Source organism: Escherichia sp. E14V7 (assembly GCF_004212225.1).
Lineage (GTDB): Bacteria > Pseudomonadota > Gammaproteobacteria > Enterobacterales > Enterobacteriaceae > Escherichia.
Map to the genome: position 1 here is coordinate 461,372 of NZ_RHJJ01000001.1, position 57,671 is coordinate 519,042.

At 49.1% G+C, this 57,671-nt stretch carries 47 protein-coding genes and 1 tRNA gene (2 of these 48 running past the window's edge); 22 read left to right on the forward strand and 26 right to left on the reverse strand.

The genetic code is table 11. From position 1 onward, the window contains the following. The 6 genes from xanQ to mocA all read right to left on the reverse strand — a co-directional run. Positions 1-1,190, reverse strand: partial view of a xanthine/proton symporter XanQ gene (xanQ, locus tag D9741_RS02280; protein WP_130217932.1) — the 5' portion only. 211 nt of this gene lie to the left of the window's left edge; 1,190 of the gene's 1,401 nt are visible here — the first part of the coding sequence; the start codon lies at positions 1,188-1,190; its stop codon lies off the left edge, out of view. A 166-nt stretch (positions 1,191-1,356) separates the two neighbouring features. Continuing rightward, complete coding sequence (locus tag D9741_RS02285; protein ID WP_130217930.1) at positions 1,357-4,227, reverse strand: molybdopterin-dependent oxidoreductase Mo/Fe-S-binding subunit; 2,871 nt, start codon at positions 4,225-4,227, stop codon at positions 1,357-1,359. Continuing rightward, the gene (ygfM, locus tag D9741_RS02290) at positions 4,224-5,003 is read right to left on the reverse strand and encodes a molybdopterin-dependent oxidoreductase FAD-binding subunit (protein ID WP_130217928.1); all 780 of its coding nucleotides are present in this window, start codon (positions 5,001-5,003) and stop codon (positions 4,224-4,226) included. The genes D9741_RS02285 and ygfM overlap by 4 nt, the downstream gene beginning before the upstream one ends. Positions 5,004-5,053: 50 nt before the next feature. Next, the gene (gene ssnA / locus D9741_RS02295; protein WP_130217926.1) at positions 5,054-6,382 is read right to left on the reverse strand and encodes a putative aminohydrolase SsnA; all 1,329 of its coding nucleotides are present in this window, start codon (positions 6,380-6,382) and stop codon (positions 5,054-5,056) included. Positions 6,383-6,384: 2 nt separating this feature from the next. After that, entirely contained in the window at positions 6,385-9,483 is a 3,099-nt protein-coding gene (gene ygfK, locus D9741_RS02300; protein WP_130217924.1) for a putative selenate reductase subunit YgfK, read from the reverse strand. Between the two features lie 322 nt (positions 9,484-9,805). Then, a complete protein-coding gene (gene mocA, locus D9741_RS02305; RefSeq protein ID WP_130217922.1) occupies positions 9,806-10,384 on the reverse strand; it encodes a molybdenum cofactor cytidylyltransferase in 579 nt (192 codons plus the stop codon). Positions 10,385-10,476: 92 nt separating this feature from the next. On the opposite strand from mocA, the gene yqeC reads away from it, so the two are divergent. Both yqeC and yqeB read left to right on the forward strand, forming a co-directional pair. Beyond that, on the forward strand, positions 10,477-11,247 hold the full coding sequence (gene yqeC, locus D9741_RS02310; RefSeq protein ID WP_130217920.1) for a selenium cofactor biosynthesis protein YqeC: 771 nt from the start codon (positions 10,477-10,479) through the stop codon (positions 11,245-11,247). 47 nt (positions 11,248-11,294) lie between these two features. Further along, on the forward strand, positions 11,295-12,920 hold the full coding sequence (yqeB, locus tag D9741_RS02315) for a selenium-dependent molybdenum cofactor biosynthesis protein YqeB (RefSeq protein ID WP_130217918.1): 1,626 nt from the start codon (positions 11,295-11,297) through the stop codon (positions 12,918-12,920). Positions 12,921-13,139: 219 nt separating this feature from the next. Here yqeB and arcC read toward each other — a convergent pair whose 3' ends face one another. Genes arcC through ygeW form a run of 5 tightly spaced genes read right to left on the reverse strand, consistent with a single transcriptional unit; the run spans position 13,140 to position 19,270 of the window. Then, the gene (arcC, locus tag D9741_RS02320) at positions 13,140-14,072 is read right to left on the reverse strand and encodes a carbamate kinase (RefSeq protein ID WP_130207792.1); all 933 of its coding nucleotides are present in this window, start codon (positions 14,070-14,072) and stop codon (positions 13,140-13,142) included. Positions 14,073-14,119: 47 nt separating this feature from the next. Further along, positions 14,120-15,505 carry a D-phenylhydantoinase gene (gene hyuA, locus D9741_RS02325; RefSeq protein WP_130217916.1) on the reverse strand — a complete coding sequence of 462 codons (1,386 nt, stop codon included), beginning with the start codon at positions 15,503-15,505 and terminating at the stop codon, positions 14,120-14,122. A gap of 53 nt (positions 15,506-15,558) precedes the next feature. Then, on the reverse strand, positions 15,559-16,770 hold the full coding sequence (locus D9741_RS02330; RefSeq protein ID WP_064529812.1) for a YgeY family selenium metabolism-linked hydrolase: 1,212 nt from the start codon (positions 16,768-16,770) through the stop codon (positions 15,559-15,561). Positions 16,771-16,827: 57 nt separating this feature from the next. After that, on the reverse strand, positions 16,828-18,024 hold the full coding sequence (gene dpaL / locus D9741_RS02335) for a diaminopropionate ammonia-lyase (RefSeq protein WP_130217914.1): 1,197 nt from the start codon (positions 18,022-18,024) through the stop codon (positions 16,828-16,830). A gap of 58 nt (positions 18,025-18,082) precedes the next feature. Continuing rightward, the gene (gene ygeW / locus D9741_RS02340; protein WP_001360948.1) at positions 18,083-19,270 is read right to left on the reverse strand and encodes a knotted carbamoyltransferase YgeW; all 1,188 of its coding nucleotides are present in this window, start codon (positions 19,268-19,270) and stop codon (positions 18,083-18,085) included. 478 nt (positions 19,271-19,748) lie between these two features. Between ygeW and D9741_RS02345 the strand changes: the two genes are divergently transcribed. Continuing rightward, the gene (locus D9741_RS02345) at positions 19,749-21,527 is read left to right on the forward strand and encodes a sigma-54-dependent Fis family transcriptional regulator (RefSeq protein WP_130217912.1); all 1,779 of its coding nucleotides are present in this window, start codon (positions 19,749-19,751) and stop codon (positions 21,525-21,527) included. Between the two features lie 40 nt (positions 21,528-21,567). Here D9741_RS02345 and xdhC read toward each other — a convergent pair whose 3' ends face one another. The 3 genes from xdhC to xdhA are packed head-to-tail and all read right to left on the reverse strand — an operon-like array spanning position 21,568 to position 25,230. Further along, the gene (gene xdhC / locus D9741_RS02350) at positions 21,568-22,047 is read right to left on the reverse strand and encodes a xanthine dehydrogenase iron sulfur-binding subunit XdhC (RefSeq protein ID WP_130217910.1); all 480 of its coding nucleotides are present in this window, start codon (positions 22,045-22,047) and stop codon (positions 21,568-21,570) included. Then, entirely contained in the window at positions 22,044-22,922 is an 879-nt protein-coding gene (gene xdhB, locus D9741_RS02355) for a xanthine dehydrogenase FAD-binding subunit XdhB (RefSeq protein WP_130207782.1), read from the reverse strand. Before xdhB ends, xdhC begins: the two co-directional genes overlap by 4 nt. 10 nt (positions 22,923-22,932) lie before the next feature. Beyond that, complete coding sequence (xdhA, locus tag D9741_RS02360) at positions 22,933-25,230, reverse strand: xanthine dehydrogenase molybdenum-binding subunit XdhA (protein ID WP_130217908.1); 2,298 nt, start codon at positions 25,228-25,230, stop codon at positions 22,933-22,935. Positions 25,231-25,597: 367 nt separating this feature from the next. On the opposite strand from xdhA, the gene actS reads away from it, so the two are divergent. Together actS and D9741_RS02370 are read left to right on the forward strand one after the other, a co-directional pair. Further along, complete coding sequence (gene actS, locus D9741_RS02365; protein ID WP_130217906.1) at positions 25,598-26,356, forward strand: amidase activator ActS; 759 nt, start codon at positions 25,598-25,600, stop codon at positions 26,354-26,356. 78 nt (positions 26,357-26,434) lie between these two features. After that, a tRNA-Gly gene (locus D9741_RS02370) sits at positions 26,435-26,508 on the forward strand. Positions 26,509-26,672: 164 nt separating this feature from the next. Here D9741_RS02370 and D9741_RS02375 read toward each other — a convergent pair. The 5 genes from D9741_RS02375 to D9741_RS02395 form a co-directional block, all read right to left on the reverse strand. Beyond that, positions 26,673-28,079: a winged helix-turn-helix domain-containing protein gene (locus D9741_RS02375; protein ID WP_130217904.1), complete on the reverse strand. Its 1,407-nt coding sequence runs from the start codon at positions 28,077-28,079 to the stop codon at positions 26,673-26,675. 590 nt (positions 28,080-28,669) lie between these two features. Next, on the reverse strand, positions 28,670-29,152 hold the full coding sequence (locus D9741_RS02380; RefSeq protein WP_130217902.1) for a hypothetical protein: 483 nt from the start codon (positions 29,150-29,152) through the stop codon (positions 28,670-28,672). Then, positions 29,139-29,954, reverse strand: a complete 816-nt coding sequence (locus D9741_RS02385) for a transcriptional regulator (RefSeq protein ID WP_130217900.1) — start codon at positions 29,952-29,954, stop codon at positions 29,139-29,141. The genes D9741_RS02380 and D9741_RS02385 overlap by 14 nt, the downstream gene beginning before the upstream one ends. A gap of 342 nt (positions 29,955-30,296) precedes the next feature. Further along, complete coding sequence (locus D9741_RS02390) at positions 30,297-30,929, reverse strand: helix-turn-helix transcriptional regulator (RefSeq protein ID WP_130207770.1); 633 nt, start codon at positions 30,927-30,929, stop codon at positions 30,297-30,299. 460 nt (positions 30,930-31,389) lie between these two features. Continuing rightward, on the reverse strand, positions 31,390-32,619 hold the full coding sequence (locus tag D9741_RS02395; RefSeq protein ID WP_130217898.1) for an amino acid permease: 1,230 nt from the start codon (positions 32,617-32,619) through the stop codon (positions 31,390-31,392). A 254-nt stretch (positions 32,620-32,873) separates the two neighbouring features. On the opposite strand from D9741_RS02395, the gene D9741_RS02400 reads away from it, so the two are divergent. The 5 genes from D9741_RS02400 (at position 32,874) to ygeA (ending at position 38,520) form a co-directional block, all read left to right on the forward strand. Next, on the forward strand, positions 32,874-34,061 hold the full coding sequence (locus tag D9741_RS02400) for an acetyl-CoA C-acetyltransferase (RefSeq protein WP_130207766.1): 1,188 nt from the start codon (positions 32,874-32,876) through the stop codon (positions 34,059-34,061). A 278-nt stretch (positions 34,062-34,339) separates the two neighbouring features. Next, on the forward strand, positions 34,340-35,176 hold the full coding sequence (kduI, locus tag D9741_RS02410; RefSeq protein ID WP_130207764.1) for a 5-dehydro-4-deoxy-D-glucuronate isomerase: 837 nt from the start codon (positions 34,340-34,342) through the stop codon (positions 35,174-35,176). A gap of 28 nt (positions 35,177-35,204) precedes the next feature. Beyond that, entirely contained in the window at positions 35,205-35,966 is a 762-nt protein-coding gene (gene kduD / locus D9741_RS02415) for a 2-dehydro-3-deoxy-D-gluconate 5-dehydrogenase KduD (protein ID WP_130207762.1), read from the forward strand. Between the two features lie 324 nt (positions 35,967-36,290). Beyond that, the gene (gene araE, locus D9741_RS02420) at positions 36,291-37,709 is read left to right on the forward strand and encodes an arabinose-proton symporter AraE (RefSeq protein WP_130207760.1); all 1,419 of its coding nucleotides are present in this window, start codon (positions 36,291-36,293) and stop codon (positions 37,707-37,709) included. A gap of 118 nt (positions 37,710-37,827) precedes the next feature. Beyond that, complete coding sequence (gene ygeA, locus D9741_RS02425) at positions 37,828-38,520, forward strand: amino acid racemase (RefSeq protein ID WP_130217896.1); 693 nt, start codon at positions 37,828-37,830, stop codon at positions 38,518-38,520. 4 nt (positions 38,521-38,524) lie between these two features. On the opposite strand, the gene lysR is transcribed toward ygeA, so the two are convergent. Next, positions 38,525-39,442: a DNA-binding transcriptional regulator LysR gene (gene lysR, locus D9741_RS02430; protein WP_130217894.1), complete on the reverse strand. Its 918-nt coding sequence runs from the start codon at positions 39,440-39,442 to the stop codon at positions 38,525-38,527. A gap of 121 nt (positions 39,443-39,563) precedes the next feature. On the opposite strand from lysR, the gene lysA reads away from it, so the two are divergent. Then, on the forward strand, positions 39,564-40,826 hold the full coding sequence (gene lysA / locus D9741_RS02435) for a diaminopimelate decarboxylase (protein WP_130217892.1): 1,263 nt from the start codon (positions 39,564-39,566) through the stop codon (positions 40,824-40,826). A 6-nt stretch (positions 40,827-40,832) separates the two neighbouring features. Here the strand turns inward: lysA and galR are convergent, their stop codons facing one another. Beyond that, positions 40,833-41,864 (reverse strand): HTH-type transcriptional regulator GalR, encoded by a 1,032-nt coding sequence (gene galR, locus D9741_RS02440; protein ID WP_130207752.1) that lies wholly within the window; start codon positions 41,862-41,864, stop codon positions 40,833-40,835. Between the two features lie 587 nt (positions 41,865-42,451). On the opposite strand from galR, the gene aas reads away from it, so the two are divergent. Both aas and lplT read left to right on the forward strand, forming a co-directional pair. Further along, positions 42,452-44,611, forward strand: a complete 2,160-nt coding sequence (aas, locus tag D9741_RS02450; RefSeq protein WP_130207748.1) for a bifunctional acyl-ACP--phospholipid O-acyltransferase/long-chain-fatty-acid--ACP ligase — start codon at positions 42,452-42,454, stop codon at positions 44,609-44,611. Further along, positions 44,604-45,797, forward strand: coding sequence for a lysophospholipid transporter LplT (lplT, locus tag D9741_RS02455; protein ID WP_130217890.1), 1,194 nt, complete (start codon positions 44,604-44,606; stop codon positions 45,795-45,797). The genes aas and lplT overlap by 8 nt, the downstream gene beginning before the upstream one ends. A gap of 38 nt (positions 45,798-45,835) precedes the next feature. On the opposite strand, the gene D9741_RS02460 is transcribed toward lplT, so the two are convergent. From D9741_RS02460 to mutH, 5 genes are all read right to left on the reverse strand, one after another. Next, complete coding sequence (locus D9741_RS02460) at positions 45,836-47,500, reverse strand: DUF4139 domain-containing protein (protein WP_130217888.1); 1,665 nt, start codon at positions 47,498-47,500, stop codon at positions 45,836-45,838. Positions 47,501-47,656: 156 nt separating this feature from the next. After that, on the reverse strand, positions 47,657-48,697 hold the full coding sequence (locus D9741_RS02465; protein ID WP_130217886.1) for an NADP(H)-dependent aldo-keto reductase: 1,041 nt from the start codon (positions 48,695-48,697) through the stop codon (positions 47,657-47,659). A 107-nt stretch (positions 48,698-48,804) separates the two neighbouring features. After that, positions 48,805-49,023, reverse strand: a complete 219-nt coding sequence (gene ygdR, locus D9741_RS02470; RefSeq protein ID WP_000758660.1) for a lipoprotein YgdR — start codon at positions 49,021-49,023, stop codon at positions 48,805-48,807. Between the two features lie 141 nt (positions 49,024-49,164). Beyond that, positions 49,165-49,878: a TerC family protein gene (locus D9741_RS02475; protein WP_064529833.1), complete on the reverse strand. Its 714-nt coding sequence runs from the start codon at positions 49,876-49,878 to the stop codon at positions 49,165-49,167. Between the two features lie 58 nt (positions 49,879-49,936). Next, positions 49,937-50,638: a DNA mismatch repair endonuclease MutH gene (gene mutH / locus D9741_RS02480; RefSeq protein WP_130217884.1), complete on the reverse strand. Its 702-nt coding sequence runs from the start codon at positions 50,636-50,638 to the stop codon at positions 49,937-49,939. A 185-nt stretch (positions 50,639-50,823) separates the two neighbouring features. Here mutH and D9741_RS23750 point away from each other — a divergent pair, with 185 nt between their 5' ends. From D9741_RS23750 to D9741_RS02525, 9 genes are all read left to right on the forward strand, one after another. Continuing rightward, positions 50,824-50,970, forward strand: a complete 147-nt coding sequence (locus tag D9741_RS23750) for a hypothetical protein (protein ID WP_276319965.1) — start codon at positions 50,824-50,826, stop codon at positions 50,968-50,970. A 352-nt stretch (positions 50,971-51,322) separates the two neighbouring features. Next, complete coding sequence (gene rppH / locus D9741_RS02490; RefSeq protein ID WP_130207736.1) at positions 51,323-51,853, forward strand: RNA pyrophosphohydrolase; 531 nt, start codon at positions 51,323-51,325, stop codon at positions 51,851-51,853. Positions 51,854-51,865: 12 nt separating this feature from the next. Further along, the gene (gene ptsP / locus D9741_RS02495; protein ID WP_130217880.1) at positions 51,866-54,112 is read left to right on the forward strand and encodes a phosphoenolpyruvate--protein phosphotransferase; all 2,247 of its coding nucleotides are present in this window, start codon (positions 51,866-51,868) and stop codon (positions 54,110-54,112) included. 150 nt (positions 54,113-54,262) lie between these two features. Next, complete coding sequence (gene lgt, locus D9741_RS02500) at positions 54,263-55,138, forward strand: prolipoprotein diacylglyceryl transferase (protein ID WP_032239304.1); 876 nt, start codon at positions 54,263-54,265, stop codon at positions 55,136-55,138. A gap of 6 nt (positions 55,139-55,144) precedes the next feature. After that, a complete protein-coding gene (gene thyA / locus D9741_RS02505) occupies positions 55,145-55,939 on the forward strand; it encodes a thymidylate synthase (RefSeq protein ID WP_000816232.1) in 795 nt (264 codons plus the stop codon). Positions 55,940-56,123: 184 nt separating this feature from the next. Then, positions 56,124-56,594, forward strand: a complete 471-nt coding sequence (locus D9741_RS02510; protein WP_130217877.1) for a prepilin peptidase-dependent protein — start codon at positions 56,124-56,126, stop codon at positions 56,592-56,594. Beyond that, a complete protein-coding gene (locus tag D9741_RS02515; RefSeq protein WP_130217875.1) occupies positions 56,585-57,148 on the forward strand; it encodes a prepilin peptidase-dependent protein in 564 nt (187 codons plus the stop codon). Before D9741_RS02510 ends, D9741_RS02515 begins: the two co-directional genes overlap by 10 nt. After that, positions 57,145-57,552: a DUF2509 family protein gene (locus D9741_RS02520; protein ID WP_130217873.1), complete on the forward strand. Its 408-nt coding sequence runs from the start codon at positions 57,145-57,147 to the stop codon at positions 57,550-57,552. Before D9741_RS02515 ends, D9741_RS02520 begins: the two co-directional genes overlap by 4 nt. Further along, positions 57,537-57,671, forward strand: partial view of a prepilin-type N-terminal cleavage/methylation domain-containing protein gene (locus D9741_RS02525; RefSeq protein ID WP_130207726.1) — the 5' portion only. It continues 189 nt past the right edge of the window; only the first 135 of its 324 coding nucleotides appear in the window; its start codon is at positions 57,537-57,539; its stop codon lies beyond the right edge, outside the window. The genes D9741_RS02520 and D9741_RS02525 overlap by 16 nt, the downstream gene beginning before the upstream one ends.

The window sequence follows — 57,671 nt, forward strand, 5'->3', positions numbered from 1 at the left end:
GTTTCACGGCGCTTTAATCCGTTGGTAATAATGATGCGGATACCCGCAATGGCAATCATGGAAAACATCAACGTCATTGCACCACCCAGAACTGCCGAGGGTATAGTGGTGAAGAAGCCACCGATCACCGGAAATAATCCGAGGATAACCAGCATTACCGCGATGGTTCGCCCGACATAACGTGAGGCGACACCGGTCATCTGAATAACACCGTTATTTTGTGCAAACGTGGTTAATGGTAGTGAGCCGACGGCGGAGGCGATAACCGAAACCAGACCATCTGCCAGCACGCCGCCTTTCAGGCGTGACTGATATTCTTCTCCCTGGATAGGGCGGCGGGAAACCATTGCTGTGGCGGTGATATCCCCTACTGCTTCCAGTACACTAAGCAGATAAATGGTGCCGACCACCAGGAACTGATGGAGGTTGAAATTAAATCCGTATTTGAAAGGGTGGGGAATAGTAATGAGGGGGAGATTGCGTAAACTGCTGAAGTCCACCATGCCAAGGCATAATGAAACCGCATAACCCACACACAAACCAATGGCGATTCCGCCCATACGTAGTAGCGGACTGCGACAACAGTTAAAGCCAATAACCACAATCAGCACCAGTAAACCAACGCCAAGGTGCTCGTAGTTGCCGAACGTGCCACTGCTCTTGGCGGCAAAACCACCGCCAAAATCAATAATGCCAACTTTAATCAGGCTTAAGCCGATCATCAGTACAACAATACCACTGACAGTGGGAGTAATTACTCTGCGTAAATAAGGAAGAATAAAAGAGGCTCCGACCACCAGAAAGGCGCCAACGAAGGAGACGCCGAGGAGTGACGACATGATTAACTCTTCATGAAAACCGTCGCTTTTCATGCTGCTACCCAGCGCAATCATGACTGTCACAAATGAAAAATTGACTGACTGAATAGAGAGTAAACCTGAACCTATAATTCCATAGCGATTTACCTGCAACCAGGTACCAATACCAGAAGCGATCATCGCCATAGAAACCAGGTAGGCAGTGGTTTCTGCGGAAAGTTGTAAGGCCGCCCCCACAATTAGAGCGGGTGTTACCATTGGGACGAAAATTGCCAATAGATGGGTAATGGCACCAACGATAGCCTGATGAAAAGGAGGGCGATCCTCCAGTTCAAATATAAGGTCAGAACCTGCATGGTTTATATCAGACATCCCTTCACTCCTTTATAAAGTAAATTTGATCATCTGAATCAGTAAAATAAATTCCCACGAATTTGGGGCGCAGGACGCCTTGAGAACGGCTTATCTCATTTTCGCAGTTACTAATTAGTTATCTTTAATACAAGGGAAACTGGCCGCCGAAGCGGCCATTTATTATTTATATTTTTTTCAGTGCGGTGAGTATTTTCTCCGGTGTGAAATGCCATTCGCGTAACCAAATGCCGCAAGCATCGTGAATTGCGGTAGCAATTGCCGGTGCTGCACCGTTCACGCCGATCTCCGAGATTGATTTCGCACCGAATGGGCCGACTTTATCGTCACTCGGCACCAGCACAGCGCGGAAATCACGCGGAATGTCGCCAATTTTCGGCGCGCCATAGCTGCGTAAATCACGCGTTAACGGGTGTCCTTTGGCGTCATAAATGATCTCTTCGCTCATGCTGTGGCCGATAGCTCGGAGGGTAGCGCCGTAGATCTGCCCCAACGCTAACTCCGGGTTGACCGGAGTACCGCAATCCAGCAAGGCGTAGAATTTATCCAGGCGGATTTCACCGGTACGTGTATTGACGGCCACTTCAGCGAAGTTTGCCCCATACGGGAAGGCGAAATCAGGCGTGATGTAACTGGCTGTTCCCACCAGTGAACCAAAGCCAGTACCGGTTTCGCCTTTATGGGCAATATCCCCGAAACTGACTTCACCTTTCTTGCCGCGCACAACGCCCGGCGTTGCCAGTTGAACATCTTCCAATGGCTCACCCAACATTTGCGCGCCGTGGAAAAGGATTTTCTCGCGTAAATTTTCCGCTGCCATACGTGCGGCGTTGCCTGAGAAGCAAGTGCCGGACGAGGCATACGCGCCTTTATCAAACAACGCATGATCGGTATCACCGGAGATAACATGCACGTCCTGCGGTGGACAATGCAGCACTTCGGCCGCCAGTTTAGTGACTACAGTATCCAGACCCGTACCGATGTCGGCACCACCAGAATGGACGATAAATGTACCGTCTGATTCCAGTTTGATCATGCAGTTAGCCTGATCGATATCAGGGATACCTGATTTCTGCATAATAATGGCGACGCCACGACCCACGCACCAGTCACCCTTCTGCGCTTTAGGTGAAGACCATTGGATCATCTCACGCCCCTGACGCAGGATCTCTTCCAGTGCGCAGCTGGCAGCAGAAGGAACGGAGGTCGGCGCTTTACCTTCGCCAATTGCGCCGAGAATCTTCAGCTCTTGCCCTTCGTGTACCCGGTTACGTTCGATAATTTCCAGCTGGTCGATCTGCAACTGTTCAGCCAGTTCTGCTAATGCCATAGTGATAGCGAAGTTACCTTTCGGTGCGCCATAACCCTGATAAGCACCATTTGGGCAGATGTTGCTGTAGTAGGTGGTGACCTGGAAATCGACGTTATCGCACGGATATAACGGCAGCGACAGCGCCGGTCCGTTACACGGTACGGTGAGTGAGTGGTTGCCGTAAGGACCTGTGTTGGCGCGGAAATCCATCTTCACTGCCGTCAGGCGACCATCTTTTTTGGCCCCCAGTTTTACGGTAACTTTCGCGACGTGACGAGAGGTGTTAGCAATAAACTCTTCTTCACGGGTGTAGCGGAACAGTACCGGACGCCCGGTCACGCAGGTTGCCCAGGCGCACACTTCTTCCAGCAGGATGTCCTGTTTAGACCCAAAACCGCCGCCTACGCGTTCTTTAATGACATGAACTTTATGCTGTTTCATGCCCACGAGACGCGCAACCTGGCGACGCAGGTGCCACGGTACTTGAGTGGACGCGTGGATAACCAGACGATCGCCGTCCATGCGGGTAAAGCAGATGTGTGTTTCAGTAGGGCACTGCTGCGCCTGAGTTGAGTTATAGGTCCGCTCAATGATCACATCGGCGTCGGCAAAGCCTTTGTCCATATCACCAATATGACCATGAATACTGGCGGCGATATTTTTGCGAGGGCGAGAACCGATAGGGAAGTTGATGATCATATGCTCGCCGCGCTGGGCTGCATGGCTGTTATCGTCTTCCAGAGTATCTGGCGCACCAGCAACATACACCACCGGTTCATCGTGTACGACAGGCGCATCTTCCGCCATTGCCTCGTCAATCGACATTACTGGCTTAAGCACCTCATATTCAACGTCGATGAGCTTCAGTGCTTCGAGCGCAATTTCTTCACTTTCAGCGACGACCGCAGCCACGCGATCGCCGACGTGGCGCATTTTCTTGCCGAACATACGGCGGTCAAGCGGTGACGGTTCCGGTGCGCTCTGACCACCAGGTGTGTAGTAGATATCCGGGCAATTCAGGTGAGTAATAACGTGAACAACGCCCGGTAAAGCCTCGGCTTTACTGACATCCAGATGGGTAATCAGTGCGTGAGCGTGTGGGCTACGTAACATTTTAATGACGCAGGCGTCAGCGGTTACGCGGTCTTCAACATAGCAGGGTTTCGCCTGCACCATTTTGGCAGCGTCGGTTTTCGGGTAATGTTTACCAATAACTTCAAGGTCATCGCGGAAAGTTGGGGCGATATCAATCGTAGCCTGTGGGTTATTTTTACGTGCAACCGCCAGTTCAATGACCTGGTAGTATTGCTGCCAGCCAGCATCGCGGCTGAACAGACCAGAAAGCGCGTCGTCGATCTCTTCGCGGGTTGGTGTGGCGATGCGATCGAGAAGATCGGTGATAATCAGAGCCGCAGCCGGATCGTTATAACCGGACTGCACCACGCCGACATCAACCATTGCCTGTTGAACCAGACTTAATTCATTCCATTTGCCTAAGGATTCAGTGGTGAGAATGTCTGCGTTTTCTAACTGTGCTGCTATCAACAGGGAGGCGTTAAGGATATTACCGTTAAAAAGAATCGCGTCAGAACCGGCAAAACCGAAGCCATCATCACTGTTGCGCACAGAGTGCATACCCATGCCAAACAACAGCTTTTGCACGTTCTCACCAGGATTGGCCTTTAGCTCCTGGGGCGCACCATTTAAAGTAAAGTGGATATTCATACGGCTTCCTCCCCAGCCTGTTGGCAGTCGGCATACAGGTCGGCTACCAGAACTCCCGTGATATAGCGTTTATAGGCTACGCTGCCCCGCAAATCTTCCTGCGGGAAAATGGCGTTGGCGACAGCCTGTTCAAGTGCATAGCCTTCCAGATTTTGTTTTTCGACATCGTGCAGACGCAGTGCTTTACTGGTGACGCCATCCAGCGCAATTCGCATACCGTCGTGGTCGGTTAACGCTACGGCTGCCGTCACTACCGTTAATCCAGCCTGGGAACGGCTAATTTTGCGAGTCGCACAGGTGCGGTACGGATCTTTAATGATGATTTCGGTTAGCAGGCGATCGCATGGGCAGGCCAGGTACTCTTCGATGGACAGTGTTTCACCATTGCCAAAAACCAGTTCAGCATCCAGAGCCAGCAGAACGGGAAGCAACACCGATTCTTCCTGCGGGGCGGCGATTTCGCCACCAATAGTCGACTGATTACGAACATGGCGAGAGTAAACAAAACCGAGTGCTTCGCGCAGTGCCGCAGGAATAAAGCGCGCATCACGCAGTGGCTGTAAGCGAGACATTGCACCAATACGCAGTGCGCCGTTATCCCAGTCAACCCAGTCCAGTTCCAGATCCTGTAAGGAAATGGCAATCTTTTTATCGGTGCGGGTTGGCGTGGCGTTGAGTTTGCTGCCGCCGGCAAACCAGACGGCTTCATCCTGGTAGCGGCGCTTCAGTTCCAGCGCCTGTTCGACAGAGTCGGGCCTGAAAAATTGTTCAATCATCTTCTTTCCTTATTTAACCCTCTTCCCGGAAGGAAGAGGGTTTTTGTCATTTATGCCAATGCATCCATACGACGCCACATACTGGCAGCGGCTTTTCTGGCTTGCGCATAAATGGAATCGCAATCGAAGTTAAACTGACGATCTTCATAGACCATCACGCCGTTGACCATCACGCTGTGAACGCTGCCTGACCCCATACCAAAGGCGATATGTCCGGCGATATTTTCTGCCAGCAGCGGCGTCGGCGAGTTGTAATCGCAAATGGTTAAATCTGCTTTATAACCGACTTCCAGGAGGCCAAATTTTGCGCCAAAGTTGCGGCTTATCAGTTCGTTGCCGTTAGTCAGGGCTTTGGCAAAACTGTCAGGCCATAGCGGACCACCCGCATCGCGATGTTTAAAGAAGGCAAATTTCATCTCTTCAAACATGTCTGAACCAATGCCGTCGGTTCCCAACGCCAGATTGCGGATGTCGCTAAGGTGATGGTTGTAACCGACGTGGTTGTTCATGTTGGAACGGGCGTTATGCACCAGGAACGCATCGCGCTGATTGAGCAGAGCAATATCTTCTTTCGACAAATAAAGTCCGTGAGCAACCAGCGTTTTGTTGTCGATGAGATCGTATTCTGCCAGCCGTACCAGCAGGTCTTTGCCGTACCAGTGGTGACTGTGAGAAACGTCGTAAAGGTCTTCAGCGGCGTGAATGTGTAAACCACGCCCGGTAGCTTTCACTGCTTCGCGCAGCATTTCCAGCCCAGCATCTGGCACGGTAAACGGAGCGTGAGCGCCGATATGCGCTTCTACCAGGTACGGCTCGGTTGCCGCTTTCTTCGCATCATCAATCTGACGGGCGAAGCGGATATTTTCTTCTACCCCTTCCTGTAACTCTTTAATGCCGTTGTTACGGTCAGTGGTTTCAAAACAGGTCATCGCGCGCAGGCCAACTTTTAAAAATGCGTTGCGCAGCGTTGAGAGCGACCCGCCGATATACGCCGGAGAAGCATGGTGATCGATAACCGATGTACATCCGCTCTTGATTGCTTCCAGTGAACAAATCAGTCCGCTGTAGTAGAGAGATTCTTCATCAAGGGCGCGATCGAGCCGCCACCACAGGTTTTTCAGCGTCGAGATGAAGTCCGGGCAGGGGGCGATGTTTGCCATAATTCCGCGGGAAAGCCCCGAGTAAAAATGGTTGTGCGAGCAGACAATCCCCGGCATTACAATCCGACCATGCATCTCTTTGTAGCTGGCTTCAGGGTAGCGGTGTGTCAGGGCGTTGCCGATAGCGATAATCACATCATTTTCGATGGCGATATCGACGCCTTCCTGCACTTTCGCCGGGTGTAGCTGTACTGCGGTGACATTCTTCAGAATCAACATGATTACACCTCCACGCGGCCCAGCAGATAATGATGATGCTGGTGGACATGGCTAATGATGCGGCACATATCGTTCAGCTCTGGCGGTACGTTGTTGAACTGACCTTCGCTGTCGATGTTTAACACCCAGCTTTGGTTATTCAGACGCACGCGTACTCGGCAATCTTCCACCAGGAAGCCTGGGTTGCTGCTGTTATCAAAGTCTTGCGACAGGCTAAAGACGGTGATTTTGTCTTTGTACGGTTTACCGTTCCACGGACAGAACTGGGCGCAGTTGCCGCATTCGTTGCAGTAGGCGTCCAGGTGCAGTGTCTGGAAACGGTTCTGGAATCCAGGGACCGCAATTGACACGTTGGCGCGGTTCGGGCAGACATCCACACACTTGCTGCAAACGTAGTTACATTCAAGACAACGTGCGGCTTCCTGAGCGACAAACGCGTCACGATCATCGCTGTCGACCTGGGTGACAGAGATATCGCCTTTGCGTTGGTAGATTTCCGTCGGGTTGACGTTGTTCCAGTATTTATCGCTTTGGTGTGAACGGATATTTTCCCGGCTAAGAATGGCATCCGATGCCCGACGAGCTGTGCCGACAGCCGCGACAATGGAGGAAGGTCCGCGCTGTACGTCACCGATCATAAAGACATTAGTCAGGCGGGTTTCACCGTTATGGTCGACGTCTGGCCAGCCGTTGTTGTCCAGCGGCACGCCCATCGTATTCAGGGCTTCAGTATCCTGTTGTTCGCCAATGGCGGTAATCAAACTGTCTACGTGCAGTGTTACCGTTTCGTTGGTTTCTACCGGGCGGCGGCGACCTTTCTCATCAGGTTCGCCAAGTGACATGACGCGCAACGTTAAGGTGCCATCAGCATCGAAACGTTCAGGATTGTTCAGGAAACGGAACTCCACGCCATCGTGCAGTGCTTCTTCATACTCTTCGCGCCACGCAGGCATCTCTTGTAATGAACGACGGTAAACGACGGTTGCTTTTTCAACGCCAGGCACGCGTAATGCCGCACGGGCGCAGTCCATTGCGGTGTTACCCGCCCCGACAACCACCACATGTTTGCCCAGCTTGAGCGCAGTACCCTTGTTGTACTCGCGCAGGAAGGGGAGAGATTTCCAGACATTCTGGTTGTCGCCCGCCAGTTTCACACCGCTATTTTTATCAGTACCTGTGGCAATCAGAACGTAGTGGAAGCCCTGATTTTTTAACTGTTCGACGGTCAGGTCCGGCGAGCAACCGTACTCAAATTTCACGCCGTGATCGGCGACAAAATCGATATCGTGCTGAATTAACTCAGCCGGAATACGGAACTGCGGAATAATATTTTTCACCACGCCGCCCGCGTTAGCTTCGCGTTCAAACAGCGTGACCGGATGGCCTGCTCTGGCAAGGAAGTAACCTGCAGCCAGACCCGCCGGACCGGCGCCAATTACAGCAACCGGATGACGAGAACCGGAACCGGCTGGTTTGTGCCAGCGTTGCTTATATTCATCCCAGCCTTTTTCCAGGGCGACTTTTTTCAGTTCGCGGATATTCAACGCACTGTCGTAATCCAGACGAGTACAGTTGTACTGGCACTGGTGATCGCAAATATGGCCGGTAATCGCGGGCAGGGCGTTGCGTTGGTAGATAAGTTCCAGCGCGTCGGCATAGCGATGTTCGCCCAGCAGGCGAATATATTCCGGAATATCCTGTTTGATGGCACAAGCAGTAACACAGGGGGCAACGTAGCAGTCGGTCAGTGGCAGGTCTTCTGCTACTTCAATACGCTCTTCTGGCTTCCAGTGTTTCTGGGTGTATTCCATAGTTAGCGCATCTGCTGCCAGCCTGTTTAGCCGTTCGACGTCAACACGGTTAAGCTCCCAGGCGTCTGACCCTTCCAGTTCGCGCATGCAAGCGCTTAAGCGCAGATAGCCACCAGGTTTCAGCAGGTCAGTTGCCATGGTTATCGGGCGAATACCGGTATCGAAAATATCGCGGATAGTTAACTGGCTGGCGCCACCGGAATAAGAGATAGGCAGTTTGCCGTCAAAGGCGCGGGAAAGAACTGCAGCGACATTGATGGAGAGCGGGAACAGCGCACGCCCGGACATATACATCTCTTCGCCAGGCAGTGCGCCTTTATTGTTGATGGTGCCGAGGGTGTTAGTCAGTTTGACGCCAAAGCCGAGCGATTTTTCTTTCGCCAGCGCCATCAGGCGTTCCAGCATTTCCAGCGCCTGGGTTAGCTTGAGATCGTGATCAAATGACTCTTCTTTTAAGCCAATGTAATCGAAACCACAGCTATCGAGAATCTCGCGCACTCGCGCGTAACCCAATAAAGTCGGGTTGAGTTTCACGAAGGTATTGAGCTCTTTTTCTTCCAGCATGTAACGGCAAATGGCTTCGATTTCATGTGGAGGGCAGCCGTGCATCGTGGAGAGGGTAACGCCTTGTACCATGCTGGTGGGGATACGTGCCGATAAGGCCAGCAAGCTTTCACGTTTTTCCTGCAAACCGTGGCGGGCTAAAAATGCGTCATCCTGGAGTAGTTTATGAAGCGTATCGCGGTATTGTGCAAACTTCGGATGTGCAGACGCGTCCATCATATTATCGATGAACTGCTGCATGGGTGGTTGTTTAATGCCTTCGAGGTTGTAACCGACGCTCATATTAAAGATGAATGATTTACCGGACTCGGACGGCTGGAACATAGCTTCGAGAAGATGCAGGGCGAACCAGGCTTTGAGGTATTCATCCCACGCTTTAAGCAGGGTAAATTCGGTGGACCATTCGGTGTTAAAACACTCGTCTTCGGCGTCGATACAGGGCTTTTCCAGCTCCAGACGATCGAGGATTTGTACTGTTTTAAGTTCGATGAAGCGTCCGCCAGTCAGCCAGGAAGTGACGATGTTTTGTGCGAGTTGCGTGTGCGGACCTGCGGCGGGGCCGACTGGTGTCGCACAGGTTTCACCGAAAACACCGACAGATTTACCTTTTGCGGGTGAGTAAAACTGTTGCTCGGGAATACCAAAGATTGAGCGTTGTTGTTGGTATTCATCAAATATGCGCGTCAAAAGTTCCTCAAACGGAATGGGACGCATAATATCCCCCATAACCCTCTCCTTAGCTTACACAGATATCATTGAGTGACCGGTATTGAGAAATCCGGTGGTTTAGGGGGATAGAGCAACAATCACACCACTCTTGCCATGTTCGCCAGGAAATATAAAAAAATGTGAAGCGCCTCGAAACTTAAGGGACTTTTGTGAATGATCTCACAGGTGTCAAATGAGAATTAAAATCACTCCTGGGTATTGTTGTTGTCAGGAGTTTTATCACTTTTTCTCATTTCTCAAAATCAGTGATTCTGTATCATTATGATAAAGACGTACTGAGTGGATTTAATATTTGAACGCAATCGTTTAACTGGCTTTTCTAAATTTTAGTATGCTTTTTTTGCACATTAATAAAGTCATTTGGAGTATCTATATCTAAAATTATTTCTTCATTTTCCATTTCGACGAAATAATGTTCGCCCATGAGTAATGCCTGGCGCATATGGGTAACATTGGGTTGTTTGACCGCCTGCATCAGGCAGGATTTTGACACTAAAATCGGATGGCCAGGTGTACCATTATGGAGCGGGAGTATGGCTCCGTTGTTTCGTAAACTCCAGATTTTTAGGAAAATATCTCTATTGATGGTTGGCATATCACCATGAGTGAGAAAACAATGTTCTGTTTGTACCGCTGGTGCTGCGGCCTTTACCGAAGTCAGTAACCCCTGCGCATAATCTGGATTGTAGATAATAGTAATGTTGCTATGGCTTGCGTAGCGATTATGCAGTTCATTACCGCGATAACCAGTGACTAAAATAATTCGGCTACAAAACTGCAACGCATTTTTGATACTCGCGTCAAGAATTGTTCCCTGTTGCCAGGGTAACATCATTTTCCATTGCCCCATTCTTGATGATAATCCGGCCGCGGTAATAATACAGTCGATGGCTGACATAGTGGTTCCATTATTATATGGGCTAATAACGCCTGAAAATGTGTTACTCCCTGATTAATGCGTACTTACCCCAGAGAGGTCCATGAAGACTCGTGAAAAGTATAATTGACCCATCGGCGTTATTCATTGATTTAGGCGCGCAGAAACACCCCACTGTGATTTCTGTTGTTGGCGCCGGGGGGAAAACCAGTCTGCTTTTTTGGCTGGCGCAGTTATTTCAGTCCATCGGTAGGCGCGTGTTGATCACTACGACTACACATATGTTTATGCCAGATTCACACTGGCCCGTGGTTTTCTGCCGTGATCCCGCCATGCTTCCTCATGCGTCTCTTACATCCCCCATTTCATTTTGTTTTCACCGCTGGAAAGCGAACCAGGGAAAAGTGCAGGGATTTACGCCAGAAGCGATCGATGCACTGGTGCAACGACCAGAGTGTGACGTAATTCTCATTGAGGCAGATGGCTCACGTGGAATGCCGTTAAAAGCGCCGGATGAGCACGAACCTTGCATACCGAAAAGCAGTTGCTGCGTGATTGCTGTGATGGGCGGGCATGTTTTGGGCGCGAAAGTTGGTGCGGAAAATGTCCATCGCTGGTCGCAGTTTGCCGATATTACTGGGCTGACGTCAGGGACGACCTTGCAACTGAGCGATCTCATTGCGCTGGTTCGTCACCCGCAGGGCGCGTTTAAAAACGTACCGCAAGGCTGTCGGCGAATCTGGTTCATTAACCGTTTTTCTCAATGTGAGAATGCGATTGCGCAAAGCGAGCTACTTCAGCCGCTGCAACAACATGACGTAGAGGCAATCTGGCTGGGCGATATACAAGAACATCCTGCAATCGCGCGCAGATTTGTGAATTAGCGGCCCGGATATTCCGGGTTACTGAAAGGATATCCATTGAGGTTGGTATGAATATTTTCACAGAGGCTGCAAAACTCGAAGAGCAAAATTGTCCGTTTGCGATGGCGCAAATTGTAGATAGCCGAGGCTCTACTCCCCGCCATTCTGCACAAATGTTAGTGCGCGCCGATGGTTCTATCGTCGGTACAATTGGTGGCGGAATGGTTGAGCGGAAGGTGATTGAAGAGTCGCTTCAGGCATTGCAGGAACGTAAGCCGCGATTATTCCATGGTCGCATGGCGCGTAACGGCGCGGATGCCGTCGGGTCAGATTGCGGAGGCGCAATGTCAGTGTTTATCAGCGTACATGGTATGCGACCCCGGCTGGTGTTGATCGGCGCGGGGCATGTTAACCGGGCGATAGCCCAAAGCGCAGCACTGCTGGGGTTTGATATTGCTGTTGCCGATATTTATCGCGAAAGCCTGAATCCTGAACTTTTCCCGCCATCAACTGCGCTTGTTCATGCTGAGTCGTTTGGCGCGGCAGTGGAAGCACTGGATATTCGCCCTGATAATTTTATCCTGATTGCCACGAATAATCAGGATCGTGAAGCCCTCGATAAACTCATTGAACAGCCCATTGCATGGTTGGGGTTGCTGGCAAGTCGCCGCAAGGTTCAGCTTTTCTTGCGTCAATTGCGTGAGAAAGGCGTGGCTGAAGAACATATTGCCCGTTTACATGCGCCCGTTGGTTACAACATAGGTGCGGAAACGCCGCAGGAGATCGCTATCAGCGTTCTGGCAGAAATATTACAGGTGAAAAATCACGCGCCGGGTGGGCTGATGATGAAACCTTCTCATCCTTCCGGACACCAGCTGGTGGTGATTCGCGGTGCGGGGGATATCGCCAGTGGTGTGGCGCTACGTCTGTATCATGCGGGTTTTAAAGTGATCATGCTGGAAGTGGAAAAACCGACGGTGATTCGTTGTACCGTGGCGTTTGCCCAGGCCGTGTTCGATGACGAAATGACGGTTGAAGGCGTCACCGCCCGACTGGCAACCAGCTCTGCAGAGGCGATGAAACTGACTGAGCGCGGATTTATTCCCGTGATGGTAGACCCCGACTGTTTACTGCTTGATGAGCTGAAACCACTTTGCGTGGTGGACGCTATTCTGGCGAAACAGAATTTAGGTACGCGTATGGATATGGCTCCGGTGACAATTGCGCTTGGGCCGGGCTTTACCGCAGGTAAAGATTGTCATGCGGTGATTGAAACAAATCGTGGGCATTGGTTGGGACAGGTTATTTACTCTGGTTGCGCACAGGAGAACACTGGCGTTCCTGGCAATATTATGGGGCATACCACCCGGCGAGTTATTCGCGCTCCGGCGGCAGGTATCATGCGGTCCAACGTGAAGTTAGGCGATCTGGTGCAAGAGGGCGATGTTATTGCCTGGATTGGCGAGCATGAAATAAAAGCGCCGTTGGCGGGAATGGTGCGTGGTTTACTTAACGACGGGCTGGCGGTGGTCGGTGGCTTTAAAATCGGTGATATCGATCCTCGTGGTGAAACGGCTGATTTCACCAGCGTTTCTGACAAAGCCCGAGCGATTGGTGGTGGCGTACTTGAGGCGTTAATGATGTTGATGCATCAGGGCGTTAAAGCGACGAAAGAAGTGCTGGAAGTAGCTTAAATGAAAATGGCCGGATGGTATTACCGCCCGGCCTTGAGACTGATGATAAACGCTAAATTGCCTGATGCGCTGCGCTTATCAGGCCTACAAGTGCTTTGCAATTAATTGAATATTAGATGTTTTATAGACTGAGTAAGGCGTTCACGCCGCATCCGGCATCAATAACGCGCACTTTGTTAACAATCTTTGGCCGAATGGCATCGCCACCCGGCCAATAAATTACTGAGAAATCACCGTTCCGGTTTTGCCTTCAATCCCTTCTTTCGCTTTGCTCAACACGGTAATCAGTGCTTCGCGACCTGCGCGAGAGCGGGCAAATGATGCGGCGGCTTCCACTTTCGGCAGCATAGAACCTTTTGCAAAATGCCCTTCTTCGATAAAGCGTTCTGCATCGGCCAATGACAGGCGATCGAGCCACTGCTCATTCTCTTTACCGAAGTTAATCGCCACTTTTTCTACCGCAGTCAGAATGATCAGCATATCGGCATCGATCATTTCTGCTAAACGGGCGCTGGCCCAGTCTTTATCGATAACCGCACTGGCGCCGCGCAGGTGGTTACCTTCTCGAATCACAGGAATACCGCCACCGCCAACGGTGATCACAACCTGTCCTGCATCTACCAGCGCTTTAACTGTCTCTTTTTCAACAATATCTACCGGCTTAGGCGAAGCAACGACACGACGATAGCCGCGACCCGCATCTTCTTTCAGGGTATAGCCCTGTTTTGTCAGTTGCTCTGCTTCCTGCTCGGTAAAGAACGAACCGATCGGTTTGGTTGGGTTGAGGAAGGCCGGATCGTTAGCGTCGACTTCGACCTGGGTAACCAGCGTTGCAACGGGTTTATTAATGCCACGAGAAAGCAGTTCTTCTCTTAAGGCGTTTTGCAGATCGTAACCAATATATCCCTGACTCAACGCAACACAGACAGACATTGGCAGCATCGGTGAATGCGCTTCAGTTTTTGCAGCGGCTTCGAATGCCTGGTTAATCATGCCTACCTGCGGTCCATTACCATGAGTGACGATAACTTCATGTCCCTGGGCAATTAAATCAACAATTGCCTGAGACGTAATTTTTACCGCTTTCATTTGTCCGGCCAGATCGTCGCCCAGCGCATTCCCGCCGAGGGCGAGAACAATTTTCTTACTCATTTTTCCTCACTCATCATTCTTGATTGTGTATAGATCCCTGGCAGTGGTTAGAGCACGGGAGGGACAAACGGTTTGCGTCGCAGGAAACGGCCTCGTCCGGCTTTGCCTGTAAAGGTGCCGTCACAGAAAATCGTTTCACCACGGGAGAAGGTTCTGACAATTGCGCCCTGACAGGTAAATCCCTCCCAGGGAGAGTAGTCGGCGTTGTCGTGGAGATGGCGATGCTGAATTTGTTGGCTCTGGCGTGGGTCGATAATCACCACGTCGCCATCGGAACCGGGTGCTAATAATCCTTTTTGTGGCCACAGGCCAAACAGCCTTGCGGGCATCGCACTGGTTAATTCAACAAAATGCTCCGGTGTGATACGTCCCGTCATCACGCCACTGGAGAACAGCAACTGCATGCGATTTTCCACACCGGGCAAGCCATTTGGGCAGCGGCTGAAATCGCCTTTAGAAATTTGTTGGCGCTGGGCCATCGAGAAGGTGCAGTGATCGGTCGCCACCACGTCAATCGCACCATCGCTGATACCACACCACAGTTTGTCCTGCTCGCGAACGTTGCGCAGCGGCGGGCTAAGAATGAACTTCATGCCATCTTCTGTATCGTAACTGCGTTCGTCCAGCAGGAGATATTGCGGGCAGGTTTCAACCCAGACTGGCTGGTGATTCGCGCGAGCAAGGCGCAGATAATCCAGACCTAAGCCGTTAGACAGGTGCACGATATAGAGCGGGGCGTTACCGGCAATTTGTGCCAGGTTAATCATTCTGGCGATGGCTTCGGCTTCGCATTCCAGAGGTCGGCTCAAGGCGTGGTAGCGCGGCGCGGTTAACCCAGCGGCGATAAACTCCGCTCGCTTACTGGCGATTGCGGCGTCATTTTCTGGGTGTACAGTGGTCAGCGCGCCGGATTCATGCAGGCGGCGTAATGCCTGTAGGACTTCATCATCGTTGAGTTTGTATTGATAGGTTAAATAGAGTTTAAAACTGCTCAGCCCTTCTTCGACCATCATCGGAATTTCGTCGAGGATGGCGTGATTAATATGCTGGATAACACCGTGGAAGCTGTAGTCGATGACCGCTTTATGGGCGGCATAACCACGATAAACTTCCAGTTGATGGCGTAATCGGCAGCCATTCGGGCCAAATCCCATATGATCAATAATGGTTGTTGTACCGCCACACGCGGCTGCGCGGGTACCGGTAAAAAAATCATCACAACTGCGCGCGATGCCGACATCAATATTGAAATGTGTATGGACATCTACGCCGCCAGGGAAAACGTAACAGCCAGTGGCATCAATTTCTTCACAGGGGAGTTGCGGCGAAATATCTTTGCCTAACTGGCGGACAATACCGCTTTCAATCAGCAAGTCCTGTTTGGCTTGTCCATCTGCGTTAACGACAGTGCCGTTTTTGATCAATACGCGCATAGCAAACTCCAAAAAACCCTCCGGCGAACCGGAGGGAAATAGGTGAAGAGTAATTATTCTGTTGCCAGCCAGCTTAACGGGATTGCAGCGTACATAGCGGCACAGGTCACCAGGTGAGATTTCCAGGTTTTTTCGTTTGGCGCGTGTGCTTCAGGTTCTTTACCCGGTCCAAAGCCGATGACCGGAATGCCGTGACGGCCCATGATGGATACGCCGTTAGTTGAGAACGTCCACTTATCAACGACCGGGGCTTTGCCAAACAGACCTTCGTAGGCATTCACCAGCGTTTTAACGGTGAAATGATCTTCTTCCACTTTCCAGGTCGGGAAGTAGCATTCGGTTGGGTAAACCAGGCCAGTCCAGGACGGACGGTCGTAGTTGTACATAGAAACGACAGCATTAGCTTTCTGTACCGCAGGCAGGGCGCGGATTTCATCCAGCGCGCCTTCCCAGGTTTCGCCCCAGGTCAGGCGACGGTCGATGGAAACGGCACAGCTGTCTGCTACTGCGCAACGACTTGGTGAGGTGAAGAAAATTTCGGAAACAGTCAGAGTACCTTTGCCGAGGAATTCGTCATAGCCCAGACGTTGGGACAGTTCTTGTAACTCGCCAAGAATCGGACCCATTTTGAAAATGGCGTTATCACCGCGTTCTGGTGCTGAACCATGGCAGCTAACGCCCTGAACATCAATGCGAATTTCCATACGACCGCGCTGACCACGATATACCTGGCAGTCGGTTGGTTCGGTACTGACCACAAATTCCGGGCGAATGCCGGATTGTTCAATAATGTACTGCCAGCACAGACCGTCGCAGTCTTCTTCCTGCACCGTACCGGTAACGAGCAAGGTGTATTCATCTTCCAGACCGAGGTCTTTAATGATCTTACCGGCATAAACCATTGATGCCATGCCGCCTTCCTGGTCGGAAGTACCACGGCCACCGATCAGCTCGTCGGTTTCCATGCCTTCGTACGGGTCGAATTCCCAGTTTTTGATGTTACCAATGCCTACGGTGTCGATGTGAGCGTCCATCGCAACCAGACGCGGACCGTGGCCGATATAGCCGAGAACGTTACCCATCGGATCGATTTCAACTTTATCGAAGCCGACTTTTTCCATCTCTTCTTTAATACGATGTACTACACGTTTTTCGTCGCAGCTTTCACTGGGAATAGCAACCATATCGCGCAGGAAGCGAGTCATGTCTGCCTGGTAATCTTTTGCTTTTTCAAGAATCAGTTTGAATGGAATATTCTTAGCCATTATTTTTCTCCAGATTTTTTACTCCCCGTTTGGCGGGGAGTTGTTCCAATAGGGTGATTAAGGTGCTACAGAGTGTTTGCCTTCCCAGACAACTTCGCGGTAGTGCTTCACGTCGGTGTCGCCTTCGGTGCTGATAACCAGGACGACGGCATCTTTGTTCAGAGCCAGTTTTTCCATCAGGCTTTGACGTTGCGGGTGATAATGAACAGCCGCGAGAACGCCCAAACCGACAGCGCCAGATTCACCAGAAATGATGCGTGGATCGTTGCCGTACGGATTACCCAGCACACGCATACCTAATGCGGCAACGCTGTCCTGACAGGAGATAAATTGGGTGGCACAGTTACGTAAGATTTCCCAGCCCAGAGGGTTAGGTTCGCCGCAAGCCAGGCCCGCCATAATCGTGGCCATATCGCCGCCAACGTTGACGATGTCTCCTTTGACGCCGGAGCGATAAATACAGTCAGCTTTGTCAGGTTCAACAATGATGCTGTGCAGATTTTGCGGGGTGTAAATATCCACCAGATAACCTAGTACGCCGCCGGCCATAGCGCCGACACCGGCTTGCAGCAGAACGTGAGTTGGTGTTACGCCCATTTCACGCATTTGCTCGACGGCTTCATCTGCCAGAGTGGCGTAGCCCTGCATGATCCAGGTTGGAATTTTGGTGTAACCTTCCCAGGCGGTATCTTGCACCACTTCCCAGCCGTGTTGCTGCGCGTGTTGCATGGTCAGGCGAACGGTATCGTCATAGTTCATGTCAGTGACGATGCACTCGGCTCCGAGGTTCAGAATGGCGTCAACGCGTTCCTGAGCAGAACCTTTCGGCATGTAAATTACCGCGTTCTGACCGAGTTGCTGTGCTGCCCAGGCAACACCGCGCCCGTGGTTGCCGTCGGTCGTTGTAGCGAATGTCATTTTTTCGCCGATGGCATTTTTCAGATGCTCGAATGACAGCGTTTCGATATCAAGATGATATTTTTCGCACAATAATTGAGCGATGGCGTACGCACCGCCGAGCATTTTGAAGGCGTTCAGACCGAATCGTTTTGATTCGTCCTTAACGAGAATTTTCTTCACACCAAAAAGGTTTGCGAGATCGTCCAGCGCACAAAGCGGTGTTGGGCGATAGCCAGCAATTTTCTGGTGGAACTGGCGCGCCAGTTTTGCCTGGCTTTGCGAAAAGAGCGGTGATGTTTCGCCGTTGAAAAATTTGTTATCGGCGATATCAATCTTCAATGAGAAAACGGACATATCCTATCCTTTTGGCCTCTGGAAATAGAGAGCCGACCTGTCGATCGGCCCGAGGGGGTTATTTCACGCGTTCTTGCGCTTCTTTAAGCAGTTGTTCGAGCAGTGCGCCTGGTTTGGAATATTTACGGGACAGGATCATCGCGGCGATGATGTATGGCTTCCAGCTGGCTTCTTTGTAGGTCGCGATACGGTATTTTTCGAATACGCCTTCAGTGACTTCACCTTCTTTGCAGGATACGCCGCTGATATCGGCTGGCAGGCAGTGCATATACAGAGCTTCGCCATCACGGGTCAGCTCCATCATCTCTTCAGTACAATGCCAGTCTTTGTGCTGTGCGTTCTGTGCCAGACACTGTTTTTCCAGCGCTTTCAGTCCTTCGTGATCGTTAGCGCGCAGCAGTTCAGTACGCTCTTCCATCACTTTGTAAGGTGCCCAGGACTTCGGATAAACGATGTCAGCGTCTTTGAATGCTTCTTCCATGCTTGTTACCTGACGGAAGCTGCCGCCGGAGGCTTTAGCATTGTTTTTAGCGACTTCAACGACATCTGGGATCAGGTCGTAACCTTCTGGATGGGCAAGGGTGACATCCATACCGAAGCGGGTCATCAGACCGATGATGCCTTGTGGTACAGACAGCGGTTTACCGTAGCTTGGGGAGTAGGCCCAGGTCATGGCGATTTTTTTACCTTTCAGGTTTTCCAGCGAACCAAAGTGTTCACGTAACCATGCCAGGTCAGCCATTGATTGAGTCGGATGGTCAATATCGCATTGCAGGTTAACTAAAGCCGGGCGCTGCGGCAGTACGCCTTGCTTATAGCCGTCGTCGAGGGCCGCGCCAACTTCACGCATATAGGCGTTACCCGCGCCCAGATACATATCGTCACGAATACCGATAGCGTCAGCGCAGAAGGAGATCATATTAGCGGTTTCACGGACAGTTTCGCCGTGCGCAATCTGTGATTTACCTTCATCGAGATCCTGCTGTGCAAGGCCGAGCAGGTTAAGTGCGGAAGCATAAGAGAAACGGGTACGGGTGGAGTTATCGCGGAATACGGAAATACCTAATCCACTATTAAAGACTTTGGTAGAGATGTTTTCGGCACGCAGTGCTTTTAATGCTGCGGCAACGTCCAGTACTTGTTTCAGTTCATCTGGCGTCTGTTCCCACGTTAACAAAAAATCTTTCTCGTGCAGGTGAGAGGTCAGCGAATTGATATCCTTAATCAGCTCATTAACAGTTTTCATCATAAAGTCCCGGTAGTGGAATGACAGGCAAAGTGGTTTATTTCACTGTGACTTGCCAAAGTGATTGGTGTTTTCACAGCTATACCAGGGACTAACAATAAACATGCCAGAATTATCTACGCGGTCACGAAACGCTAATCTGACAGGGGATATGTGGGATTGATCACAAATTATCGCCACACTACGGAAGTTAAAAATATACGGAAACGTTTGGCTTTTTTAACGCAGTTATTTATTTGCTGCTAAGTATCAGAAATAAGATAAAGGGACAGGTGAAAGCTCGTCAGTTTGATAAACTCACTCCCGTAATTCTCATATTGATATAGAAATGTGATATCACTTCCATAATTTCATTAGAAAGTGATAAAAATCTTATGTTTTTAGCAAAGCGATTTTTGCCTGAGTTAATATCGTTATGATCTGTGAACCATCAACGTCTTCAATGATCGACTTTTAAGTGATTCTGGAAGGTAAAGCTATGGAGCTTGCTAATACGCAGTCAGTTTTGATGCAAATTCAACCAACAATTCAGCGTTTTGCCAGAATGCTAGCCAGCGTTTTGCAGCTTGAGGTTGAGATCGTTGATGAAAACTTGTGTCGCGTCGCTGGAACCGGCGCATACGGGAAATTTCTTGGTCGCCAGTTGAGTGGCAACTCACGCTTGCTCCGCTATGTCCTCGAAACGAAAACCGAAAAGGTCGTGACACATTCTCGCTTCGATCCCCTTTGTGAAGGCTGCGACAGTAAAGAGAGTTGTCGTGAGAAGGCATTCCTGGGGACGCCCGTTATTCTGCAGGATCGTTGTGTCGGAGTGATAAGTTTGATTGCTGTTACTCATGAGCAACAAGAACATATCAGTGATAATTTACGCGAATTTTCAGATTACGTTCGCCATATATCGACTATTTTTGTCTCGAAACTCCTGGAAGATCAGGGGCCGGGAGATAACATCAGTAAAATATTTGCTACCATGATCGATAATATGGATCAAGGTGTATTAGTTATTGATGAGGAAAATCGTGTTCAGTTCGTTAATCAGACTGCATTAAAAACACTTGGCGTTGTGCAAAATAATATGGTTGGGAAACTTATCCGTTTCAGGCCATTAACATTTGAGAGTAATTTTACTCATGGACATATGCAACATATTGTCTCGTGGGATGATAAAAGTGAATTGATAATTGGTCAGTTGCATAACATTCAGGGACGACAGCTATTTTTAATGGCGTTTCACCAATCCCATACCAGTTTTTCCGTGGCAAATGCATCTGATGAACCGCATATTGAACAATTGGTTGGCGAGTGCCGTGTTATGCGGCAATTAAAACGGCTGATTAGCCGCATCGCACCTAGCCCCTCCAGCGTCATGGTCGTTGGTGAAAGCGGGACCGGAAAAGAAGTGGTGGCCCGTGCTATTCATAAGTTGAGTGGGCGACGGAACAAACCCTTTATCGCTATCAACTGCGCGGCGATTCCGGAGCAGCTTCTGGAGAGTGAGCTGTTCGGTTATGTTAAAGGCGCATTTACTGGCGCTTCTGCCAACGGTAAAACAGGGCTGATTCAGGCAGCAAACACGGGAACGCTGTTTCTTGATGAAATTGGCGATATGCCTTTAATGCTTCAGGCAAAACTGCTGCGGGCGATTGAAGCGCGTGAGATCCTGCCTATTGGCGCCAGTAGCCCAATACAGGTCGACATCCGCATCATTTCTGCAACAAACCAGAATCTGGCTCAGTTCATAGCCGAAGGTAAATTCCGCGAAGATCTTTTCTACCGACTTAACGTTATTCCTATCACTCTGCCACCGCTACGTGAGCGTCAGGAAGATATTGAACTGCTGGTGCATTACTTTTTACATCTCCATACCCGTCGTCTGGGATCGGTTTACCCGGGTATTGCTCCCGATGTTGTTGAGTTACTGCGTAAGCATCGTTGGCCAGGGAACCTGCGAGAGTTAAGTAATTTGATGGAGTATCTGGTCAACGTCGTTCCTTCGGGCGAAGTCATCGACAGTACGCTACTACCACCAAATCTGGTTAATAACGGTACGACGGAGCAAAGTGAGATGCCAGAAGCCAGCGAGGCACATTTGGCTCTTGATGATGCTGGCGGCACAGCGCTGGAGGAGATGGAAAAGCAGATGATTCGCGAAGCGCTCTCACGGCATAAAAGTAAGAAGCAAGTCGCTGATGAGCTTGGTATTGGCATCGCCACGCTTTATCGTAAAATTAAGAAATATGAATTGTTAAGCGCATAGTCATCAAAAAATCCGGCCTGAATTCAGGCCGGATTGCGTTTTACTTCGTTTCTTCACAGTCCAGAACAGTATTCACAATCATTTGATATCCGGTACAGCGACACAGATTCCCGGCCAAGCCACGGCGAATTTCCGTAATGGTTAACGGTTTCTCTCGAGGTTTTGCCAGCATTGCCGTAGTGGCCATAATCAGCCCCGGCGTACAAAAACCACACTGTACAGCGCCAGATTTCGCATAAGCCTGTTGTACATGAGAAAGTTTGCCGCCTTTCGCTTCGCCTTCCAGCGTGCGGATCTGTTTTCCTTCAGCCCATGCGGCCAGGTATAAGCAGCTGTCTATCGCGGTTCCGTCAACCAGCACCGTACAGGCACCGCATTCACCAACGCAGCATCCTTGTTTGACACTAAGCAGCCCTTGTGCACGGAGCAGTTCCGAAAGCGGCATGCCTGGCGCGGCGTGAAGCTGAAAAGGCATACCGTTAATGATGCATTCAATAGTAATACTTTCGCTGTGATTCATTGCAATTTTCCCCCCGCCGCAGCGACGGCTTCGCTAATCACTTTTTTGGTCATCGTCTGAATGAGATGCAGACGGAACTCTTTACTTGCTCGCCATGAAGAACGCGGTGCGACATCCTGTAGGACAGATTCGCAGATGGCCTCCAGTGTTTGCTGGTTTAATGGCGCATTTTGTGCAGCCTGTTCAGCGTGCTGGCAGCGGATCGGCGTAGGCGCAGCAACGCCAAATGCCAGACGCAACTCGCTGAAGTAGCCGTTGTTCAATCGACAGTGAGCGGCACACCCGATTGTTGAAATATCCATCGCATCGCGCATGGCATATTTATAATGTGCGCTACCTGCGTGCTCTTTTGGCTGCGGAGGAAAATGAAACGCGACCAGAATTTCATCATGCTCAAGGGAAACCTTACCTGGTCCGGTATGAAAACCATTAATCGAGACGAAACGGACCCCACGCGGTGAATGGATCTCCAGTTTCGCGTCATAAATTAGTGTTGGTGTTGCTGAATCTGCGCTGGTGGCGCCGTTGCAAATATTTCCGCCGTAGGTCGCGACGTTACGGATTTGCGGGCCGGCAATAGACGAAGCCGCAGCGCATAATGCCGGGAGATGATGTTGCGTTAACTGATTTTCTATTAACTGAGTAAAGGTCGTCGCAGAGCCGATGCGTAGTGCACCATCTTCCGCTAACGTAATACCCCGAAGCTCCGCCAGATTGTGGATATCAACAATATGGCGATAGCGATCATTGTGGTGGTGGAGTTGAATCAGTACGTCAGTGCCACCGGCGAGCAGTTTGGCCTGCGGATTTTGAGCCAGCAGGTTGGTTGCATCGGCAACGGTCGTTGCGCGATGGTAAGAAGCAAAATCAAACATGATGTTATCCTCAAATCAATCCTGCCAGATGGAACTCTTCATATAACCGTTTTGGTGTCAGCGGCAGCGTATTGATTGCGACACCGGTAGCCATCTTCACCGCATTACGAATTGCAGCGGCAACAGGAATAATTGGCGGCTCACCCAGTGACTTATGTCCATATGCAGATTGTGGTTCATTAATTTCGACAAACGCACTTTCCAGTTGTGGCAGATCCGGCATGGTCGGCATTTTGTAATCCAGTAAATTTGGGTTACGCACCACGCCACTTTTCGCGTCGATGATCATCTCTTCAAAAAGCGCCCAGCCGATGCCCATCCCCATCCCGCCGTGAACCTGACCTTCAGCCAGCAGCGGATTAAGAATATGGCCCGAATCATGAACGTTGAGGATGCGGTTGATGGTGACCTTACACAGCGCGATATCGACTGTCAGATCAACAAAGGTACAGCCAAACGCCGGTGGGTTCGTGGTGGTTTTGATTGAGCTTTCTGCAGAAAGTTGCCCGCCACGTTCAGGATGATAAAACGCATCCATTGCCAGGTCTTTTAACGACAGTAACGCCTCTTTCGGCCTTTCAACCAGTACGATATGGCCTTTTATCAGGGTTAGATTCATCGCCGACAGATGCAGCATTACTGCGGCGTGAGCGATGATTTTCTCTTTTAATAACAGTGCCGCACTGCGCAGCGCAGGCGCGGCAACATAGCTCTGACGTGAGGCAAATGCGCCTGGATCGAATGGCGTAATATCGGTATCTTGCGTCGAAATTACGCGTACATCACTGACCGGAACGCCCACGGTTTCAGCTACCATTTGCGAGAACACCGTGTCGGCACCCTGACCGATTTCCGTCGCGCCGCTCTGCACGTTGATGGTTCCATCCTGATTCATCAACAGGCGTGCGCCCGCGATTTCTACGCCGACAGGCCAGGTGTTAGAGGTGTAGCTAAAACAGGCTACGCCAACGCCGCGGCGCAGATTACCTTGTTGCTTCTGGCACTCCATATTGCGCTTTTCCCATTCGAATATTTTCCGCCCTTTTTCCAGGCACTCTGGTAATCCGGCACTGTAAATGCGTTTGCCTGTGAGTGGATTTGCATCGCCTTCACGAGCGGCGTTGCGTAAACGAATTTCGATAGGGTCGATACCCAGCGCTTCGGCAGCATCATCCAGCATAGATTCAACAGCAAAAACCACCTGCGGTGCGCCATAACCACGCATCGCACCCGCTGAGGGCAGATTGGTATAGCAAGTCTTTGAGCTATAAGAATAGGCACAGCGCGGGTAGAGATAAGCAACTTTATTGCCGCCTGCAGAAGCGATGGAATGACCGTGTGAAGCGTAAGCACCGGTGTTAGACAGAACATCCAGGCTATAGCCTTTTAGCGTACCATCGCGGTTGACGCCCATTTGTCCGTCAATGGTAAAAGCGTGGCGAGTGCGGGTCGCCAGAAAACATTCTTCGCGGCTTAGGGAAACTTTAACCGGAATGCCGCCGAGTTTACTGGTCAGAAATGCCGCCATCGGCTCTTCCAGTACATCTTGTTTATTACCAAAACCACCGCCGACAAAGGGCTTGATAACCCGCACGCACGACCAGGGAATATCCAGCGCCTGACCGACAACGCGGCGGACAATATGCGGGATTTGGGTGCTGGAAACGATGGTAATTCGTGAATCGTCTTCCATCCACGCCAATGAGGTCACGCTTTCCATATGACAATGTTGAATGACCGGCGTCTGATAATGCCCCTGCACCTGATAATCGGCGGCGTCGATTGCTTGCTGGACATTACCTGTCGACATCGTGCTTTGTTTCAGTAAATTGCCGCCGCTATGGATTGGCGCAGCGTCTTCTGCCAGTGCCGCTTCTGGCGTGGTAATGACGGGTAATTCCTGCCATTCGATGTGAACAAGTTGCGTTGCTTTTTCCGCTGTGAGTTCATCACGGGCAACGACAATAGCAACCGCATCTCCATGATGGCGGACGTGGCGTGTTAACAGGGCGCGATCGGCGGTATCGCGTTTATTCTCATCCAGAGTCCAGGCATGGCCCGCCGTGGCAAAGGAAATATCAGGAACATCTTCCCAGGTAAATACGGCCAGTACGCCTGGTAAACTTCTGGCTTGTTCATCGTTAATGCTCACCGCATAACCATGTGCAATTGGGCTACGTACATATTTCGCGTAACACATGCCCGCCATAACATAATCGTCAGTATATCGTGCCCGCCCGGTGACCTTCGCAATGGCATCGACGCGCATGCATGATTCACCTGTAGCGGTTGCTTCCCGCGCTTCCATAGAAATCCCCTTGATTTGAACATTTGGTTCTTATGGCAATGATTAAGTCTTTGCAGGCAAGAATTACGCCAGAAACGACTATAAACACGAGGGGAGAGGGGAAGTGTGATGTCGTTAAAAAAACGCTACGGATGATGCATTTTTATCAGCAAAGAAAGTGAGTGCAGTTTATCAATATGAGCGTGATAAAAATCATTGTGATAAATGAGTATTAGAGGTCAATCAGGATGGTTCCGATGTTTGCCAACGGTGCTAATTGATTCTTTAACAGTTATTGATTCGTACATGCCTGTTCCCACGCAATGGATTGGGGATCTGACGGGGGGCTGCTATGATATAGCGTCTTGTTTTTTAGCGAGGAAAGATTTTGAGCGCAGGACGCCTGAATAAAAAAACTCTGGGTATCGTGATGCTGTTATCGGTAGGGCTGCTTCTGGCTGGCTGCTCGGGTAGCAAATCATCAGATACAGGAACGTATTCCGGCTCCGTTTACACCGTGAAACGGGGGGATACGCTTTATCGTATTTCACGCACCACGGGAACCAGCGTAAAAGAGCTAGCCCGACTCAACGACATCTCCCCCCCCTATACCATAGAAATCGGCCAAAAGCTGAAACTGGGTGGGGCGAAAAAAAGTAGTAACGGCACGCGCAAATCCACCGGCAAATCGACGACAAAAACAGCGTCAGTGACACCGTCTTCGGCCGTTTCGAAATCTTCATGGCCGCCGGTTGGGCAACGTTGCTGGTTATGGCCAACGAGCGGAAAGGTTATTATGCCTTACTCAATGGCAGATGGTGGCAATAAAGGGATTGATATTGCGGCGGCACGCGGGACGCCAATATACGCTGCAGGTGCCGGGAAAGTGGTATATGTGGGTAATCAGCTGCGTGGTTACGGTAATCTTATAATGATTAAACACAGTGAAGATTACATTACTGCTTATGCCCATAACGACACGATGTTGGTGAACAATGGGCAAAGTGTTAAGGCTGGGCAAAAGATAGCAACTATGGGAAGTACTGATGCGGAATCCGTGCGGCTACATTTCCAGATTCGCTACCGTGCTACGGCAATAGATCCTTTGCGCTACTTGCCGCCACAGGGTAGCAAGCCAAAGTGCTGATGGCGAATTAATCAGCAGTCAGTAGCAAGGCACTTGCTTAGGAGAGCGTAAGGTTTATAATGCCTTACGCATCTCGAAGCGGGCGTAGTTCAATGGTAGAACGAGAGCTTCCCAAGCTCTATACGAGGGTTCGATTCCCTTCGCCCGCTCCAGTTTCTTACTTTTTCTCTTTCTCAGTTTTTTCCGTAGTCATCGAATTCTTCCGTTATTGTTGATACGTTCACGTCAGATGTAGATAAATCCAATATCCCCTATAAAAATAGAGTGTATAGCTCAAAATATAGAGCACTATTCTGCTTATGATATTTATTGCAGATCAAGCGACCTCATATTGAGCATTAAAATCAATAATGCTGTTAACTTTTGTCAATTGCTTCAATTTTTGAATGTTATTGATAATAACTAAATGATATTCTTTCTCTGTTCCGTGATAAGAGAACGCATTTCTTTCATTGTGTGTTGTAGAAACATATACATCAATGCATTTTTTTATTATAGCGGCTTTATGTCTTTTGGGTTCAAGTAGCAGTGACTGGTCTATACAAGCGATAGCATCTTCAATTCTTTCGTTATATATATTTACCAGTGTCTTATAGTAATACAAGGAGGCTACATCTAATACTTGTGTCTGTGCATGGTCAAAAAAAATGCGTGATGCAGTCGTTTGTCCGGAAAGACCGGTTATCAGTCCCATAATTCCTAAAATATTCCCATCGAAAATATTTTTATCAGATACCTTATCTATAAAGGCCAATGCTTTTTGAGTTGCATGTTTAAGTTCGTATAGACCATGAAGTGCCATAGACATATGACATTCAGCCAACAGGCAATAGCATTCATTGGTTATTGACTGAGCATTAGATTTATTTTTAACACTTTCAAATATAGTTATTGCATTGGCAATGCTTTCAGGCGTGAATTCATTTAGTTCATTTTTCCCGGCAGACATTTCGGCTGATAAAATATTTTCATCAGAAGGTACGTGTCGGGACATAAAACCTGGTTCTACTTTAGGTTTCTTCATTGCCAGATATAAGTTGCTAATTATAAAGTGTGAGATTTTTTGTATGTCATCTGCCTGAAGATGTGTACTGGCAATAAGATAAAAACTTTTTGCATCGATTACTTCAATATATAAACTATTTGAAGCATCATATTTGCTGATTCTTCCTGTGACAAAATAATCGGGTTTGAACCTGGCCAGGAAGGCTGTCTGAGATTTATTATCTATGCAATACTGGGTTGCAGTCATTGGATATATATAGAGATCATCGGTTTTTTTATTTGAGATTAGTTGTACAAGTTCCTGATTAAGCGCTAATGGATCCTGACTACTGTGAGATATTGTAAATGGAAATAAAGCAATAGTGCTGCCTGGAGCATTATCTTGATTTTCTTTTATCTTGAATACTTGCCCACTGAATCGATAACCTTTTCTATATATGGTTTCAATGCAACGGTTGTAGCCAATTCTTTCAAAAATACATCTTAATGAATAGATGCATCGTGTAAGGGATTCGTCACTTACAATTACATTTTTCCATACAGATTCGATGATCGCATCTTTGGATACAACATTTCCCGCCGATTCAAGCAATACAAATAATACACCGAGTTCTTTCGGCGGGATGTAAAATTCCTCATTCCCTTTTGTAAGAATGCCATCCTCTGTAAGTATGATTCCATCAGGGAAATGATATGAAAACTTATTTTCTAAATCCATTAGCTCACCTCTATTAAGTTTGTGGTTTTTGGCATCCTGCATGAGTAACAGATATAACTGATATTCATATATTTCATTTAACGAAATTCATCATGATTGTTTAAGTTAATTTATATTAGCTTGATGTGATTGTAATCTGAAATATTCTTAATTAATGATTTGTTAATCATGTAAGTATATAACCTATTGAAAATAATTGATAAAGTTCTGCTTATCACATTTCTTAATTTAATGTAATTGTTCATTTAAGATAAAATGATAGGCTGTGAGGAATAGTTATTCGTCGACTGACAATCTGGTGTGAAAGAATTATTGCAAGAGTAATTTTATTTATTAATAGCTATTATTTTTATGTGCTCTATTAAACATCTCTGTGCGAACCAGCGTTTATTTTTACACCATTATTGTCATAGTGGAGTGCGGAAGGATTTTTTAATGACGGATGTAATTTGAATGGGGGAGGGGATTGCCGCATGAACCGTCAGAGATGAAGATGGCTAAAAGAATATATAAAGATTATATTCCAATGCCTGAAATGTTACATTTGTTGTTTTGACTTTTAATTACAGATGCAGCATCAAGTTGTTTTGTTACCTTGCGCAATACATAATTGCTCTATTGCCAATGCTTAAAAGAAAATCATGATTGTTCTGTTTTTGAACATTATAGCTTATCATTTTTCCCGGGAATATATAAAAATCAGGCAGGAGTTGTGCCAGATTATCATCTGAAATTTGATCGATAATATCAAATTTATTTATTTTGGTAGAGGTAAGATGCAAAGTGTCATAATTTTCGATCCACGTATATTCAATATCTCGGCGAAATGATTTATAAGTGTTCGTGTTTTGTTTCCAGGTGCCGCTAAGCGCAACAGTTCCTGTCTTTTTATTTTTATTATACATAAAGTCAATAGTGAGATTAGCCCTTCCCTGGTCATTAAATATAATCCAATTGGCCGTGCATTTCTCATTGTATACTATTTGTTCTTTGGAATAATGATAGGCAATAAAAAAAATGAAGCCACTGAGAAAGCATAAAATAATAAACAGCGTTTTTTTATAACGAATCATGGTTAACTCCGCGATACGATAGAGTTAAACAGTCTGCAACTGTGTTATTACTATGGTTTTTTTTGCATGCCATAACAATCAATCCGGGAGATGATTTATCGAGAGGGAAATATAGCCAGGGGTACTTTTTACAATCAATTCCAGATCCTAATATACGGTTCTTATATTGATCGAGATCTTTCAACCCATCAATGCTATCTTCTGTAACATTGAAATGACAACCATTTATTTGTGCAACAGTTTTGTAATCTTTAAAGAATGATTTGGGCTGACTATTGTGCCAGAGAAAAAATGCGGTAAGCAAACCTACGGAAAATGCACTTAGCATGGGTAAATAATTTTTAGATAGCCTGACTATATTTCTGAGATAATTATCTGGATGAGCACTTGTCTCTTTAAACTCATCTTTAACGTTCAAGCATTGGGGAGATATGGTCTTTTGTGCATCTGCAGAAGGGATTATTACATGGTTTTCTATGTTTATATCATTACTGAGCTTAAAACCTTTTCTCGGCACGGTTGCAATAAGCGAATGGTTGGTTTCACCAACCGTGCGAAACCCGCGTCTGATAATCGATATATTTTGATATAACGTGTTGACCGGTACTCGCATGCCTTCTTCTTCCCAGACTCTGGAGAAAAAATCCTGTTGTGCAACCACATCAGGAAAGGCTTCAAGTAGCAGCGATAAGCACCTGCTTGCTGGCGTTGTCAGAACGGCGTTAAGCTCGGCGTCATGTACCGAAATTAATTTTCTGTGCTCTGGCCAGAACTCAATATTATCGTTAATAATCCAGTACATACGTCAATGAAACATAAAATTAAGTAAATTGAAATTATATAGTTTGATAAGTATATTAGTATTCATGGAATAAATATATATTAATTTTATATTTATCATGCAAACTATAGTTATAGCATATCAATGCAACTTAAAATTCCATGTGGATTAACAAATTTAACACTCTTAACCGTTGTCTTTATGCCTTCTTCTCGCAATATCTTTTCATTTTTGCGGTAGCGCGTAAGGTGACATAATTAAATAAGCGCTCAAATAAACTGAATTAAAAGTCCATGTGATAAAATACGGGCATCTTTATAAGTGCCCGTATATACAATGCTTATTATTATCAACAGTTACGTTTCAGTGCTGAACGGAGTGTGAACGGATAAATAATTCGTTTATTTTACCACCCATCCTTTTTTCAATTCTTTGCTTGTAGGCGTAGATGCTACGGATATCCATATCAAGAACCTCTGCAATCTGATATGGATTATAACCAGAAACCATATGTCCCATAATGGTGAATTCCATTTGAGTTAACGTATTGCCTCTGGTAAATGACAAATAACGACCAATGAATAGTTGTCTGATCTTTTCGTTAGCAATATCCAGGCCATCATCATTATATATAATGGCTGATATCGCGGAGTTGTGTTTCCTCCAGTAATTAGCAAGAGATTGCATATTTCGATCGCTTACTAACACTATTCCCATCTCAGTACTCGTAAGATAGTCGATCCAGTCACTCTCTAAAAAAAGGCGTAAAAAGCTTACTGAAAAATCTACAAAAATGTATCCGCTTAATCGCGCATTGTGGTTTTTACTTAATATACCTTCAACCACGCCACGATTAAAATACGAACTCTCTTCGGGCCACATACAAAAACATGCATTTGCACAATACTGCAAACGTGGTGATTTTTCTGGCATTATTTGGCAATGCATTGAGCAACTATTGCATGTAAGACTTTTATAGCGACTACAAAGCCTCATGTTAATAACCTCCCTATTCATAGATAATTGCATAATTTCATTGGTTATTGATGATGTCAATACACTCTGATTTAGTAAGCTTTTTATGAAAAATTGTGTTTAATCCGTATTTGTCATTATTCTTAATGGTATATTTAAGCGTGCATCATTAAGCTTTAAATGTGATTGGATTTCACTCAGTTAATCATATTGGCCTTATTGCAAATCAGACAAGTGCCTAATGTATTAAGAATATCTATACTGCAAATTGTTTTCGAATGACCAGAAGATATCTTGTAAATCTAAGTGATGCATCTTAAATAGTCTTAATTAAGATGTTCAGATTTTTATTTAGGATAACGGCTTGATAATGCTCGTTTAAGTTATGGAGCGTTTGGGGAGTGTGAACAAAGCAAGATGTGCACTGTAAGAATTGGAATGGTTCAAAATAGTGGTTATTTTGAACCATTCACATCAGTGATTAGCTAAAGAACATTACCGATACGCACAGGATACCGACGATCAACGTAATTAGATTTCCGATGGAGCGCCAGGGCTTAAGTGCCGGGATGAGATATGTTGACAGCGTTGGCATGATAAAAAGAATCATGGCAATAAGTGGACCACTGATCGCATAAATCATCGAAATTGCATTAGGGTTGATGCAGCAAACGATGAAAGTAATCAGTGACACTAACATAATTGACAGCGCGCGGTTAAATGCACGGCTTTTTTTAACCCCTGCCTGCTGTAGCGTTGTTTTGACTAATTCCGTTGCACCTTCAATAACACCAAAGTAGGTACCTAAAAATGATTTAGACATTGCTACAACCGCGACAATTATTCCGGAAATCGACAACCATGCAGGGGCATTTGGCAGCATAGAAAGTGCCGATAAAATGGTAACGCCCTCTTCTTTAGCTGTTTCAATATAAGAAGGTGGTATTGATAACAGGCAGCTAAAGACGAAGAAAAGCACGCTCACACAGATGATGAGATAAGCGACTTTCATAATTTTTTTGCATTTATCCATAGCGTGTTCGCCATATTTTTCACGTCTATCAATAGCAAACGTAGAAATAATGGGTGTATGGCTAAAGGCGAAAACCATCACGGGAATCGATATCCATATCTGGTGAAGGGTATTCTGATTGAACTCTACCTGGGTAGTTAATAGAGCGGGTTGCCAGCTACCGACGAGGTAGAAAGAAAGAAATAAGAAATAGGCAATTAGTGGAAACACCAAAAATCCCATTACCCGAATTGTGGCATGGCGCCCCATCAGAAAGATGAGATTCAGAATTAACACAACACCCAGACTCACCAGCATACGAATGCGCAGGTCGATGACCATATGCTTTGCCAGTTGTTCTGTCAGCGAATTGGTGATCGCCACTGCATATATCAACACGACGACAAAAAAAGCAATGAAGTAAAGAGTGGTAATCAGATTGCCGATCTTCTTGCCATAGTAATGAGTTACTGTGCCAGTAATCCCTTCGCCTGCGGATGTTTTTGAAGAAAGGATGAACTGGCACAGGGCCTTATGTGGCCAATATGTTAAAGGCCATGCGACCAGTGCTGTAATAAACAGGACTACCGCTCCCGCTGAACCTAGCTGAATAGGGAGAAAGAGCGTGCCTGCGCCAACGGCTGTGCCGTAAAGTGCGAAGCTCCAGAGAGTTTCTTCTTTTGACCAAATTTTAGACATTATTTGAACGTATCATCTACAAATTAAGAAAAATGGAGGGCAATTTACCATAAACCAGGTCAAACATGGGAGATTAACGCTATATCAGCTCATGGATTCATGGGTTAGTAGATGCAAACCTTGCGTGCCAGTTGGGTATCCATCCCTCATTCCGGTGAATTTCCTTTGTGATAAAAATCACTATTTTTAAACATTTAAAATAATTTTTATTAACAATCATTTACTATTGCGCTGTTAATCTGTGCGAGGTTGTGATGAAAGACGTTGTGATTGTCGGTGCGTTACGAACACCTATCGGCTGCTTTCGTGGAGCGTTGGCTGGCCATTCTGCCGTAGAACTTGGTAGCCTGGTCGTGAAAGCGTTATTAGAACGCACTGGCGTTGCTGCACATGCGGTGGATGAAGTGATTCTGGGGCAGGTTCTGACCGCAGGGGCTGGGCAGAATCCAGCACGGCAATCGGCCATTAAAGGTGGTCTACCCAACAGTGTTTCGGCAATTACGATTAATGATGTTTGTGGTTCCGGGTTAAAAGCACTGCACCTTGCCACACAAGCGATCCAGTGTGGTGAGGCTGATATTGTCATCGCCGGTGGTCAGGAAAACATGAGTCGCGCACCACATGTCCTGACTGATAGCCGTACCGGAGCACAGCTTGGCGATAGCCAACTGGTTGATAGTCTGGTGCATGATGGCTTATGGGATGCATTCAATGATTACCATATTGGTGTCACTGCCGAAAATCTGGCGCGTGAATATGGTATCAGCCGTCAATTACAAGATGCCTATGCACTTAGTTCACAACAAAAAGCGCGGGCGGCCATTGACGCTGGACGATTCAACGATGAGATTGTCCCGGTAAGAACGCAAAACAATGGGCAACTATTGATTGTTGATACCGATGAGCAGCCGCGTACGGATGCCAGTGCAGAAGGGCTGGCGAGCTTAAATCCGTCATTTGATAGCCACGGTTCTGTTACTGCGGGTAATGCTTCATCTATTAATGATGGTGCTGCTGCAGTAATGATGATGAGCGAAGCCAAAGCGCGAGCATTGAATTTACCCGTGCTGGCACGTATTCGCGCTTTTGCCAGTGTTGGTGTTGATCCTGCGCTGATGGGGATTGCTCCGGTATATGCGACTCGCCGTTGCCTTGAGCGTGTGGGCTGGCAGCTTTCTGATGTCGATCTTATTGAGGCTAATGAAGCGTTTGCCGCGCAGGCGCTTTCCGTTGGCAAAATGCTCGAATGGGATGAACGTCGGGTCAATGTTAACGGTGGCGCAATTGCGTTGGGTCACCCGATTGGCGCATCCGGTTGCCGTATTCTGGTTTCTTTGGTCCATGAAATGGTAAAACGCAACGCGCGTAAAGGGCTGGCTACACTTTGTATTGGCGGTGGTCAGGGCGTGGCGTTAACTATTGAACGTGACGACCCGATCTAAATTCCTTTCTATTCGTTAAACATCTGCCGCCATCAAGCCATTTCATGATGATGGTTGGCACGTCTGCGCACATACCCCATAGACTCTGAGTTTTTCCTTCACCTGACTTATTCGTGATCGACGCGACACTTTTCTCAATCCCTTATCGAAAAATGAAACAATGTTTTATTTTTGATTGAAAAGCGCACTGCGCAGGCATATCATCCTTTAAAGAATAAAACGAAACGATGTTTCACAATCGTTGTAATTTTACAGTTCAATGATTATCGGAGGTTGATGTGGACGTAAGACAGAGCATCCACAGTGCGCATGCAAAAACGCTGGATACACAGGGGCTGCGCAATGAATTTTTGGTTGAAAAGGTATTCGTCGCGGATGAGTACACGATGGTTTACAGCCACATTGACCGCATTATTGTTGGCGGCATTATGCCGGTAGCAAAAACGGTTTCTGTTGGCGGGGAAGTTGGAAAACAACTGGGCGTGAGCTACTTTCTGGAGCGTCGCGAGCTGGGCGTTATTAATATTGGCGGCGCTGGTACGATTACCGTCGATGGTCAATGCTACGAAATCGGTCACCGCGACGCTCTCTATGTTGGCAAAGGTGCAAAAGAAGTGGTCTTTGCCAGCATTGATAGTGCCACTCCGGCGAAGTTTTATTACAACTGCGCACCTGCTCATACGACGTATCCCACTAAAAAAGTGACCCCGGCTGAAGTCGCTCCGGTTACGCTGGGCGATAACATCACCAGTAATCGTCGCACAATTAACAAATATTTTGTGCCAGATGTGCTGGAAACCTGCCAGTTGAGCATGGGGCTAACGGAGCTGGCTCCGGGAAACCTGTGGAATACCATGCCATGCCACACCCACGAGCGTCGGATGGAAGTTTACTTCTATTTCAACATGGATGATGACGCCTGCGTTTTCCACATGATGGGGCAACCGCAAGAAACGCGTCACATTGTGATGCATAACGAGCAGGCCGTCATTTCCCCGAGTTGGTCTATCCACTCCGGCGTAGGGACCAAAGCTTATACCTTTATCTGGGGCATGGTCGGTGAAAACCAGGTCTTCGATGATATGGACCACGTTGCCGTTAAAGACCTGCGCTAGTTGCGGGCAAAATGAATAAGGTATTATCATGATTTTAAAAGAATTTTCTCTTGATGGTAAAGTCGCGGTAGTCACTGGCTGTGACACTGGGCTGGGGCAGGGGATGGCGCTGGGACTGGCGCAAGCGGGCTGTGATATCGTCGGTATTAATATCGTTGAACCGACAGAAACCATTGAACAGGTCACGGCGCTGGGGCGTCGCTTTTTAAGCCTGAACGCCGATCTACGTCAGATTGATGGCATTCCTGCACTGCTGGATCGTGCAGTAGCAGAGTTCGGCCATATTGATATCCTGGTCAATAACGCCGGATTGATTCGCCGTGAAGATGCACTCGATTTCAGTGAAAAAGACTGGGACGATGTGATGAACCTGAACATCAAAAGTGTATTCTTCATGTCTCAGGCGGCGGCGAAACACTTCATCGCACAGGGCAACGGTGGCAAGATTATCAACATCGCGTCCATGCTCTCCTTCCAGGGCGGGATCCGCGTACCTTCGTATACCGCATCAAAAAGCGGCGTGATGGGCGTGACCCGTCTGATGGCGAACGAATGGGCAAAACATAACATCAACGTTAATGCGATTGCTCCGGGCTATATGGCGACCAACAATACCCAACAACTGCGGGCTGATGAACAGCGTAGTGCGGAAATTCTTGACCGCATCCCGGCAGGGCGTTGGGGATTGCCGAGCGATCTGATGGGGCCAGTGGTGTTCCTTGCCTCCAGTGCTTCAGACTATGTGAATGGTTATACCATCGCTGTAGATGGCGGCTGGCTGGCGCGTTAATTTATTCAATTCACTTTTATGACCCTGCCGTTCATTCAGTATGGCAGGGTTTTTTATACCTGCAGATCATCATAATCCATATCTCGGTTATGAAATAATCCATATCAATTATCAATTAATAAACTTTATGAGTTTTATCTGCTTTAAAATTAGGTAGTTAATAATAATGTTAATAATTTTACTTAATTTGAAAATTGGAATGTCCATCACATAACCGCATGTTGTAGCAATTTAATCCATATTTATACTGATTCCGACCTGACACCAGAATGAGTTGTTCACGTATTTTTTCACTATGTCTTATTCTCTGCTGGCAGGAAAAAAATGGTGACTATCAATACGGAATCTGCTTTAACGCCGCGTCCTCTGCGAGATACGCGTCGTATGAATATGTTTGTTTCGGTAGCTGCTGCGGTCGCAGGATTGTTATTTGGTCTTGATATCGGGGTTATCGCCGGAGCGTTGCCGTTCATTACCGATCACTTTGTGCTAACCAGTCGATTACAGGAATGGGTGGTCAGTAGCATGATGCTCGGCGCGGCAATTGGTGCACTGTTCAATGGTTGGCTGTCGTTCCGCCTGGGGCGTAAATACAGTTTGATGGCAGGGGCCATCCTGTTTGTGCTCGGTTCGATAGGGTCGGCTTTTGCGACCAGCGTAGAAATGTTAATCGCCGCTCGTGTGGTGCTTGGTATTGCCGTGGGGATTGCCTCTTATACAGCTCCACTGTACCTCTCTGAAATGGCGAGTGAAAATGTACGTGGCAAGATGATCAGTATGTACCAATTGATGGTAACGCTGGGCATCGTGCTGGCATTTTTATCCGACACGGCATTCAGCTATAGCGGTAACTGGCGTGCAATGTTAGGTGTTCTTGCCTTACCGGCAGTCCTGCTGATTATTCTGGTTGTTTTCCTGCCAAATAGCCCGCGCTGGCTGGCGGAGAAAGGGCGTCATATCGAGGCGGAAGAAGTGCTGCGTATGCTGCGCGATACATCAGAAAAAGCGCGAGAAGAACTTAACGAAATTCGTGAAAGCCTGAAATTAAAACAGGGCGGTTGGGCGCTGTTTAAGATCAACCGTAACGTCCGTCGCGCGGTGTTCCTCGGTATGTTGTTGCAGGCGATGCAGCAATTTACCGGTATGAACATCATCATGTACTACGCGCCGCGTATCTTCAAAATGGCGGGCTTTACGACGACCGAACAGCAGATGATTGCGACTCTGGTCGTAGGGCTAACCTTTATGTTTGCTACTTTTATTGCGGTGTTTACGGTAGATAAAGCCGGGCGTAAGCCGGCACTGAAAATTGGTTTCAGCGTGATGGCGCTAGGCACCCTGGTGCTGGGCTATTGCCTGATGCAGTTTGATAACGGTACGGCTTCCAGTGGCCTGTCCTGGCTCTCTGTTGGCATGACGATGATGTGTATTGCCGGTTATGCGATGAGCGCCGCGCCAGTGGTGTGGATCCTGTGCTCTGAAATTCAGCCGCTGAAATGCCGCGATTTTGGTATTACCTGTTCGACCACCACGAACTGGGTGTCGAACATGATTATCGGCGCGACCTTCCTGACTCTGCTCGACAGCATTGGTGCTGCCGGTACGTTCTGGCTCTACACCGCGCTGAACATTGCGTTTGTGGGCATTACCTTCTGGCTCATTCCGGAAACCAAGAATGTCACGCTGGAGCATATCGAACGCAAACTGATGGCAGGCGAGAAATTGAGAAATATCGGCATCTGATGTCTCTGGCCGGATGTGCTGTACATCCGGCCTTTTTTTCGCTAATAGAGATCGGGCGCCAGGCCGTTGAGTTCCTTATTCAGCCTTGCTGCATTAACTCACAAGTCAGGAGAAAGGAATGAAAACAATTGGTCTGCTAGGGGGGATGAGCTGGGAATCAACTATTCCTTACTATCGTCTGATAAATGAAGGCATTAAACAGCGACTTGGTGGGCTTCACTCGGCGCAAGTGCTGCTACATAGCGTTGATTTTCATGAAATAGAAGAGTGTCAACGTCGCGGGGAGTGGGACAAAGCAGGAGAAATTCTGGCTGAAGCGGCGCTTGGCTTACAGCGGGCGGGGGCTGAAGGCATTGTGCTATGTACCAATACGATGCACAAAGTAGCGGATGCTATCGAATCCCGTTGTTCACTGCCTTTCTTACATATTGCGGATGCCACCGGACGTGCAATTACCCGTGCCGGAATGACTCGCGTGGCGCTGTTGGGGACACGCTACACCATGGAACAGGATTTTTATCGTGGGCGACTGGCGGCGCAATTTTCCATCGACTGTCTGATCCCTGAAGCAGATGAACGGGCGAAAATTAATCGGATTATTTTTGAAGAACTGTGTCTGGGGCAATTTAGCGAAACATCGCGCACTTATTATGCGCAAGTGATTGCTCGCCTCGCAGAACAGGGCGCGCAGGGCGTCATTTTTGGCTGTACGGAAATTGGTTTACTGGTGCCAGAAGAGCGCAGTGTTCTGCCTGTGTTTGATACTGCGGCTATTCATGCCGAGGATGCAGTAGCCTTTATGCTGTCGTAATTCACTACAAAATAGCCTCAAGAGCGGCAACCAGTTTTGGTAAACCGGTTTGTAAATGCTTGCTGAATGCCTGCACCAGTGCTGATGACGGACGATGTAGAGGGCGAATCAGGCTGACGGTGAAGGGAACTGCAATACTGAACCGCCGCACCACTAACCCACTTGCCGCATAATCCAGAGCGGTGAGTGGGTTAACTACCGAAACTCCCGCTCCCGCCCGTACCATCGCGCAAACTGACGCGGCGCTATGGGTTTCTACTATCATGCGTCGTTTAACCTGATTCTCACTAAACAACTGATCCAACAGCTGGCGATAGCTGTCAGTGCGGGAAAGGCTGATGTAGTTCTCACCGTGAAAATCTTCCGGTGTTAATACCTTTTTTGCCGCCAGCGGATGGCCCGGCGGTAAAACACACACTTCGTCTAAAGACAGTAATTCGGTGCGTTCCGTACCCGCAGGCGTATGCAGCGTTTCGGTGAGCCCTAGATCATGACGCTGTGCCGAAAGCCACTCTTCAAGTAACGGTGATTCCTGCGGGACAATGTTTAAGCTGACTTCAGGATAACGGGCCAGAAACGGTTGTAGCAGCGGCGGCAAAAAAGACTGCGAAAAGACCGGCAGGCAGGCAATAGACAGTTCTCCCTGGCGAAACTCGCGCAGACTTTCGGCGGCACTGACGATGCGATCCAGCCCGTACCAGGAGCGCTGCACCTCTTCAAACAGACGCAGCCCTTGAACGGTAGGGTGTAATCGACCGCGTACGCGTTCAAACAGTTTCAACCCGATCACCTTTTCAAAGCGCGCCAGTTCGCGGCTGACGGTTGGCTGTGAAGTGTGCAGCAGTTGTGCCGCCTCAGTCAGGCTTCCGGCGGTCATAACCGCATGAAAAATTTCAATATGACGTAAGTTAACGGCGGCCATTAGCATTCTCTCGCAATCCGGTAATCCATATCATTTTTGCATAGACTCGACATAAATCGATATTTTTTATTCTTTTTATGATGTGGCGTAATCATAAAAAAGCACTTATCTGGAGTTTGTTATGCCACATTCACTGTTCAGCACCGATACCGATCTCACCGCCGAAAATCTACTGCGTTTGCCCTCAGAATTTGGCTGCCCGGTGTGGGTCTACGATGCGCAAATTATTCGTCGGCAGATTGCAGCGCTGAAACAGTTTGATGTGGTGCGCTTCGCGCAGAAAGCCTGTTCCAATATCCATATTTTGCGCTTAATGCGCGAACAGGGCGTGAAAGTGGATTCCGTCTCATTGGGGGAAATCGAACGCGCGTTGGCGGCGGGATATAATCCGCAAACGCATCCCGATGACATTGTCTTTACTGCGGATGTTGTCGATCAGGCGACGCTCGATCGCGTCAGTGAATTACAAATTCCAGTAAACGCCGGCTCAGTTGATATGCTCGAACAACTAGGCCAGGTTTCGCCAGGGCATCGGGTATGGCTGCGCGTTAACCCGGGCTTTGGTCACGGTCATAGCCAAAAAACCAATACCGGTGGCGAAAACAGCAAGCACGGCATCTGGTATACCGATCTTCCGGCTGCGCTGGAAGTCATACAACGTCATCATCTGCAACTGGTTGGCATTCACATGCATATCGGTTCTGGTGTTGATTATGCGCATCTGGAGCAGGTGTGTGGCGCGATGGTGCATCAGGTCATCGAATTCGGTCAGGATTTACAGGCTATTTCTGCGGGGGGCGGGCTTTCTGTTCCGTATCAGCAGGGAGAAGAGGCGGTTGATACTGAACATTATTATGGTCTGTGGCATGCCGCGCGTGAGCAAATCGCCCGCCATCTCGGTCACCCTGTGAAAATGGAAATCGAACCGGGCCGCTTCCTGGTAGCGCAGTGTGGTGTGTTAATTACCCAGGTGCGGAGCGTCAAACAAATGGGGAGTCGCCACTTTGTGCTGGTTGACGCTGGATTTAACGATCTGATGCGCCCGGCAATGTACGGCAGTTACCACCATATTAGCGCGCTGGCGGCTGATGGTCGCTCTCTTGAACATGTGCCAACGGTGGAAACCGTTGTCGCAGGGCCATTATGTGAATCGGGCGATGTCTTTACCCAGCAGGAAGGGGGGAATGTCGAAACCCGTGCCTTACCGGAAGTGAAGGCGGGCGATTATCTCGTGCTGCATGATACCGGCGCATATGGTGCGTCAATGTCATCTAACTACAATAGTCGCCCACTGTTGCCAGAAGTTCTGTTTGATAATGGTCAGGCGCGGTTGATTCGCCGCCGCCAGACCATTGAGGAATTACTGGCGCTCGAGTTGCTTTAATCGCGGCTAGTCGCTGGCTGCGTTATGACTTGCATCCAGCGACGGTGTTGAAACTGAATGGCGACGTACCAGCGTAGGACTAAAGACGTTGGTGATTTCTGGCAGTGGGCGATTATCCGCCAGCGCCAATGCCAGTTCTGCAGCCTGGGTCGCCATTGTCACTATTGGATAACGGACCGTGGTCAGCCGTGGGCGTACATAACGTGACACCAGCACATCATCAAAACCAATCAGCGAAATTTCACCTGGTACATCAATCCCATTGTCATTGAGCACGCCCATCGCGCCTGCCGCCATTGAGTCGTTATAACAAGCCACGGCGGTGAAATTTCTGCCTCTTCCCAACAGTTCTGTCATCGCCTGTTCGCCACCGCTTTCGTCCGGTTCGCCGAAAGTCACCAGCCGATCATTAGCCGGAATACCGCTTTCGGCAAGGGCATCGTAATACCCTCGCAGACGATCTTCGGCATCAGAAATAGAGTGGTTAGAGCAGAGATAACCAATGCGCGTATGACCCTGCTGAATTAAATGGCGTGTCGCCAGCCAGGCACCGTAGCGATCGTCCAGAGCGATACAACGACTCTCAAAACCCGGAAGGATCCGGTTGATTAACACCATGCCGGGTATTTGCTTCATCAATGAGGACAAATCGGCATCCGGGATCATTTTGGCATGGACGACCAGCGCGGCGCAGCGATGGCGAATCAACTGCTCAATGGCCTGGCGCTCTTTTTGTTCGTTGTGGTAACCGTTGCCAATTAATAAGAAATTACCGGTATGGTAAGCCACCTGTTCGACCGCTTTCACCATTGCACCGAAAAACGGATCGGAAACATCACCAACGACCAGGCCAACCGTTTCAGTGGTCTGTTGAGCCAACGCGCGGGCGTTAGCGTTCGGGTGATAACTCAGAGATTCCATTGCGCTATGCACAGCCAGACGAGAAGCTTCGCTGGCTTTTGGAGAGTTATTAATGACGCGGGAAACGGTGGCGACTGAAACGCCTGCCAGTCGGGCTACATCCTTAATGGTCGCCATGAAAATACCTTTGTGGGTAAACGCTTACATTCTGCCAGTGTTACGGAAAACGCCCGTTGGTTCAAGGGGCGTTGTGATTTCAGCGTGGGAAGTGTGCGCGAAGCGAGAATACGTAAGGAAAAAAAGAGATTGCAAACCTTTGGTTACACTTTGCGAAACGCTGTTGCGATTGACTGCTGGTGGCATTTGTCTACAGGTTGATAAAGTGGTGATCCCAGAGGTATTGATAGGTGAAGTCAACTTCGGGTTGAGCACATGAATTACACCAGCCTGCGCAGATGCGCAGGTTTTTTTTGCCTGTCGCAAATCTGTAACAGTAACCGACAATTTACACACCTCGTTGCATTTCCCTTCATTCCTTTGCTTTTTCTCGCTGGCGAAGCGTCGTCGTGCGGACCACAATCAAGATCCCAGAGGTATTGATTGGTGAGATTATTCGGTACGCTCTTCGTACCCTGTCTCTCTTGCACCAACCTGCGCGGATGCGCAGGTTTTTTTTCGCACCGACTTTACTGTCGCTCGAGCCCTTCATCTCGTGTAATCTCACCGCATTCGCATTTAATGAATAATGAGCAAAGGGAGTTGAAATGCTTTTTAGCTTTTTTCGAAATTTGTGCCTTGCTCTGTACCGCGTTCGCGTGACAGGTGACACCCAGGCGCTGAAGGGCGAGCGCGTTCTTATCACGCCCAATCACGTCTCTTTTATTGATGGCATTCTGCTGGCGCTATTTTTACCCGTTCGCCCGGTGTTTGCTGTTTACACCTCCATCAGCCAGCAGTGGTATATGCGTTGGTTGAAATCATTTATCGACTTCGTTCCTCTCGATCCGACACAGCCGATGGCAATCAAACATCTGGTTCGTTTGGTGGAACAAGGCCGTCCGGTCGTGATTTTCCCGGAGGGGCGCATCACGACCACCGGTTCGCTGATGAAAATTTACGATGGCGCCGGTTTTGTGGCGGCGAAGTCAGGCGCGACGGTTATTCCGGTGCGAATTGAAGGGGCGGAGCTTACGCACTTCAGTCGCCTGAAAGGTCTGGTTAAACGGCGCTTGTTCCCGCAAATTCATCTGCATATTTTGCCTCCCACGCAGGTGCCGATGCCAGATGCGCCGCGCGCCCGTGACCGCCGTAAAATCGCGGGGGAAATGCTGCACCAAATTATGATGGAAGCGCGTATGGCGGTACGCCCACGTGAAACGCTGTACGAATCACTACTGAGCGCAATGTACCGTTTTGGGGCCAGGAAAAAGTGTGTCGAAGACGTCAACTTTACCCCGGATACCTATCGCAAGTTGCTCACTAAAACACTGTTTGTTGGTCGCATCCTCGAAAAATATAGCGTTGAAGGGGAAAGAATCGGCTTAATGCTGCCCAATGCGGGCATTAGTGCGGCAGTGATTTTTGGGGCCATCGCCCGTCGCCGTATTCCGGCAATGATGAACTACACCGCCGGGGTAAAAGGGCTGACCAGCGCCATTACGGCGGCTGAAATCAAAACTATCTTCACTTCCCGCCAGTTCCTCGACAAAGGCAAACTCTGGCATCTGCCGGAGCAGCTGACTCAGGTACGCTGGGTGTATCTGGAAGATTTAAAAGCGGATGTCACCACTGCCGACAAAGTGTGGATCTTCGCCCATCTGTTGATGCCGCGTCTGGCACAGGTAAAACAGCAGCCAGAAGAAGAGGCGCTGATCCTCTTTACCTCCGGTTCTGAAGGCCATCCGAAAGGCGTCGTCCATAGCCATAAAAGCATTCTGGCGAACGTCGAGCAGATTAAAACGATTGCCGATTTCACCACCAACGATCGCTTTATGTCGGCGTTACCGCTGTTTCACTCCTTTGGTTTAACTGTTGGCTTGTTTACGCCCCTGCTGACGGGCGCAGAAGTCTTCCTTTACCCCAGTCCATTGCATTACCGCATTGTGCCTGAACTGGTGTACGACCGCAGTTGTACGGTGCTTTTCGGCACTTCGACCTTCCTTGGTCATTACGCGCGCTTCGCCAACCCGTATGACTTCTATCGTCTACGCTATGTGGTGGCTGGCGCGGAGAAACTACAAGAAAGCACCAAACGACTTTGGCAGGATAAATTTGGTCTGCGTATTCTTGAAGGCTACGGCGTGACTGAATGCGCGCCAGTCGTGTCCATCAACGTACCGATGGCAGCGAAACCCGGCACCGTCGGGCGCATTTTGCCGGGGATGGATGCACGTCTGCTGGCGGTTCCGGGTATTGAAGAAGGTGGTCGCCTGCAACTAAAAGGGCCGAACATAATGAACGGCTACCTGCGGGTAGAGAAACCAGGCGTGCTGGAAGTGCCAACGGCTGAGAACATCCACGGTGAGATGGAGCGCGGCTGGTATGACACTGGCGATATCGTGCGTTTTGATGAACAGGGATTTGTGCAGATTCAGGGGCGGGCAAAACGCTTCGCCAAAATTGCCGGAGAGATGGTTTCACTGGAAATGGTGGAACAACTGGCACTTGGTGTTTCTCCAGATAAAGTCCATGCCACCGCGATTAAGAGCGACGCCAGTAAAGGCGAGGCGCTGGTATTGTTCACTACAGACAGCGAACTGACGCGCGATAAACTACAGCAATACGCCCGCGAGCACGGCGTACCAGAACTTGCCGTACCGCGTGACATTCGCTATCTGAAACAGATGCCATTACTGGGCAGCGGCAAGCCTGACTTTGTCACGTTGAAAAGTTGGGTAGACGAAGCGGAAAAACACGATGAGTGAGTCAGTGCACACTAACACTTCGCTATGGTCGAAGGGGATGAAAGCAGTTATTGCCGCGCAGTTTCTCTCTGCGTTTGGCGATAACGCGCTGCTGTTTGCCACTCTGGCGCTACTGAAAGCGCAGTTCTACCCGGACTGGAGTCAGCCAATCCTGCAAATGGTGTTTGTGGGCGCTTACATTCTTTTTGCGCCGTTTGTCGGTCAGGTGGCGGATAGCTTTGCGAAAGGCCGGGTAATGATGTTTGCCAACGGCCTTAAGTTGCTGGGTGCTGCCAGTATCTGTTTTGGCATTAATCCGTTTCTCGGTTATACGCTGGTGGGCGTCGGTGCAGCGGCTTATTCTCCGGCGAAATACGGTATTCTTGGCGAGTTAACTACCGGTAATCAGTTAGTGAAAGCTAACGGCTTGATGGAAGCCTCCACCATTGCGGCGATTTTACTCGGTTCCGTAGCCGGTGGCGTGCTGGCGGACTGGCATGTTCTTGCTGCGCTGGCGGCCTGTGCGCTGGCTTATGCTGGCGCGGTAGCCGCAAATCTCTACATTCCGAAACTGGCGGCGGCGCGTCCGGGACAGTCGTGGAATCTCATCAACATGACCCGCAGCTTTATCTCTGCTTGCGCCGTATTATGGCACAACGGTGAAACACGATTTTCGCTGGTGGGAACCAGTTTATTCTGGGGCGCGGGGGTTACGTTGCGTTTCCTGTTGGTGCTGTGGGTGCCGGTGGCGCTGGGCATTACCGATAACGCGACCCCGACCTACCTCAACGCGATGGTGGCGATTGGCATCGTGGTTGGTGCGGGGGCGGCAGCAAAACTGGTCACCCTGGAAACCGTATCACGCTGCATGCCAGCCGGCATTTTGATTGGCGTGGTGGTGCTGATTTTCTCCCTGCAACACGAATTGCTGCCAGCCTATGCCTTGCTGATGTTGATTGGCGTACTTGGGGGCTTTTTTGTGGTACCGCTCAATGCATTATTACAGGAGCGAGGCAAAAAAAGCGTCGGGGCGGGGAATGCGATTGCAGTACAGAATCTCGGCGAAAACAGCGCCATGCTGCTGATGTTGGGAATTTACTCGTTGGCAGTAATGGTAGGCATCCCAGTCGTGCCCATAGGCATTGGCTTTGGTGCGCTGTTTGCGCTGGCAATAACGGCGCTGTGGATTTGGCAACGCCGTCATTAATCTTTTGCCAGATGGCACATTCAGCCATCTGGTGAAGGTCACATTCCCGAAGGGTGCATACCTTTCGGATACTTCACGCTGTAAGAGAATGGCAGACTCACGTTCTCTTTGCCTGACAGTTTCAGCGTCCAGGTCAGTTCACCCGTTTTCGCATCAAACTGCGCCTGCCCGTACTGCATTTTTTCTACCGTAATATCACTATTAGCACTGACTGGGATCTGGTCGAGCAGAGTAATATCCACCGCTTCGCCGTAGCTGTTCTTCACATTAAGGGTGTAACTGAAGTTACGTATTGCGCTGTCGTTAAAGATAGATAACGCATTCTCTTTTTTGAGTGCGGCTTTACGCTGAATAATCAACTTAGGATCGCGGTTAAGCTGAATATCCAGCGACTTGCCATCTTCCGGCGGCTGCAAATAACCCACGCCGGTACGGTTGTTGCCAAAGAAGATCTGACTTTCTCCGGGGATTAAATTTAACTGTTCCCACTCTTTAATTTGCACCTGGAGCCAGGCGTCATTACTGATCTTTGGAATAGCAAAGAAGCGATATTTACCGTTGACCGACTCTTCCTTAATGACCACCGTGCGCGCGGTATTATCGCTGTCGATTTGCCACGGCAGCGAAAGTGCATAGCGAACATTTTGCGCGGTGAAACTTTCTGGTTGCGGTGAAACGGGCGCTGCTGATGCCGCATACATGCGCCCGGCTCGTTGCTCTCTTGTTTTTTGCATCTCTGTCTCCAGGGCTTTCTGCAATTCTGAGGCATCCTGGTCAGAGGACTCTCGCGAACGCTGTTCCATTACGGGTTCCCGCTTATAAGTTGATGCTGAAAGCGAGCCGCCACCATACTCCGGCACATCCACATACTGTGTTTCCAGTTGCGGCAAGGTGAGATGAGTATCAGGTTCATTGGTCGAGAGCACGAGATTAACGTTTTTCCATGCAAGCCCGGTGTACTGGCGAATATTAGCCTTATAAACCAGACGAAGCGGTTGGTTGATGGCACTCGCGTGAACATCATAGAGCGGCGTCCATGCGGCATTTGGCGTCATATAGCGCACCACTGCCTTCGCCGTGACGGCTTGGGGGGCATAGACTTTAGCGATAATAACCTGCGGATCATCGGCAGCCTCTGAATCGCCGTTATTCGTACTCTCGCGTTGTTCCAGCTTTTCAATTTCAAGCTGGTTATCAGCAAGTTTCTGCGTCAACTCATTGTCGGCTCGTAGTAACTCACCATTTTTCTCTTTCACCATTTGCAGATACTTGCCAACTTCGGCGGCACTTTTATTGGTTAATGTGCTATTTGCCTCTAATACCTTAATTTGAGCCGCAATATTGTTTTTCTCGGCGGTTAGTTTTGCCTGTTCCACCTTTGCTGCTTTTAGCTGTTGCTGAATCTCTGACGGCGACGCATTCGGCTGTGTTTCCATTAGCGCGATACGTGAGGAAAGCACCGTCACTCCGTTATCGATAGAGATAGCGATGCTGTCGTCGGTTACTGAATTGGCAATATGGGTGAAGATGATTTCGCTTTCACCTGCCGGTAAGTTGAGTGTCTCTTCACCTTGCAGGCTGGCACCATGCAGATAAACAGTGACGTCTTTAAGTGTTAGCGGTTGGGTTAACTGCGTCCCCCAGGCGGAGGACATACACCCAGTAAGCAACATAGCGAGGGGAAGAGGTTTTAAAATCAACATGGTTATCCTTAACAATGGGCACAGACATTGAAACGCGCGCTGGCGTTGACCGAAAGAGTCTATTGCGCTTTGTCAGGAAAGATGCGGCGAAAAGTAGTGAATATATTCTGAAAAGTGGGAAAAAAGACGCCTGGCGCAAAACGCCAGGCGAGAGGATCACGGTGCCGGATAAGTATAAACCTGATGCACAGCTTCAATTTCTGCCAACACGTCTTCGCTTAACTCCAGATGCAAACTTTCGACGTTAGTTTTCAGCTGTTCCATCGTTGTTGCGCCCAGCAGAGTGCTGGCAACAAACGGTTGACGACGCACAAAGGCCAGCGCCATCTGAGCTGGATCCAGACCATGACGTTTGGCTATATCAACATACGCCGCGACGGCTTTTTGCGTTTGCTCACCGCTGTAGCGAGTGAAGCGGCTAAAGAGCGTATTGCGCGCGCCAGCCGGTTTTGCGCCGTTGAGATATTTCCCGCTCAACGTACCAAAACCCAGACACGAATAAGCCAGTAACTCAACGCCTTCATACTGGCTGACTTCAGCAAGGCCCACTTCAAAGCTGCGATTTAACAAGCTGTAGGGGTTTTGAATAGTGACGATACGCGGCAGGTCGTGTTTATCCGCGAGATGTAAATAGCGCATTACGCCAAATGCGGTTTCATTCGACACGCCGATATAACGAATTTTTCCCGCGCGTTGGTACTCTGCCAGTGCGTCCAGCGTATCCAGCAGCGAAACCGCAGGGGCAGAATCTGTCCAGCTATAACCGAGCTTGCCGAAACAGTTGGTGGGGCGCTGTGGCCAATGCACCTGATAGAGATCGAGATAATCAGTCTGCAGACGCTTGAGGCTGTCATGCAGAGCTTCGCGAATATTCTTCCTGTCCAGCGCCTGATCCGGGCGGATCCCCTTGTCATTATTACGCGACGGTCCGCTCACTTTGGAGGCGATAATTAACTTTTCGCGGTTGCCATGTTTTGCCAGCCAGTTACCGACATAGGTTTCGGTTAACCCCTGAGTTTCGGGGCGTGGCGGTACCGGGTACATCTCGGCAACGTCGATAAGGTTAATGCCTTGAGCAACGGCATAGTCGAGTTGTGCGTGGGCGTCGGCTTCGCTGTTCTGTTCACCAAACGTCATCGTGCCAAGCCCCAGCGTGCTGACTTCCAGCGAGCTGTGGGGTATACGGTGATATTGCATAGCCGTTTCCTTTTTATAATCACGACATAAGGAATATAAAAATGGCAGAGGGAAGGGAAAAGGGAAAGAGAAAAATCTTAAGGTCAGCCGGATGCTGACCTTATTTTTTAACGTTCAATAATTTGCGAAACATCATCACGGTTTATTTGCATCGCGTTACCTTGCTGATCGTGATAACTCACCAGCCCGGTGTCATCATCAATTTCCGGTTTTCCATCTGTCAAAATCATACGGCCATCTTTGGTCGCCATGACGTAATCACTGGAACAGCCGGAAACGGCAAATGCCAGTCCGACTGCAGAAATTAATACTGCCCATTTTTTCATCCGGTCATCCTCACCTATTTTGCCCATTAATGATAATAGACTGTTTATAATCTGACGTTATACATCATGAAAGCAGGAAAATCTTAAACTGTGAGGAAGAGATCTGGCCGAACGCTCTCCCGCAGGAGAGCGAACGGAATATCAGAGCGGATTCTTTTTGTTGCGAATCAGGTTGAGGCTTTCAACCGCAATAGAGAAGAACATCGCGAAGTAGATGTAACCTTTCGGTACGTGGATATCGAAACTTTCCAGAATCAGGGTAAAGCCCACCAGAATCAGGAAAGAGAGCGCCAGCATTTTTACCGAAGGGTGGCGTTCGACAAAATCACCAATCGAGCGCGCGGCGAACATCATCACGCCTACGGCAATTACCACTGCTGCCATCATTATGAATAAGTGATCTGACAGGCCCACAGCGGTAATCACCGAGTCGAGGCTGAAAATAATATCCAGCAGCATAATCTGCACGATAGCGCCGAGGAATGATGAAACGCGAGTTTTCAACCCTTCTTCTTCGCCTTCAATGGATTCGTGGATTTCCTTGCTGGCTTTCCAGATAAGGAACAGACCGCCGAGTAACAAAATTAAATCGCGAGCGGAAATTTCCTGACTGAATATTGTAAAAAGCGGATTCGTCAGACGTGTGACCCAGGCAATAGACGCCAGCAGCGCCAGACGCATGACCATCGCCGCTGCCAAACCCAGACGCCGCGCGTGGCCACGTTGTGCTGTAGGTAGTTTTGCCACCACCAGCGAGAGGAAAATAATATTATCGATCCCAAGAACGATCTCCAGCAGCGTCAGCGTACCGAGCGCAAGCCAGGCGTTAGGATCGGTTACCCATGCAAATAACATCAAACAAAGCCCTGCCAAAAAAAATGAAGCGGTAATTATATGCCCGGAATGCAGCAGGTCAAAGCGATGGGTGCTGGATCAAAAAATGACGAGCCAATAGCGCACTGGTGAAATTCTTCTTTAAATAAAAGCCGCGTGGCAGTGTCAGAATCGGTTCACCCTGGGAGCCAATGGCTTCGGTGAGCGCTTTCGCATTCGCCGCTTTAGGTCTTATCTGTAAATATTCCCCGTGACGAGCGGTAATTCTTTCAACCTGACCAAGAACAATCATATCCATTAATTCTTCCCAGTCTTCGCGTAACTGCCGTTCCTCTTCGTCATTTGGACTCCACAGTAATGGCGACCCTACGCGCCGCTGCGCCAGAGGAATACTGCGCTCGCCTTCTACTGGTACCCACAGCACGCGTTTTAACTTGTGACGTACATGGCTGGTTTCCCAGGTGACGCCGCTATTGCCGGTTAAAGGCGCCACGCAAACGAAAGTGGTTTCCAGAGGACGGCCAAGGCTATCCACAGGAATCGTTTTTAGCTCTACGCCCAGGGCCGCAAAATCTTGTTCAGGTTTACTGCCTGCGCTTGCGCCAAGCCAAATTTCCAGCAACACGCCTATCCAGCCTTTATCGCGCTTTAAATTCTCCGGTGCAACCAGCCCGGCAAGTGCCGCCAGCTCACCCAATGTGTAACCGGAAAGTTGCTGTGCTTGCGCAAATAACTGCGCTTCAGTTTCTGGTGGAGAGAGCAATGGGCGAGGCTGGAGCATGGTGTTATACCTTGATTAAAAATTGAGCAGCAATTTTATACCGGATATGCCAAGTGTAACTTTTTCCACGTGTGTTATTCAATTGCATGATTTATATTGCTTTTTAGGTTTCAGATAACCACGTTGCGCAACGTATGGGGAGGTTTTCCAAATCTGGTCACTGAAAATAAACAGGATCTTACACCATGTTATCCACAGAAAGCTGGGATAACTGTGAAAAACCCTCACTACTGTTTCCATTTACAGCCTTGACGTGCGACGAAACTCCAATTTTTAGTGATGCGGTGCTTAACTTATTGGCACATTCTGTGGATAAATACGACATTGGTTGATCTTTCACCACCTCGTATACAGCGAGTGTGATACAGGTCACTATTTTACCTGTTTGGTAGCGATTTAAGCACCTAGTTCATTGATTAGTAATTATTATTTTGTAATGCCTGAATCAGGGGTGTTCAGAATGCTCTGGGTTTTCCCGTAGTAATTCCGTAGTTCTTCACAACTCTATCCACAGAAAAGGTGAATAAAAACGGTGATGTTCCCCCTCTGCTGTTTATAACTCTGCACTTAACTGTGAGTTATTCAATTGTTATTAGTGTGTAATGCCTTGCAGAGAGTGGTTTACCGCCTTCCAGGAGTATGAAACAATCATTCGCATATAAAGTTTTATTTTGAGGTAGTCCGGTGATTGATGACGATGGCTACCGCCCAAACGTAGGTATCGTGATTTGTAATCGTCAGGGGCAAGTAATGTGGGCCCGTCGATTTGGTCAGCACTCCTGGCAATTTCCGCAAGGCGGAATTAACCCCGGAGAATCCGCAGAACAGGCGATGTACCGTGAATTGTTTGAAGAAGTAGGATTAAGCCGCAAAGACGTTCGAATCCTTGCTTCAACGCGTAACTGGTTGCGCTACAAATTACCAAAACGTTTGGTGCGTTGGGACACGAAGCCGGTGTGTATCGGCCAAAAACAAAAATGGTTTCTCTTGCAGCTGGTGAGCGGCGATGCGGAAATCAATATGCAAACCAGCAGTACACCAGAGTTTGACGGCTGGCGTTGGGTAAGTTACTGGTATCCGGTCAGACAGGTGGTGTCATTTAAACGTGATGTCTACCGCAGGGTAATGAAAGAGTTTGCGAGTGTTGTGATGGCGCTACAGGACAATACGCCTAAACCACAAAACGCATCTACTTATCGACGTAAAAGAGGTTAAGTCACGCCAATTATGCTCACTCGCCTGCGCGAAATAGTCGAAAAGGTAGCCAGTGCTCCCCGCCTTAACGAGGCGTTGAATATTCTGGTTACCGACATCTGTCTTGCGATGGATACCGAAGTCTGTTCGGTCTACCTGGCCGATCACGACCGACGTTGTTACTACCTGATGGCGACTCGGGGGCTGAAAAAACCGCGAGGTCGCACCGTAACGCTCGCGTTTGATGAAGGGATCGTCGGCCTGGTTGGCAGGCTGGCGGAACCAATAAACCTTGCGGATGCGCAAAAACACCCCAGCTTCAAATATGTCCCCTCCGTAAAAGAAGAGCGTTTCCGTGCTTTCTTAGGCGTTCCGATTATTCAGCGTCGCCAATTGCTTGGCGTGCTGGTGGTGCAGCAACGAGAGCTACGCCAGTACGATGAAAGCGAAGAATCCTTTCTGGTGACGCTCGCCACCCAGATGGCGGCCATTCTTTCCCAGTCGCAGTTGACTGCCTTATTCGGACAATATCGCCAGACGCGAATCCGCGCATTACCGGCTGCACCCGGCGTGGCAATTGCCGAAGGTTGGCAGGATGCCACTTTACCCTTAATGGAACAGGTGTATCAGGCATCAACGCTGGATCCAGCGCTGGAACGTGAGCGTCTGACCGGAGCGCTGGAAGAGGCAGCTAACGAATTTCGTCGTTACAGCAAACGCTTTGCTGCCGGGGCGCAGAAAGAAACGGCGGCCATTTTTGATCTTTACTCGCACCTGCTTTCCGACACCCGTTTGCGTCGCGAACTGTTTGCCGAGGTGGATAAAGGCTCGGTCGCAGAGTGGGCTGTGAAAACGGTCATTGAAAAATTTGCTGAACAGTTTGCCGCGCTAAGTGATAACTATCTCAAAGAGCGCGCTGGCGATTTACGCGCGCTGGGTCAGCGATTGCTGTTTCACCTTGATGATGCAAATCAGGGGGCGAACGCCTGGCCGGAACGTTTCATTCTGGTGGCAGATGAATTGTCGGCGACGACCCTTGCGGAGTTGCCCCAGGACCGCTTAGTCGGCGTTGTCGTGCGCGATGGCGCGGCTAACTCCCACGCCGCGATTATGGTGCGTGCGCTGGGTATTCCTACCGTGATGGGGGCGGACATTCAACCTTCAGTGCTGCATCATCGGACGCTGATTGTTGATGGTTATCGCGGGGAATTACTGGTCGACCCGGAACCGGTGCTGCTACAAGAATACCAACGGCTAATTAGCGAAGAAAATGAGCTAAGCCGACTGGCGGAAGATGACGTCAATTTACCTGCACAGTTAAAAAGCGGTGAGCGCATTAAAGTCATGCTCAATGCGGGTTTAAGCCCGGAACATGAAGAAAAACTGGGCAGCCGCATTGATGGCATCGGCCTTTATCGCACTGAAATTCCTTTCATGTTGCAAAGCGGTTTCCCGTCGGAAGAAGAGCAGGTGGCGCAATATCAGGGCATGTTGCAAATGTTCAATGATAAACCTGTCACGCTGCGCACGCTGGATGTTGGTGCTGATAAGCAACTGCCTTATATGCCTATCAGCGAAGAGAATCCATGTCTGGGTTGGCGTGGGATCCGCATTACGCTCGATCAGCCGGAGATCTTTTTGATCCAGGTGCGGGCGATGCTGCGTGCCAATGCAGCAACGGGCAACCTGAACATCTTATTGCCGATGGTCACAAGCCTCGATGAAGTTGACGAAGCACGCCGCCTGATTGAACGTGCCGGACGTGAAGTCGAGGAGATGATCGGCTATGCGATCCCGAAACCGCGTATCGGTATCATGCTGGAAGTGCCATCGATGGTGTTTATGCTGCCGCATCTGGCAAACCGGGTCGATTTTATCTCTGTTGGCACCAACGATCTGACTCAATACATCCTGGCTGTTGATCGTAACAACACGCGAGTTGCGAACATTTATGACAGCTTGCATCCTGCGATGTTACGTGCGCTGGCAATGATCGCCCGGGAAGCGGAAACGCAAGGAATAGATCTCCGTTTGTGTGGCGAAATGGCGGGAGATCCTATGTGCGTAGCAATCCTCATTGGGCTTGGGTATCGCCATCTGTCTATGAACGGGCGTTCTGTCGCGCGCGTAAAATATTTGCTGCGGCGCATTGATTTTGCCGAAGCGGAAAACCTTGCGCGGCGCAGCCTGGAAGCACAACTGGCGACTGAAGTTCGTCATCAGGTTGCGGCATTTATGGAGCGTCGCGGCATGGGTGGGCTGATTCGCGGGGGGCTATAGCGCGGATCGTATACATATCTTTTAACGGTATCCGGCAACCAGCCTGGTCCCCTTGTGCTATTATTCGCACCTTTGGAGCGCCTGGAACCTGCGGCGCGCATTTCAATCGCTGTTCTCTTTCAGCGAAATAACAAGAACTTGTGGTGACAGATGACCAGTAGCTATCTGCATTTTCCGGAATTCGATCCGGTCATTTTCTCAATAGGACCCGTTGCGCTTCACTGGTACGGCCTGATGTATCTGGTAGGTTTCATTTTTGCGATGTGGCTGGCAACACGTCGTGCGAACCGTCCGGGGAGCGGCTGGACCAAAAATGAAGTTGAAAACTTACTCTATGCGGGTTTCCTTGGCGTTTTCCTTGGCGGACGTATTGGGTATGTTCTGTTCTACAACTTCCCGCAGTTTATGGCCGATCCGCTGTATCTGTTCCGTGTCTGGGACGGCGGCATGTCCTTCCACGGCGGCCTGATTGGTGTGATTGTGGTGATGATTATCTTCGCCCGCCGCACCAAACGTTCCTTCTTCCAGGTCTCTGATTTTATCGCACCGCTTATTCCGTTTGGTCTTGGCGCCGGGCGTCTGGGCAACTTTATTAACGGTGAATTGTGGGGCCGCGTTGACCCGAACTTCCCGTTTGCCATGCTGTTCCCGGGTTCCCGTACCGAAGATATTCTGTTGCTGCAAAACAATCCGCAGTGGCAGTCCATTTTTGATACTTACGGCGTGCTGCCTCGCCACCCGTCACAGTTGTACGAACTGCTGCTGGAAGGTGTGGTGCTGTTTATTATCCTCAACCTGTATATTCGTAAACCGCGCCCGATGGGGGCCGTGTCTGGCTTGTTCCTGATTGGCTACGGCGCGTTTCGCATCATTGTTGAGTTTTTCCGCCAGCCCGACGCGCAGTTTACCGGTGCCTGGGTGCAGTACATCAGCATGGGGCAAATTCTTTCCATCCCGATGATCGTCGCGGGTGTGATCATGATGGTCTGGGCATATCGTCGCAGCCCACAGCAACACGTTTCCTGAGGAACCATGAAACAGTATTTAGAACTGATGCAAAAAGTGCTCGACGAAGGCACACAGAAAAACGACCGTACCGGAACCGGAACGCTTTCCATTTTTGGTCATCAGATGCGTTTTAACCTGCAGGATGGATTCCCGCTGGTGACAACCAAACGTTGCCACCTGCGTTCCATCATCCACGAACTACTGTGGTTCCTGCAGGGCGACACCAACATTGCTTATCTGCACGAAAACAATGTCACCATCTGGGACGAATGGGCCGATGAAAACGGTGACCTCGGCCCGGTATATGGCAAACAGTGGCGCGCCTGGCCAACGCCGGATGGACGTCATATTGACCAGATAACCACAGTGCTGAACCAGTTGAAAAACGACCCGGATTCCCGCCGCATTATTGTTTCGGCGTGGAACGTGGGGGAACTGGATAAAATGGCACTGGCTCCATGCCATGCCTTCTTCCAGTTCTATGTCGCAGACGGCAAACTCTCTTGCCAGCTTTATCAACGCTCCTGTGACGTCTTCCTGGGGCTGCCGTTTAACATCGCCAGCTATGCGTTACTGGTGCATATGATGGCGCAGCAGTGCGATCTTGAAGTGGGTGATTTTGTCTGGACCGGTGGCGACACGCACCTGTACAGCAACCATATGGATCAAACCCATCTGCAATTAAGCCGTGAACCGCGTCCGCTGCCGAAGCTGATTATTAAACGTAAACCCGAATCCATCTTCGACTACCGTTTCGAAGACTTTGAGATTGAAGGCTACGATCCGCATCCGGGCATTAAGGCACCGGTGGCTATCTAATAACGAAACATCCTGCCAGAGCCGACGCCAGTGTGCGTCGGTTTTTTTTATCCTCTGTTAAATTCTTCGAGACGCCTTCCCGAAATTTTGCAACGCCCTGCAACAGGGTAAATAGTCCGGAAGACGTGCCGAAGAAATAGAAACTGGCACTCGTCTTTTTTTCTCCGCGCCGCATACTGCCGGCATGAAAACACAACGTGGTTATACGCTGATTGAAACGCTGGTCGCGATGCTGATTTTGGTCATGCTAAGTGCAAGTGGTCTCTATGGCTGGCAGTACTGGCAGCAGTCGCAACGGTTATGGCAAACCGCCAGCCAGGCGCGAGACTATTTGCTCTATTTACGTGAGGATGCCAACTGGCATAACCGCGACCACAGTATCGGTGTCATCAGGGAGGGAACGTCATGGTGTCTTGCGAGTGCCGCCGCTGGGGCGAATACCTGTCATGGCAGTTCACCGCTGGTCTTTGTGCCTCGCTGGCCCGAAGTCGAAATGAGCGACCTGACACCTTCGCTCACTTTCTTTGGCCTACGCAATACTGCATGGGCCGGACATATTCGCTTCAAAAATTCAGCGGGCGAGTGGTGGTTGGTGGTTTCTCCGTGGGGAAGGCTCCGGCTTTGTCAGCAAGGAGAAACAGAAGGATGCCTGTAAAAGAGCAAGGTTTTTCTCTGCTGGAAGTGCTGATTGCTATGGCAATCAGTAGCGTACTGCTGCTGGGAGCTGCGCGATTTCTGCCCGCATTACAGCGTGAAAGTTTGATTACTACTCGCAAGCTGGCGCTGGAAGATGAAATCTGGCTGCGGGTATTTACAGTCGCGAAGCATCTCCAGAGAGCAGGTTATTGTCATGGAACCTGTCCCGGTGAAGGTCTGAAAATTGTTGGGCAGGGTGACTGCATCATTGTGCAGTGGGATGCGAACAGTAACGGTATCTGGGAGCATGAGCCGGGAAAAGAATCCGACCAGATTGGATTTCGGCTAAAAGACAATGTCCTGGAAACGCTACGCGGCACGACATCCTGTGAAGGTAAGGGCTGGGATAAATTGACCAACCCAGATGCCGTCGTTATCGACACTTTTCAGGTTACCCGACAGGATAACAGCGGTTTCCCGCCGGTGCTGACGGTTAATATGCACGCTGCCAGCAAGGCTGATCCACAAACCGTGGTGGATGCCAGCTATAGCGTGACAGGATTCAACCTGTGAACCGCGAAAAGGGTGTTTCATCGCTGGCACTGGTCCTGATGCTGCTGGTTTTGGGCAGCTTGCTGTTACAAGGAATGAGCCAGCAGGATCGCAGTTTTGCCTCTCGCGTGACAATGGAAAGCCAGTCATTGCGCCGACAGGCTATCGTACAGTCGGCGCTGGAATGGGGCAAAATACACTCCTGGCAGATGCAGCCCGCAGTTCAGTGCTCACAGTATTCTGCAACCGGTGCCCGAGTTTGTCTGCGTTTACTGGCAGATAATGAAATCTTGCTAATAGCCGGTTATGAAGGCGTTTCATTATGGCGAATGGGGGAAGTCATCGATGGGAATATCGTATTTTCGCCACATGGCTGGAGTGATTTTTGTCCGCTGAAAGAGGAGGCGTTATGTCAGCTTCCCTGAAGAATCAGCAAGGTTTTAGCCTGCCGGAGGTGATGTTGGCGATGGTACTGATGGTGATGATTGTCACTGCGTTATCTGGTTACCAGCGAACATTAAGCACCAGTCTTGCCAGCAGAAAC

Bases quoted from the DNA above. Each gene is read 5' to 3' on its own strand.
- D9741_RS02285 (WP_130217930.1), bottom strand. From the start codon at position 4,227: ATGAATATCCACTTTACTTTAAATGGTGCGCCCCAGGAGCTAAAGGCC.
- ygfM (WP_130217928.1), bottom strand. From the start codon at position 5,003: ATGATTGAACAATTTTTCAGGCCCGACTCTGTCGAACAGGCGCTGGAA.
- ssnA (WP_130217926.1), bottom strand. From the start codon at position 6,382: ATGTTGATTCTGAAGAATGTCACCGCAGTACAGCTACACCCGGCGAAA.
- ygfK (WP_130217924.1), bottom strand. From the start codon at position 9,483: ATGGGGGATATTATGCGTCCCATTCCGTTTGAGGAACTTTTGACGCGC.
- mocA (WP_130217922.1), bottom strand. From the start codon at position 10,384: ATGTCAGCCATCGACTGTATTATTACCGCGGCCGGATTATCATCAAGA.
- yqeB (WP_130217918.1), top strand. From the start codon at position 11,295: ATGAATATTTTCACAGAGGCTGCAAAACTCGAAGAGCAAAATTGTCCG.
- arcC (WP_130207792.1), bottom strand. From the start codon at position 14,072: ATGAGTAAGAAAATTGTTCTCGCCCTCGGCGGGAATGCGCTGGGCGAC.
- hyuA (WP_130217916.1), bottom strand. From the start codon at position 15,505: ATGCGCGTATTGATCAAAAACGGCACTGTCGTTAACGCAGATGGACAA.
- D9741_RS02330 (WP_064529812.1), bottom strand. From the start codon at position 16,770: ATGGCTAAGAATATTCCATTCAAACTGATTCTTGAAAAAGCAAAAGAT.
- dpaL (WP_130217914.1), bottom strand. From the start codon at position 18,024: ATGTCCGTTTTCTCATTGAAGATTGATATCGCCGATAACAAATTTTTC.
- ygeW (WP_001360948.1), bottom strand. From the start codon at position 19,270: ATGAAAACTGTTAATGAGCTGATTAAGGATATCAATTCGCTGACCTCT.
- D9741_RS02345 (WP_130217912.1), top strand. From the start codon at position 19,749: ATGGAGCTTGCTAATACGCAGTCAGTTTTGATGCAAATTCAACCAACA.
- xdhC (WP_130217910.1), bottom strand. From the start codon at position 22,047: ATGAATCACAGCGAAAGTATTACTATTGAATGCATCATTAACGGTATG.
- xdhB (WP_130207782.1), bottom strand. From the start codon at position 22,922: ATGTTTGATTTTGCTTCTTACCATCGCGCAACGACCGTTGCCGATGCA.
- xdhA (WP_130217908.1), bottom strand. From the start codon at position 25,230: ATGGAAGCGCGGGAAGCAACCGCTACAGGTGAATCATGCATGCGCGTC.
- D9741_RS02375 (WP_130217904.1), bottom strand. From the start codon at position 28,079: ATGGATTTAGAAAATAAGTTTTCATATCATTTCCCTGATGGAATCATA.
- D9741_RS02380 (WP_130217902.1), bottom strand. From the start codon at position 29,152: ATGATTCGTTATAAAAAAACGCTGTTTATTATTTTATGCTTTCTCAGT.
- D9741_RS02385 (WP_130217900.1), bottom strand. From the start codon at position 29,954: ATGTACTGGATTATTAACGATAATATTGAGTTCTGGCCAGAGCACAGA.
- D9741_RS02390 (WP_130207770.1), bottom strand. From the start codon at position 30,929: ATGAGGCTTTGTAGTCGCTATAAAAGTCTTACATGCAATAGTTGCTCA.
- D9741_RS02395 (WP_130217898.1), bottom strand. From the start codon at position 32,619: ATGTCTAAAATTTGGTCAAAAGAAGAAACTCTCTGGAGCTTCGCACTT.
- D9741_RS02400 (WP_130207766.1), top strand. From the start codon at position 32,874: ATGAAAGACGTTGTGATTGTCGGTGCGTTACGAACACCTATCGGCTGC.
- kduD (WP_130207762.1), top strand. From the start codon at position 35,205: ATGATTTTAAAAGAATTTTCTCTTGATGGTAAAGTCGCGGTAGTCACT.
- araE (WP_130207760.1), top strand. From the start codon at position 36,291: ATGGTGACTATCAATACGGAATCTGCTTTAACGCCGCGTCCTCTGCGA.
- ygeA (WP_130217896.1), top strand. From the start codon at position 37,828: ATGAAAACAATTGGTCTGCTAGGGGGGATGAGCTGGGAATCAACTATT.
- lysR (WP_130217894.1), bottom strand. From the start codon at position 39,442: ATGGCCGCCGTTAACTTACGTCATATTGAAATTTTTCATGCGGTTATG.
- lysA (WP_130217892.1), top strand. From the start codon at position 39,564: ATGCCACATTCACTGTTCAGCACCGATACCGATCTCACCGCCGAAAAT.
- galR (WP_130207752.1), bottom strand. From the start codon at position 41,864: ATGGCGACCATTAAGGATGTAGCCCGACTGGCAGGCGTTTCAGTCGCC.
- aas (WP_130207748.1), top strand. From the start codon at position 42,452: ATGCTTTTTAGCTTTTTTCGAAATTTGTGCCTTGCTCTGTACCGCGTT.
- lplT (WP_130217890.1), top strand. From the start codon at position 44,604: ATGAGTGAGTCAGTGCACACTAACACTTCGCTATGGTCGAAGGGGATG.
- D9741_RS02460 (WP_130217888.1), bottom strand. From the start codon at position 47,500: ATGTTGATTTTAAAACCTCTTCCCCTCGCTATGTTGCTTACTGGGTGT.
- D9741_RS02465 (WP_130217886.1), bottom strand. From the start codon at position 48,697: ATGCAATATCACCGTATACCCCACAGCTCGCTGGAAGTCAGCACGCTG.
- ygdR (WP_000758660.1), bottom strand. From the start codon at position 49,023: ATGAAAAAATGGGCAGTATTAATTTCTGCAGTCGGACTGGCATTTGCC.
- D9741_RS02475 (WP_064529833.1), bottom strand. From the start codon at position 49,878: ATGTTATTTGCATGGGTAACCGATCCTAACGCCTGGCTTGCGCTCGGT.
- mutH (WP_130217884.1), bottom strand. From the start codon at position 50,638: ATGCTCCAGCCTCGCCCATTGCTCTCTCCACCAGAAACTGAAGCGCAG.
- D9741_RS23750 (WP_276319965.1), top strand. From the start codon at position 50,824: ATGTTATCCACAGAAAGCTGGGATAACTGTGAAAAACCCTCACTACTG.
- ptsP (WP_130217880.1), top strand. From the start codon at position 51,866: ATGCTCACTCGCCTGCGCGAAATAGTCGAAAAGGTAGCCAGTGCTCCC.
- lgt (WP_032239304.1), top strand. From the start codon at position 54,263: ATGACCAGTAGCTATCTGCATTTTCCGGAATTCGATCCGGTCATTTTC.
- thyA (WP_000816232.1), top strand. From the start codon at position 55,145: ATGAAACAGTATTTAGAACTGATGCAAAAAGTGCTCGACGAAGGCACA.
- D9741_RS02510 (WP_130217877.1), top strand. From the start codon at position 56,124: ATGAAAACACAACGTGGTTATACGCTGATTGAAACGCTGGTCGCGATG.
- D9741_RS02515 (WP_130217875.1), top strand. From the start codon at position 56,585: ATGCCTGTAAAAGAGCAAGGTTTTTCTCTGCTGGAAGTGCTGATTGCT.